Origin of the sequence: Pseudomonas sp. SWRI179, assembly GCF_014268705.1 — a bacterium.
GTDB lineage: Bacteria > Pseudomonadota > Gammaproteobacteria > Pseudomonadales > Pseudomonadaceae > Aquipseudomonas > Aquipseudomonas zanjanensis.
This window is the reverse complement of the sequence record NZ_JABWRA010000015.1, coordinates 57,672-113,725: the sequence shown is the minus strand read 5'-3', so window position 1 is coordinate 113,725 and position 56,054 is coordinate 57,672. Positions and strand designations below refer to the sequence as shown.

General features: G+C 58.3%; 54 protein-coding genes, 1 tRNA gene, 1 other RNA gene and 2 pseudogenes (1 of these 58 only partly in view). 33 read left to right on the top strand and 25 right to left on the bottom strand.

The window, feature by feature from the left end:
• The 3 genes from HU767_RS11205 to HU767_RS11195 all read right to left on the bottom strand — a co-directional run.
• On the bottom strand, window positions 1–572 hold the 5' portion of the coding sequence (locus HU767_RS11205; protein WP_225917699.1) for a hypothetical protein. 61 nt of this gene lie to the left of the window's left edge; 572 of the gene's 633 nt are visible here — the first part of the coding sequence; the start codon lies at window positions 570–572; the stop codon falls past the left edge of the window.
• A 231-nt stretch (window positions 573–803) separates the two neighbouring features.
• Window positions 804–1,076 (bottom strand): hypothetical protein, encoded by a 273-nt coding sequence (locus HU767_RS11200; RefSeq protein WP_186705955.1) that lies wholly within the window; start codon window positions 1,074–1,076, stop codon window positions 804–806.
• A 406-nt stretch (window positions 1,077–1,482) separates the two neighbouring features.
• The gene (locus HU767_RS11195; protein ID WP_186705956.1) at window positions 1,483–2,229 is read right to left on the bottom strand and encodes an NAD(P)-binding domain-containing protein; all 747 of its coding nucleotides are present in this window, start codon (window positions 2,227–2,229) and stop codon (window positions 1,483–1,485) included.
• A 102-nt stretch (window positions 2,230–2,331) separates the two neighbouring features.
• Here HU767_RS11195 and HU767_RS11190 point away from each other — a divergent pair, with 102 nt between their 5' ends.
• Window positions 2,332–2,685 (top strand): helix-turn-helix domain-containing protein, encoded by a 354-nt coding sequence (locus tag HU767_RS11190; protein WP_202894655.1) that lies wholly within the window; start codon window positions 2,332–2,334, stop codon window positions 2,683–2,685.
• Window positions 2,686–2,855: 170 nt separating this feature from the next.
• On the opposite strand, the gene HU767_RS11185 is transcribed toward HU767_RS11190, so the two are convergent.
• Together HU767_RS11185 and HU767_RS11180 are read right to left on the bottom strand one after the other, a co-directional pair.
• Entirely contained in the window at window positions 2,856–3,161 is a 306-nt protein-coding gene (locus tag HU767_RS11185; RefSeq protein ID WP_030139745.1) for a HigA family addiction module antitoxin, read from the bottom strand.
• Window positions 3,162–3,283: 122 nt separating this feature from the next.
• Window positions 3,284–4,162 carry a LysR family transcriptional regulator gene (locus HU767_RS11180; protein ID WP_186729541.1) on the bottom strand — a complete coding sequence of 293 codons (879 nt, stop codon included), beginning with the start codon at window positions 4,160–4,162 and terminating at the stop codon, window positions 3,284–3,286.
• Window positions 4,163–4,261: 99 nt separating this feature from the next.
• On the opposite strand from HU767_RS11180, the gene HU767_RS11175 reads away from it, so the two are divergent.
• Both HU767_RS11175 and dctA read left to right on the top strand, forming a co-directional pair.
• A complete protein-coding gene (locus HU767_RS11175) occupies window positions 4,262–5,431 on the top strand; it encodes a mandelate racemase/muconate lactonizing enzyme family protein (protein ID WP_186729540.1) in 1,170 nt (389 codons plus the stop codon).
• Between the two features lie 101 nt (window positions 5,432–5,532).
• The gene (gene dctA, locus HU767_RS11170) at window positions 5,533–6,840 is read left to right on the top strand and encodes a C4-dicarboxylate transporter DctA (RefSeq protein ID WP_186729539.1); all 1,308 of its coding nucleotides are present in this window, start codon (window positions 5,533–5,535) and stop codon (window positions 6,838–6,840) included.
• A gap of 319 nt (window positions 6,841–7,159) precedes the next feature.
• Here the strand turns inward: dctA and HU767_RS11165 are convergent, their stop codons facing one another.
• A complete protein-coding gene (locus HU767_RS11165) occupies window positions 7,160–8,188 on the bottom strand; it encodes a GlxA family transcriptional regulator (protein ID WP_346343463.1) in 1,029 nt (342 codons plus the stop codon).
• 158 nt (window positions 8,189–8,346) lie between these two features.
• On the opposite strand from HU767_RS11165, the gene HU767_RS11160 reads away from it, so the two are divergent.
• From HU767_RS11160 to HU767_RS11135, 7 genes are all read left to right on the top strand, one after another.
• Window positions 8,347–9,216, top strand: a complete 870-nt coding sequence (locus HU767_RS11160; RefSeq protein ID WP_186705962.1) for an ABC transporter substrate-binding protein — start codon at window positions 8,347–8,349, stop codon at window positions 9,214–9,216.
• Between the two features lie 79 nt (window positions 9,217–9,295).
• On the top strand, window positions 9,296–10,084 hold the full coding sequence (locus HU767_RS11155; RefSeq protein ID WP_238349454.1) for an amino acid ABC transporter ATP-binding protein: 789 nt from the start codon (window positions 9,296–9,298) through the stop codon (window positions 10,082–10,084).
• Window positions 10,084–10,740: an amino acid ABC transporter permease gene (locus HU767_RS11150; protein WP_186729537.1), complete on the top strand. Its 657-nt coding sequence runs from the start codon at window positions 10,084–10,086 to the stop codon at window positions 10,738–10,740. The genes HU767_RS11155 and HU767_RS11150 overlap by 1 nt, the downstream gene beginning before the upstream one ends.
• Entirely contained in the window at window positions 10,737–11,420 is a 684-nt protein-coding gene (locus HU767_RS11145) for an amino acid ABC transporter permease (protein ID WP_186729536.1), read from the top strand. The genes HU767_RS11150 and HU767_RS11145 overlap by 4 nt, the downstream gene beginning before the upstream one ends.
• 4 nt (window positions 11,421–11,424) lie before the next feature.
• The gene (locus HU767_RS11140) at window positions 11,425–12,852 is read left to right on the top strand and encodes an amidase (protein WP_186729535.1); all 1,428 of its coding nucleotides are present in this window, start codon (window positions 11,425–11,427) and stop codon (window positions 12,850–12,852) included.
• A complete protein-coding gene (locus tag HU767_RS29180; protein ID WP_346343462.1) occupies window positions 12,852–12,977 on the top strand; it encodes an NAD(P)-binding protein in 126 nt (41 codons plus the stop codon). The genes HU767_RS11140 and HU767_RS29180 overlap by 1 nt, the downstream gene beginning before the upstream one ends.
• A 26-nt stretch (window positions 12,978–13,003) precedes the next feature.
• A complete protein-coding gene (locus tag HU767_RS11135) occupies window positions 13,004–13,372 on the top strand; it encodes a RidA family protein (protein ID WP_186729534.1) in 369 nt (122 codons plus the stop codon).
• Window positions 13,373–13,814: 442 nt separating this feature from the next.
• Here HU767_RS11135 and HU767_RS11130 read toward each other — a convergent pair whose 3' ends face one another.
• The 3 genes from HU767_RS11130 to HU767_RS11120 all read right to left on the bottom strand — a co-directional run bounded on the left by HU767_RS11130 (window position 13,815) and on the right by HU767_RS11120 (window position 16,618).
• The gene (locus tag HU767_RS11130) at window positions 13,815–14,669 is read right to left on the bottom strand and encodes a hypothetical protein (RefSeq protein WP_186729533.1); all 855 of its coding nucleotides are present in this window, start codon (window positions 14,667–14,669) and stop codon (window positions 13,815–13,817) included.
• Window positions 14,629–15,753 (bottom strand): site-specific integrase, encoded by a 1,125-nt coding sequence (locus HU767_RS11125; protein ID WP_189674314.1) that lies wholly within the window; start codon window positions 15,751–15,753, stop codon window positions 14,629–14,631. Before HU767_RS11125 ends, HU767_RS11130 begins: the two co-directional genes overlap by 41 nt.
• Window positions 15,754–16,252: 499 nt before the next feature.
• Window positions 16,253–16,618 (bottom strand): hypothetical protein, encoded by a 366-nt coding sequence (locus HU767_RS11120; RefSeq protein WP_186729531.1) that lies wholly within the window; start codon window positions 16,616–16,618, stop codon window positions 16,253–16,255.
• A gap of 141 nt (window positions 16,619–16,759) precedes the next feature.
• On the opposite strand from HU767_RS11120, the gene HU767_RS11115 reads away from it, so the two are divergent.
• Both HU767_RS11115 and HU767_RS11110 read left to right on the top strand, forming a co-directional pair.
• Window positions 16,760–17,596 (top strand): hypothetical protein, encoded by an 837-nt coding sequence (locus HU767_RS11115; RefSeq protein WP_122569118.1) that lies wholly within the window; start codon window positions 16,760–16,762, stop codon window positions 17,594–17,596.
• 167 nt (window positions 17,597–17,763) lie between these two features.
• Complete coding sequence (locus HU767_RS11110; RefSeq protein WP_186729530.1) at window positions 17,764–18,399, top strand: recombinase family protein; 636 nt, start codon at window positions 17,764–17,766, stop codon at window positions 18,397–18,399.
• Between the two features lie 222 nt (window positions 18,400–18,621).
• Here the strand turns inward: HU767_RS11110 and HU767_RS11105 are convergent, their stop codons facing one another.
• The gene (locus HU767_RS11105; RefSeq protein WP_122569120.1) at window positions 18,622–19,644 is read right to left on the bottom strand and encodes a hypothetical protein; all 1,023 of its coding nucleotides are present in this window, start codon (window positions 19,642–19,644) and stop codon (window positions 18,622–18,624) included.
• Window positions 19,645–19,879: 235 nt separating this feature from the next.
• Here HU767_RS11105 and HU767_RS28795 point away from each other — a divergent pair.
• A pseudogene (locus tag HU767_RS28795) lies at window positions 19,880–20,029 on the top strand (serine recombinase); the annotation flags it as partial.
• Window positions 20,030–20,086: 57 nt separating this feature from the next.
• On the opposite strand, the gene HU767_RS11100 reads toward HU767_RS28795, so the two are convergent.
• The 11 genes and pseudogenes from HU767_RS11100 to HU767_RS11050 all read right to left on the bottom strand — a co-directional run bounded on the left by HU767_RS11100 (window position 20,087) and on the right by HU767_RS11050 (window position 31,740).
• Entirely contained in the window at window positions 20,087–20,491 is a 405-nt protein-coding gene (locus HU767_RS11100; protein WP_163006894.1) for a hypothetical protein, read from the bottom strand.
• Between the two features lie 845 nt (window positions 20,492–21,336).
• Window positions 21,337–21,597: pseudogene (locus HU767_RS11095) on the bottom strand (transposase); the annotation flags it as partial.
• Window positions 21,555–22,292 (bottom strand): hypothetical protein, encoded by a 738-nt coding sequence (locus HU767_RS11090; protein WP_186729529.1) that lies wholly within the window; start codon window positions 22,290–22,292, stop codon window positions 21,555–21,557. The gene HU767_RS11090 and the pseudogene HU767_RS11095, both read right to left, overlap by 43 nt.
• A gap of 129 nt (window positions 22,293–22,421) precedes the next feature.
• Entirely contained in the window at window positions 22,422–23,117 is a 696-nt protein-coding gene (locus HU767_RS11085; RefSeq protein ID WP_122569123.1) for a hypothetical protein, read from the bottom strand.
• A gap of 90 nt (window positions 23,118–23,207) precedes the next feature.
• Window positions 23,208–23,604: a transfer-messenger RNA gene (gene ssrA / locus HU767_RS11080) on the bottom strand.
• A 96-nt stretch (window positions 23,605–23,700) separates the two neighbouring features.
• Complete coding sequence (locus HU767_RS11075; RefSeq protein ID WP_039592339.1) at window positions 23,701–23,988, bottom strand: hypothetical protein; 288 nt, start codon at window positions 23,986–23,988, stop codon at window positions 23,701–23,703.
• A 96-nt stretch (window positions 23,989–24,084) separates the two neighbouring features.
• Complete coding sequence (locus HU767_RS11070) at window positions 24,085–26,952, bottom strand: FAD-binding and (Fe-S)-binding domain-containing protein (RefSeq protein ID WP_186729528.1); 2,868 nt, start codon at window positions 26,950–26,952, stop codon at window positions 24,085–24,087.
• Window positions 26,949–27,620 carry a lactate utilization protein C gene (locus HU767_RS11065; RefSeq protein WP_186705971.1) on the bottom strand — a complete coding sequence of 224 codons (672 nt, stop codon included), beginning with the start codon at window positions 27,618–27,620 and terminating at the stop codon, window positions 26,949–26,951. The genes HU767_RS11070 and HU767_RS11065 overlap by 4 nt, the downstream gene beginning before the upstream one ends.
• The gene (locus HU767_RS11060) at window positions 27,617–29,074 is read right to left on the bottom strand and encodes a LutB/LldF family L-lactate oxidation iron-sulfur protein (protein ID WP_186705972.1); all 1,458 of its coding nucleotides are present in this window, start codon (window positions 29,072–29,074) and stop codon (window positions 27,617–27,619) included. The genes HU767_RS11065 and HU767_RS11060 overlap by 4 nt, the downstream gene beginning before the upstream one ends.
• A complete protein-coding gene (locus HU767_RS11055; RefSeq protein WP_186705973.1) occupies window positions 29,071–29,895 on the bottom strand; it encodes a (Fe-S)-binding protein in 825 nt (274 codons plus the stop codon). Before HU767_RS11055 ends, HU767_RS11060 begins: the two co-directional genes overlap by 4 nt.
• A gap of 150 nt (window positions 29,896–30,045) precedes the next feature.
• On the bottom strand, window positions 30,046–31,740 hold the full coding sequence (locus tag HU767_RS11050) for a lactate permease LctP family transporter (RefSeq protein ID WP_186729527.1): 1,695 nt from the start codon (window positions 31,738–31,740) through the stop codon (window positions 30,046–30,048).
• A 262-nt stretch (window positions 31,741–32,002) separates the two neighbouring features.
• On the opposite strand from HU767_RS11050, the gene HU767_RS11045 reads away from it, so the two are divergent.
• Window positions 32,003–32,770, top strand: coding sequence for an FCD domain-containing protein (locus HU767_RS11045; RefSeq protein WP_186705975.1), 768 nt, complete (start codon window positions 32,003–32,005; stop codon window positions 32,768–32,770).
• A 198-nt stretch (window positions 32,771–32,968) separates the two neighbouring features.
• On the opposite strand, the gene smpB is transcribed toward HU767_RS11045, so the two are convergent.
• Window positions 32,969–33,451 (bottom strand): SsrA-binding protein SmpB, encoded by a 483-nt coding sequence (gene smpB / locus HU767_RS11040; RefSeq protein ID WP_042730880.1) that lies wholly within the window; start codon window positions 33,449–33,451, stop codon window positions 32,969–32,971.
• Window positions 33,452–33,569: 118 nt separating this feature from the next.
• Here smpB and HU767_RS11035 point away from each other — a divergent pair, with 118 nt between their 5' ends.
• The 3 genes from HU767_RS11035 to HU767_RS11025 are packed head-to-tail and all read left to right on the top strand — an operon-like array spanning window position 33,570 to window position 35,723.
• The gene (locus HU767_RS11035; RefSeq protein WP_186705976.1) at window positions 33,570–34,973 is read left to right on the top strand and encodes a sodium-dependent transporter; all 1,404 of its coding nucleotides are present in this window, start codon (window positions 33,570–33,572) and stop codon (window positions 34,971–34,973) included.
• Window positions 34,974–34,980: 7 nt separating this feature from the next.
• Window positions 34,981–35,424 carry a type II toxin-antitoxin system RatA family toxin gene (locus HU767_RS11030; protein WP_186705977.1) on the top strand — a complete coding sequence of 148 codons (444 nt, stop codon included), beginning with the start codon at window positions 34,981–34,983 and terminating at the stop codon, window positions 35,422–35,424.
• Entirely contained in the window at window positions 35,421–35,723 is a 303-nt protein-coding gene (locus HU767_RS11025) for an RnfH family protein (protein ID WP_186729526.1), read from the top strand. Before HU767_RS11030 ends, HU767_RS11025 begins: the two co-directional genes overlap by 4 nt.
• Window positions 35,724–35,783: 60 nt before the next feature.
• Here the strand turns inward: HU767_RS11025 and HU767_RS11020 are convergent, their stop codons facing one another.
• On the bottom strand, window positions 35,784–36,311 hold the full coding sequence (locus HU767_RS11020) for an outer membrane protein assembly factor BamE (RefSeq protein ID WP_186729525.1): 528 nt from the start codon (window positions 36,309–36,311) through the stop codon (window positions 35,784–35,786).
• Window positions 36,312–36,408: 97 nt separating this feature from the next.
• On the opposite strand from HU767_RS11020, the gene fur reads away from it, so the two are divergent.
• Complete coding sequence (gene fur, locus HU767_RS11015) at window positions 36,409–36,813, top strand: ferric iron uptake transcriptional regulator (protein WP_003197684.1); 405 nt, start codon at window positions 36,409–36,411, stop codon at window positions 36,811–36,813.
• 75 nt (window positions 36,814–36,888) lie between these two features.
• Here fur and recN read toward each other — a convergent pair whose 3' ends face one another.
• Window positions 36,889–38,562 (bottom strand): DNA repair protein RecN, encoded by a 1,674-nt coding sequence (gene recN, locus HU767_RS11010; RefSeq protein ID WP_186705979.1) that lies wholly within the window; start codon window positions 38,560–38,562, stop codon window positions 36,889–36,891.
• Between the two features lie 243 nt (window positions 38,563–38,805).
• Between recN and grpE the strand changes: the two genes are divergently transcribed.
• The 8 genes from grpE to HU767_RS10970 all read left to right on the top strand — a co-directional run bounded on the left by grpE (window position 38,806) and on the right by HU767_RS10970 (window position 49,283).
• Window positions 38,806–39,372, top strand: a complete 567-nt coding sequence (grpE, locus tag HU767_RS11005) for a nucleotide exchange factor GrpE (protein ID WP_186705980.1) — start codon at window positions 38,806–38,808, stop codon at window positions 39,370–39,372.
• A gap of 101 nt (window positions 39,373–39,473) precedes the next feature.
• Window positions 39,474–41,390 (top strand): molecular chaperone DnaK, encoded by a 1,917-nt coding sequence (gene dnaK, locus HU767_RS11000; RefSeq protein WP_014336568.1) that lies wholly within the window; start codon window positions 39,474–39,476, stop codon window positions 41,388–41,390.
• Window positions 41,391–41,711: 321 nt separating this feature from the next.
• Window positions 41,712–42,836: a molecular chaperone DnaJ gene (dnaJ, locus tag HU767_RS10995; protein ID WP_039592325.1), complete on the top strand. Its 1,125-nt coding sequence runs from the start codon at window positions 41,712–41,714 to the stop codon at window positions 42,834–42,836.
• Window positions 42,837–42,845: 9 nt separating this feature from the next.
• Complete coding sequence (gene dapB / locus HU767_RS10990) at window positions 42,846–43,652, top strand: 4-hydroxy-tetrahydrodipicolinate reductase (protein ID WP_186729524.1); 807 nt, start codon at window positions 42,846–42,848, stop codon at window positions 43,650–43,652.
• 255 nt (window positions 43,653–43,907) lie between these two features.
• Window positions 43,908–45,044, top strand: coding sequence for a glutamine-hydrolyzing carbamoyl-phosphate synthase small subunit (carA, locus tag HU767_RS10985; protein ID WP_053118343.1), 1,137 nt, complete (start codon window positions 43,908–43,910; stop codon window positions 45,042–45,044).
• A gap of 105 nt (window positions 45,045–45,149) precedes the next feature.
• Window positions 45,150–48,371, top strand: a complete 3,222-nt coding sequence (gene carB, locus HU767_RS10980) for a carbamoyl-phosphate synthase large subunit (protein ID WP_186705982.1) — start codon at window positions 45,150–45,152, stop codon at window positions 48,369–48,371.
• Between the two features lie 2 nt (window positions 48,372–48,373).
• On the top strand, window positions 48,374–48,850 hold the full coding sequence (gene greA / locus HU767_RS10975) for a transcription elongation factor GreA (RefSeq protein WP_030139783.1): 477 nt from the start codon (window positions 48,374–48,376) through the stop codon (window positions 48,848–48,850).
• A 28-nt stretch (window positions 48,851–48,878) separates the two neighbouring features.
• Entirely contained in the window at window positions 48,879–49,283 is a 405-nt protein-coding gene (locus tag HU767_RS10970; protein WP_186729544.1) for an MFS transporter, read from the top strand.
• Window positions 49,284–49,293: 10 nt separating this feature from the next.
• Here the strand turns inward: HU767_RS10970 and HU767_RS10965 are convergent, their stop codons facing one another.
• Window positions 49,294–49,602: a YhbY family RNA-binding protein gene (locus tag HU767_RS10965; protein ID WP_003177852.1), complete on the bottom strand. Its 309-nt coding sequence runs from the start codon at window positions 49,600–49,602 to the stop codon at window positions 49,294–49,296.
• Between the two features lie 105 nt (window positions 49,603–49,707).
• Between HU767_RS10965 and rlmE the strand changes: the two genes are divergently transcribed.
• The 7 genes from rlmE (at window position 49,708) to HU767_RS10930 (ending at window position 55,985) form a co-directional block, all read left to right on the top strand.
• A complete protein-coding gene (gene rlmE / locus HU767_RS10960; RefSeq protein ID WP_003177853.1) occupies window positions 49,708–50,340 on the top strand; it encodes a 23S rRNA (uridine(2552)-2'-O)-methyltransferase RlmE in 633 nt (210 codons plus the stop codon).
• Between the two features lie 200 nt (window positions 50,341–50,540).
• Window positions 50,541–52,454, top strand: a complete 1,914-nt coding sequence (ftsH, locus tag HU767_RS10955; RefSeq protein ID WP_053118351.1) for an ATP-dependent zinc metalloprotease FtsH — start codon at window positions 50,541–50,543, stop codon at window positions 52,452–52,454.
• An 8-nt stretch (window positions 52,455–52,462) separates the two neighbouring features.
• Window positions 52,463–53,314, top strand: coding sequence for a dihydropteroate synthase (gene folP, locus HU767_RS10950; RefSeq protein ID WP_186705983.1), 852 nt, complete (start codon window positions 52,463–52,465; stop codon window positions 53,312–53,314).
• Between the two features lie 16 nt (window positions 53,315–53,330).
• Window positions 53,331–54,668, top strand: coding sequence for a phosphoglucosamine mutase (gene glmM, locus HU767_RS10945; RefSeq protein WP_186705984.1), 1,338 nt, complete (start codon window positions 53,331–53,333; stop codon window positions 54,666–54,668).
• A gap of 66 nt (window positions 54,669–54,734) precedes the next feature.
• A complete protein-coding gene (gene tpiA, locus HU767_RS10940; RefSeq protein ID WP_186729523.1) occupies window positions 54,735–55,490 on the top strand; it encodes a triose-phosphate isomerase in 756 nt (251 codons plus the stop codon).
• A 4-nt stretch (window positions 55,491–55,494) separates the two neighbouring features.
• A complete protein-coding gene (gene secG / locus HU767_RS10935; protein WP_025211789.1) occupies window positions 55,495–55,878 on the top strand; it encodes a preprotein translocase subunit SecG in 384 nt (127 codons plus the stop codon).
• A 21-nt stretch (window positions 55,879–55,899) separates the two neighbouring features.
• A tRNA-Leu gene (locus HU767_RS10930) sits at window positions 55,900–55,985 on the top strand.
• Window positions 55,986–56,054 lie beyond the last annotated feature (69 nt).

Genomic DNA, 56,054 nt, shown 5'->3' with positions numbered 1-56,054 from the left:
AGCACCCCTTCGTGCAGGCGACGGAGTTTTTCGACGATCAGTGCTTGCACTTCCGGCTGTTCTCTTTCTGAAACATATCCCGCTACCGAGCGTTGAATACAGAACAACGGGTCAAGCTCTGGGTGAGTGACGATTTCCCGAATGGTCTTCTTGATGAGGTCTCGCCATGCCAGGCGTAAAGGGTCCGGTTCCGCAAGGTCTTGCTTGATTGCCAGATATTCCAGTGTTGAGCGTTCGTAGGCCCAGATATACAGGTCGCGAAGCAGCTCTACCCGGGTCATTTCGTACACACCCAATGTGGCTCGGCTGTAGGCCTGCTCCGGTACATCCAGAAAGGTCAGCGGGCAAAGATTGGCACGGAACAAGGGGAGATTCGCTGCCAGTCGGGAGGTGCGTTTATTGATGTCGGTAAAAGGCTGAAAATAGGGCAGGGTGTGGGTCTCAGCCGGGTGTCCTATTGCGAAATAACGCCGTGCCCTGCCTTCTCCCTGTGCAGTGATTTGGCTGCTTTCGGCCAGGTTTGCAAGGATGCGCTGCGCCGTTCGCCGGGAAATTTCAGGGTGCCAGGCCAAGAGCTCTGAGAGGCTCGCCCACTCCTGGATGCCAGGATACTGTTATATGTCGGTGGTCGAAGGCATGAGTGTTTTGGCGCTGTTTGAGAAGATTTTGGCGCGATTGTGGCGCGATTGTGGCGCGATTGTGGCGCAGTTCTTGACGAACTGCGCCACAGCTCATCGGAGTAGATAGATGTAGTCGCTCCCGACGGTGGGGGCTACGTTATGGCCATAGGCGCCCGTCATCACTTACTCCGCCGCCTGCGCCCGCAATCGTATGCCAATCACATCCATCACATCACACCCGTCGCGCAACGCGATCGTTAGCATTTTGCAAAAATCGGAAAGCACCAGCGTGTCGGAACTGATCTCCGAACGGAACGCGATGTTTTCCAGCAGTTGGGTCACGGTGCGGATGCGGTAGTCAGCGGTTTCGAAGAGGACATCAAGCGGGGCTTCGGTGTCGATCAGCAGGGTAGCGGGGGTGCAGTCGATGCCGGTGATGGGCATGTATCGATTCATTGGTAGGACCTCATTCAGTTGAAAGGAGCTACCTCGTTGTCGGGTCGCCAAACCCGAGTCGCCATTGAGGCGACAAGGAACTATAGGCCGTCCCGCTCAAGCGTCACAAGACACCGCGTTCCGAGCTTGATGTAGGAGCTTTGGCCTTTTAGCGACTGCATTTCCCTACATTTGGTTTGCAGATATCAACGAGTTTGAGCCAGCCGTCCATTCGACGCATCGTCACGGCTAGAGAGAGAACTGTGGCGAGGGAGCTTGCTCCCGCTCGGTTGCACAGCGACCGCAAAATCTTGGAGCCGCTTCGCCCGAAGCGTCGGACCGGCCCAGCGGGAGCAAGCTCCCTCGCCACGGTTTGTGTGTTTGCCCGCGTGTCCATTTAACTGACAGGCATTAGCCCGGGACTGCGTCAATCCAGTGCGTTGAAGGAGCGGTTCATGGCGACAATGTCGGCATGGCCAGGGTTGGGCCCGAGCCGCTCAAAGTGTTTAGGAAACTCCTCTCGCTTCGCAGCGGCTTGCCCTTTGGACGCGGCCAATAGTGCGTCGCGCAGAGTCTCGGCGTCGTAGTCACAGCAATAGCCTGGCGTACAAGGTTGTTGTCTCCAGGACTCTTCCAGGGAACCTCCGTCGACCGGATCAAAGCCCGCTTGGTTGACCAGGGACATCACCGTTTCCTTAGCCTTGGGATCGTCGCCGGCCACTGCTGCGGCCAAGCGACCTGGAGTGCCTTGGGCACTGCCCAACTCCGCCAAGGTATAGGCCAGAATATTGTTGAAGGCCTTGATGACAGGTCGCCCAATCTGCTTAGAAACCCAAACGCTTTCCGTCATCCCTTGATCAATTTCAGGAATGTTAGGGTCACGTAGGCCAGGGTAGTAGTTACTCGTGTCCACCACCGGGACGCTGTCGGGTACTGCGGCAAACAGATCAGCAGGCAGTGCGCTCAACGCCGGTAGCGGTATGGATAGCACGATCACATCCGCGCCATCGACTGCGCCGCGAATGTCCACCGGTTTGGCTCCAATCTCTTCGGCGAATGCGCGAACGCCGTTGATGCCTCGAGAGTTCGCAACACGTATGTCGTGACCGGCTGCCTTGAATTTGCGAGCGAGGGTGCCTCCGATGTTACCGGTTCCGATGATGCCGATTTTCATGGCTAAGCCTCCTGAGTCATTTGTCTTGCACCGATTCTAGGAGGCTGGTGTGATAATGGTAAGTACCTACCAAAAGGTGTGTAACTCACCATCGAGGAAGAAATGGAACGGGAATGGGATTGCGGCGATCCGCAAAATCGTCGGAAATGGGCCGAGGCAACAACCGAAACGCTTCGCGTACTGGAAGGGAAGTGGAAGATCATTATCTTGTGCCAGCTTTTCGCGGCGAAGGGCGCGCTGCGTTTCTCGGACCTGGAGAAGTTGATTGAAGGGATTAACCAGAAGATGCTGATCCAACAGCTAAAACAGTTGGAAAAGGACGGCATTGTGCAGCGGACCGTGTACCCACAAGTGCCACCTAAAGTGGAGTACAAGCTCACGCCCATGGGGCATGCACTCGGGCCGTCGATCCAGGCGTTGATCGAATGGGCAGAGATGAGGCGTGATCACACCTGACATGGCTGTCGAGGCGCAATGGCCCGACGCTTGCGAAGCAACTTCAGCAATCATGCGTTGCCGGCGCCTGCTGAGCCGTCTGTTTATGTTTCGTCGCATTAGGGGAGAGCCAATTCTCCAAGCACAAAAAAGGCACTTGCGATAATCACTAAATGCCTTTTTTGTAAATGCTATGCGCAGTGAGGAATCCTCTCTACTTCTTTATAAATTTGCTCCCCTTTTGCAATCTCGGCTGTACGTAAATCATACGCAGTCTGCAAATTCAGCCAAAACTGCGCCGACGTGTCCAATGCAGCTGCCAGGCGCAAAGCCACATCCGCACTGACGCTACGGCGCATCAATACGATGTCATTTACGGTGGGGGCAGACACGTGCAAAGCCCTTGCAAGCGCAGCAGCCGTCAGGCCAAGCGGTTCCAGGTACTCTTCCTTGAGAATTTCTCCAGGGTGTACGGGCCTCATGCCATTCTTAAACATGACTCACCTCAGTGATAAATCTACGATTTCTACGTTTTCGGGGCCGTTGGCGCCCCAGACAAGGCGCGATCACACCTGACATGGCTGTCGAGGCGCAATGGCCCGACGCCTGCGAAGCAACTTCAGCAATCCTTTAACTTCGCCCAAAACTCCTCCGCCGATTGGCTAATGGCACCCGTTGGGCGAGTGAGATGAATGTCCAACGGGATATCCCAGCTTTCATCGAGCGCCCGCACAAGACGTCCGTCGGCGACTTCCTGCTCGGTCAGGCTTCTTGGCAGCCAGGCCACCCCTTTGTTTTCCAGCGCCATGGACATGAGCACCGCTGCGAGGTGGCTGCTGAACAGCGGCTTGAGGTGCAGGAACTCTTCCTTGCCCTGAAGTCGATGAGCGACGATGCGTCCCAGACCGGACTCCTGGGTGTACGCCAAGTAGGGCAGCGATGCGGGCGCATTGCCAAAGTTCGCAGAAGCGCTCGCCAGCGGAACGAGCACATCCTCGCCCACTTTTTTGCCGATGAACTGATCAGGGGCCAACAGCGGTGGAACATCGGGATGACGATGGCAAAGCAGGAACTGCACGTGGCCTTGAATCAGCATTTGCTCACAGGCCGCCATGCTATCGGAATGCAATCGTACCGCCTCGATGGGGGCGCCGTTTTCCGTGCTCCGCAGCCATCTTGGGAAAAACGTGAACGACAGCGAATGGGTGGCCGCGAATTGCAGCGTCTTGATCGCCATGCCCGCCACTTCCTGGGCTTCGCTGCGCATTCGGTACAAGCGCCTGGCCGTCTCTTGGGCGCTTGGCAAAATCTGCTTCCCCGCCTCGGTCAGCGTGGCGCCTTGTGGCGTGCGAACGAACAGTTCGACACCCATCCAATTTTCCAATGCGCGGACTCTGCGACTGAAGGCCGGTTGGGTCACGTGGCGTGCTTCAGCGGCACGTACAAAGCTGCCGTACTCAGCCAACGCTGAAAAATCTTCTAGCCAAACGAGTTCCAAGGGCAATGCCTCCTGTGCATGGGGCGCGGCATTATTAGCATTGGGCGGGTGTCATCGCAAAGCATAACGTGGGGTCACCTACAACAAGAGGACCCCGTCATGCGTATCGTCGACATCCGTGAAAAAACCGTTTCCATTGCCTCGCCCATTGCCAACGCCTACATCGATTTTTCCAAAATGACCTGCTCGGTCGTCGCTGTCGTCACGGATGTGATTCGCGAGGGTAAACCGGTCATCGGCTACGGTTTCAACTCCAACGGTCGTTATGGTCAAGGCGCTTTGATGCGTGACCGCTTCCTGGCGCGCATCACCGAAGCCGACCCTGAGTCGCTGATCGATAAAGAGCACAATAACCTCGATCCGTTCGCCATCTGGAAAACCCTGATGACCAACGAAAAACCCGGTGGCCATGGTGAACGTTCGGTGGCCGTGGGCACCATCGACATGGCTGTCTGGGACGCCGTCGCCAAGATCGAAGGCAAGCCGTTGTATCGCCTGTTGGCTGACCGTTACCGCAGCGGCGTGGCTGACGACAAGGTCTGGGTCTACGCCGCTGGTGGTTATTACTACCCAGGCAAGGACGACGCCAAGCTTCAGGACGAAATGCGCAGCTATCTGGATCGCGGCTACGACGTGGTCAAGATGAAGATCGGCGCGGCGCCTCTGGCTGAGGATATTCGTCGCATCGAATCGGTACTCAAGGTGGTCGGTGACGGGCGTCGCCTGGCAGTGGATGCCAACGGTCGCTTTGACCAAGACACGGCCATTGCTTATGCAGAGGCTTTGAAACCCTACAATCTGTTCTGGTACGAAGAAGCCGGAGATCCTCTCGACTACGCCTTGCAGGCTGAGTTGGCCAAGCACTACGACCTGCCGATGGCTACCGGCGAAAACCTGTTTTCCCATCAAGACGCCCGCAACCTGCTGCGCCATGGCGGCATGCGTTCCGATCGTGACTACGTCCAGTTCGACTGCGCGCTGTCCTACGGTCTGGTCGAGTACATGCGCACGCTGGAAGTGATGGAAGACATGGGCTGGTCTTCGCGTCGTGTCGTTCCCCACGGGGGCCATCAGATGTCCCTGAATATCGCCGCGGGCCTGCACCTGGGTGGTAACGAATCCTACCCGGATGTGTTCCAGCCGTTTGGCGGTTTTGCTGACGGGATTCGCGTCGAAAACAGCTATGTGGCGCTGCCGGATATTCCAGGCGTCGGCTTCGAAGCCAAGTCCGCCTTGTACGCCGTCATGCGCGAACTGGGCGAGGGCTGATAGCCCGAACGGCGGCCTCTTCGCCTGAGGCCGCCGTTATCAGGCGTCACCCACTGACGCCACGCCACACGCCCATCACAACAATAAAATGAGGTGCTCCCGTGGAAATCTCCAAGTCCCGCTGGTATAGCCAGCTGTATGTGCAGGTGCTGATCGGCATCGTGGTCGGCGCCGCAATTGGTCACTTCGAACCGCAGTTCGGCGCCAAGCTTCAACCCTTTGCCGATGGTTTTATCCGACTGATCAAAATGCTGTTGGCCCCGATTATTTTTGGCACCGTGGTGGTCGGTATTGCCAAGATGGGCAACATCAAAGAGGTTGGAAGAATTGGCGTAAAATCGCTGATCTATTTCGAGATTCTTTCAACCATCGCGCTGGTTATCGGCCTCGTCGTGGTCAACATCGCCAAGCCCGGCGTGGGGATGAACATCCATGTCGAGACACTCGATGGCAGTGCTATCGCCAAGTACAGCCAGGCCGCTTCTGCCCAGGGCGGCACCATTGATTTCTTCATGAACATCATCCCGCCAACCTTTGTCGGTGCGTTCTCCAACGGCGTCATGCTGCAAGTCATTCTGCTTTCTGTCTTGATGGGGGTGGCGCTGGTTCAAATGGGTGAGACCAGCAAACCGCTGATCAATACCATCGATCTGTTTCTGCAAGGGCTGTTCAAGATTGTGGCCATGGTCATGCGGCTGGCTCCGATTGGCGCTGGCGCGGGCATGGCGTTCACGATCGGCAAGTATGGCATCGGTACGCTACTGTCCCTCGGCCAACTGCTGGTAGCGCTCTACGTCACCACCCTGGTGTTCATTGTGGTTGTGCTGGGCACCGTTGCTCGATGGTCGGGCATGCCCTTGTTGCAATTTCTCCGTTACTTCAAGGACGAAATTCTGATTACCCTCGGGACTTGCTCGACCGAGGCTGTGCTGCCGCGGATGATGGTCAAGCTGGAAAAACTGGGCTGCAAGAAGTCGGTGGTGGGGATGGTGCTGCCGACGGGCTACACCTTCAATGCCGATGGCACCTGTATCTATCTGACCATGGCCGCGATCTTCATCGCCCAGGCCACCAACACACCGCTGACGTTTATGGATCAGATGATTCTGTTGGGCGTCTTCCTGCTGACTTCGAAAGGTTCGGCGGGTGTCGCGGGGGCCGGGTTCGTCACCCTTGCGGCGACGCTGACCACCATCCACTCCATTCCGCTGGTCGGCCTGGTCCTGCTCCTGGGTATTGACCGTTTCCTGAACGAAGCGCGGGCGGTGACCAACCTGATCGGCAATGGCATCGGCACCCTCGCCATTGCCAAGTGGGACAATTCTTTCGATGTGGATGCTTGTGAGCGGGAAATCGCGGCCATGAAAAATGAAAAGGCGGCGCGTAGGGCGTTGGCCGCGCAGAAATAATCAGCATCGCTTGCCTGGGGCATGCTGAAGCTTTGATTGCCTGGATTTCAGGCACAAAAAAGACATCCTTGGACTAATGCCAGTCAGTTAAGCGAAATAAAGCCGGGCAGTAACCCCGTGGCGAGGGAGCTTGCTCCCGCTGGGCTGCGTAGCGGCCCCAAAACAGGGCCGCTTCGCGACCCAGCGGGAGCAAGCTCCCTCGCCACGGGTTGTGTTCGCCCGTGGTATTCCACTTAACTGACTGGCATTACTTAAGTCTGAAATCCGGTAACTGTCCGATCGAGCCTGAGCTCTATGGATGACGTTGTTAGTTGCCGCGTCATTTCCCATCTTGCTGCATCAGGGCCTTGCGTAACTTCCCGGGTGACATGCCAAACATGCTCTGAAAGTGCCGAATAAAATGTGGCGCATCGGCGAAGCCACATTCAAAGGCAATCTCGCTAATCTGGCGGTCGGAACTCACCAGCAACCATCTGCCGAACCTGAGTCGGACCTGTCGGTAGAACTGGGCCGGGCTGTTGTTGGTTTCAGCGACAAACAGGCGTTCCAATTGCCGTTTACTGGTGCCGACCAGATGCGCAATGGCCTCGATATCCAGGGGTTGGGCCATGTGTTTCTCCATCAACATCACGGCTTCGTGCAGCCGGCGATTGGATGAACTGGCGTACCCGAGGGCCTTGCGTCGGTCGACGAAACTGCTGGACGTGTTCTTTGCCACCGTCATCTGATGCACAACCTTGCCCGCACGATCCGGTCCGCAGTGCAGGCCAATCAGGTGAAGCGCCAGTTCGATGACTGACACACCGCCCGCGCAGGTGATCCGGTCCCGGTCGATCAGAAAATCTCTGTTGATGACAAAACGCAACGAGGGAAACAGTCGCTTCCAGTCGTCGCCATGATAGGCGTGGACACACGCCGTTCGCCCCTCCATCAGGCCATGTCGCGCGAGCACGAAACTGCCGGTGCACAGGCCGATCAACGGCACCTGTGCCGCCGCGGCCTGGTGGAGGAACGCGGGATAGGTTTTCGGCACTGCCTCGATGGAGTCGAGCAAACCACCAATCACCACGATGTAGTCGAAACGCTTCGGATCAGCGAGTTCACTGTCGATCGGTACGTCCAGTCCGCTACTGGAAATGACTCTTTGCCCGGGGGTGCCCAGTACTTTCCATTGGCAGCGTATGGGGCGGCTTTGATCTCCTGTATCGGCGGCATGCCGCAACGCATCGGTCAGCCCTGACAGTGACAGCAAAGGGAAGCGTGGCCACAACATGATGCCAATAGACAGCTCGGCAGTGCCGCGGCGCATGGGTGGATGACGCGCCTGTCCATGATCGAGCTCGTCCACGAGGCTTTCCTGGGGTGCCACGGGCTCTGTGCCGCCAGAATGTCGCAAATGTTCAATCATTCGTGCAAAGCGTCCAACCAGTTATACCGCCGGGCCCACTACGATGGACCGATGCGAAACGTTCTGCTGCCACAATAAAAACTATCGAGGAGCATCCGATGAAGACGTCCAAAGTCCAGCGTTTTTCCGCTATCTGTGCCGGTTTTCTGGTGTCCGTGCTGGCCACGGCACCGGTGTTCGCATTGGAGACAGTAGAGCCGGGAAGCCTGACCATCGCCTTCAGTGGTGATATGCCAGGAACAGGGTATCAAGATAGTCGGATGGTCGGCTATGACGGTGAAATCCTTCAACAAATATCCGAAAAGCTGGGCCTTAAGGTCAAACCGGCATTAATGGAATGGTCGGGGACGATCGCCTCGGTGCAGTCCAAGCGAGTGGACGTCATGGCAGGCACCATGGGCTGGACCGAACAGCGCTCGAAAATCATGACCTTGAGCGATCCTATCCACTATTTCAAGAACGGTATCACCCAGACAGACAAGACCAACTGGAACAGCCTCAAGGATTTGCAAGGCAAGAAAGTCGGCACCATCACCGGTTTTTCGTTCATCCCCGAGATGCGCAAGATCGATGGCCTGCAGGTCGCCCTGTACGACACGTCTGATGCGGCCGTTCGCGATCTGCTCGCCGGACGGATCGATGCGGTGATTGGCGATCCACCGGTCATGCAATACGCCATTTCTCGCAATGAGCAATGGCACCTGCGTTTCAACGCCTTTGTCGACAACGATCCGAATTTCCCATTGCTGACTGGCTTGGGCCAGGTGGTGTTCGGCTTCAACAAGGCCAGTCCGGAACTGGTGACGGCGGTCAACGCGCAGATTCAGACGCTCTGGAAAAACTGTGAGATGCGCAAGGTCGGCGCTCGCTACGGCCTGACCCAGGATGTCTGGTTCATGCCCGAAGGCAAGGACCTGCGCCTGGGCGTCGATCGCCCAGCGGACTGGACGCTACCTGGCTGCAAATAAGTGTGTGCGGCGATGGGGCGGATTCATGCCGATGCGCCGGACTCATCGCCATGCCTATAACAAAAAGAGGTTAGCCAAGATGTCGAGCCCGTCTGACACCGCGTTGCTGCGCGTGCACGAATTACACAAGAACTATGGCGATCTGGAAGTGCTCAAGGGCATCAGCCTGGAGTTGAAGCCCGGTGAGACCCTGTCATTGATTGGCCCAAGCGGTTCTGGAAAGTCCACTTGCTTGCGTTGCATCAATTACCTGGAAAAACCCACCAGCGGCGAGATCTGGCTGGGGGATGAGCTGATCGGGCAGGTCAAGGACGGTAAGCGTTTACGCCTGATGAGTGATCGGGAGATGGCGCCGCAGCGCCGCGAGATCGCCATGGTGTTCCAGTTGTTCTATCTCTGGCCGCACTTGAACGTGCGCGATAACGTCGCGCTCGGTCCTATCAAGGCCCAAGGCATGCCGCGCAAGCAGGCGTACGAATTGGCCGACGCGATGTTGGAAAAAGTCCATCTGCGGCACAAGGCCGAGTCTTATCCCGAGCAGTTGTCGGGTGGTCAGCAACAGCGGGTCGCCATCGCCCGGGCTTTGGCCCAGCAACCGAAAGTGATTCTGTTCGACGAACCGACCTCGGCGTTGGATCCCGAGTTGGTCGGCGAAGTGTTGGCCGTGATTCGCGAGCTGGCGGAAGAGGGCCGCAGCATGATCATGGTCACCCACGAAGTGAGGTTTGCTCGCGATGTGGCGGATCGGGTGATCTTCATGGACGGCGGGCGCATTGTCGAACAGGGGCCGTCGGCGCAAGTCATCGACAACCCTCGTCACGAACGCACCCGCAGTTTTCTGGGGCGCATGGCTGTGGAGAGCGCCTGATGGTGAATCTGCAAGCTTTCCTCGGACTGTTGCCCTTGCTGTTGAAAGGCGCAATGAACGCGTTGCAAATCGCCCTCTGCACCTTGGTGCTGGCCAGTGCGGGCGGTTTGATACTGGCGGTTTTACTGACGTTCAGCCGATCGCGACTGGTACACGGCGCCATCGCCTGTTTTATCGAATGGATGCGCAACGTGCCTGCGCTGGCGCACTTGTTCCTGATCTACTTCGGGCTGTCCTATCTGGGAATCAACTTGCCCGCGTGGTTGGCGGCCATCGTCGGTTTGAGCCTGGTAGGCAGCGCAGTGCTGGCCGATACTTTCCGAGCCGGCTTGCAATCGCTGCACGTCGGCCAGAATGAAGCCGGACAGGCTGTCGGCTTGCACCGTCTGCAAATTTTGCGCTACATCCTCTTGCCCCAGGCCCTGCGCGTTGCGTTGCCGGCTTACGCCAACTATGTCACGCAACTGATCAAGGACACGTCCATCGCCTCGGCCATTGCCGTGCCGGAAATCATGTTCCTTGCCCGTAATCTTGTGACCTCCACGTTCCAGACCTCGCTGATTTATCTGGCGGTGATGTGCATCTATGCGGCGATGATCCTGCCAATTGGCGTGGGCTTCATCCGACTTGAACGTCATCTGAGGGCGGCGCGATGATCAGTTTTTTCCAACAATACCCGGAATACTGGAGCGATTGGTTCGGGCGCCTGTTACTCGGCGCGCGAGTCAGCGCCGAGCTGTCCCTGACAGGCTTCGCCCTGGCGGCGGTGTTGGGCGCGTTACTGGCCTGGGCGATGAAGAGCCCCAGCGTATTGCTCAAGCGTTTGGCGGTGTTCTTCATCCAGGGGATGCGTGCGGTGCCGCTCCTGGCGTTGCTGCTGGCGCTGTACTTCACCTTGCCCAGCCTCGGGCTGACGCTGTCTGGTTACTGGGCCGGCGCCATCGGTTTGGGCTTGCAGGGCTCGGCCTACGTCGCGGAAATCCTGCGCGGTGGACTCGACTCCTTGCATCGCGGCCAACGTGAGTCGGCCATCGCTACCGGCCTGACGCCGTTGCAAGCCTTCACCTCGGTGATCTTTCCGCAAGCCATTCGCGGCATGTTGCCGCCGTTGCTCAATGCCTACGTGTCGATTCTGAAGGACAGCTCCCTGTGCGCCCTGATCGCCACCGATGAGTTGATGCTGGCGGCCCGGGCCATCGCGTCCGAATCCTTTTTGCCGATGCATATTTTCCTGCTGGTGGGGTTGTTCTATTTCGTCATTGCTTTCCCTCTTTCTCTGTTATCGCGAGTGCTGGAAGTACGATTTTCTCGCGGACGCAAAACCATTCGAGGCTGAACACATGAACATCAAGGATCGAACCGCTTCCCACAGCATCGGCCAGTTGCGGCAAGCGCTGGCCTCCGGAGCGCTCACAAGCGAGTCCCTGGTTGGCGCGCAACTGGAGCGGATCGAGCGTTTCAACGGTCAACTCAATGCTTATGTCGAGGCGTATCCCCAACGCGCGCTCGGTGCCGCCATCGCAGCCGATCGGCAACGGGCTGCCGGTGTCAACTTGGGGCCATTGCATGGCATTCCGGTTGCGATCAAGGATCTGTTCGAAATCGACGGCAAGGCCATCACCGGTGGTTCGCTGGCACAGCAGCCGCGTATCTCGCGGCTCACCGCCACGGCAGTCCAGCGACTGGAGCGCGCCGGGGCGATCATCATGGGCAAGACCCACACCGTAGAGTTTGCTTTCGGGGGGTGGGGCACCAATGCCGTGATGGGCACGCCGTGGAATCCATGGGACTGCGACGTGCATCGTGCTCCAGGCGGGTCCAGCAGTGGCTCCGCGGTGGCCGTGGCCGGCGGATTGGCAAGCGCGGCATTGGGCACCGATACCGGCGGCTCGGTGCGGATTCCGGCGGGTATGTGTGGTCTGGTGGGGTTGAAAACCACGCGTGGGTTGGTGAGCCGTCACGGGTTGATTGAATTGTGTCCATCGCTGGATTCGGTGGGACCGATTACGCACACCGTCGAAGACGCCGCGTGGATGCTTGACGCGCTGCTGGGGCCGGACCCGCTGGATTCGGTCTCGGCCAAGTCGCCAGTCTTCAGTGCCGCGGCAGGCTTGAATCTTCCGGTGGCCGGTCTGCGCATCTGGGTGCTGCCACAGGCCGAACGCGTACACATCGCGCCTGGCGTATTGGCAGCCTATGACCAGGGGCTTGAGCAATTGGTCGCACTGGGCATGCATTTGGTCGAACAGCCGCTACCGACTTCGCTGGAGCAGTGCATGCGCGTTGCCGGTGGCCTCATGAGTGCCGAAGGCTACGCCAGCCTTGGTAGCCTGTTCGAACGCGATGATCTGCGCTTCGATCCTCATGTGCAGCGTCGGGTGCTGAGCGGACGCGCCATCGACGCGGCGGCTTATATCGATTTGCACAACCAGCGACGCGTTGCCCGCCAAGCCATGGACGAAGCCATGTCCAATGTCGATGCCTGTGCGTTTCCGACCAACGCCATTGGCAGCGTACCGCTGAGTCAGGTCGATGAATACGGCACGCCGCTGGCCTTGCTCGGCCGTTTCGCCAACCTGCTCAATCTCTGTTCAGTGGCGCTGCCGGTGGGCTTCGACGAGCAACGTATGCCGGTCTCGATGCAGATCGTCGGGCGTGCTTTCGCCGAACCCTTGGTCCTGCGGATCGCCCATGCCTACCAGCAAATCAGTGATTGGCACCAGCGGCGGCCTGTGGGTTGGGACCTGTCGGACAGGGTGGTGGCGTGATGGAAATCTGTGTCGTCGGAGCTGATATCGTTGGCTTGAGCAGTGCCTGGTTTCTACACAAGGCCGGTCGTAACGTCACCGTTGCAAGCGCTGGCCGATCCCGCTCTGCTAGCGCAGCGCCTTAACTTTCTCAATTCACGGAGTAAACCCGATGGCAACGATTCAACGTTTTCAGAGCAACGCGCGGATGTCCGGTGTGGTCAGTCACGGCGATCTGCTTTACCTCTCCGGCCAGGTGCCCACGGATCTACACGTTGGCATCGAAGAGCAGACGCGGCAGGTGCTGGCCAAGATCGAAGCCTTGTTGTCGCTGGCGGGCAGCGACAAGGGCCAGCTTTTGAGCGCACAGATCTGGCTCAAGGACATTAATCGTGATTTCGCGCCGATGAATGCGGTGTGGGACGCCTGGCTGCCAGCGGATAGCGCTCCGGCACGGGCCACTGTTCAGGCGCGCCTGGCGCGGCCTGAGGTGCTGGTGGAGATTATGGTTATAGCGGTGAAACCTGCTTTTGGTGTTTGAGAAGGTTGGGGCGTCGCTTTTTTGGGTTGCGGTGGGGTGCGTAAGATGTGCTGGTCTCCTGACTCGAAGCTGAAGGCCGTCACCATCGCTAAGGACGTAATCCTTGTCTTTTGCCTTGACTGCCTTGAGCTGGCGGTCGGAAAGGCGAAGGGCTGGAGCAGGCATGAGAGCTTCCTCTGACACCGTTTTGGTATTCCAAAAAATAGCACCGTATGGCTTGGAATACCATTTGGAATACCATTTGGAATACCCAAACGGCTGGAACTCAAAATTCTTCTACAGAAGCCAATGGCGATGAAACCCTTGGTTTCACTGAATTCCAGGCACAAAAAAAGACGTCCGTGGACGTCTTTTTTGTCGAGTTGGTGGAGCCGGGGGGATTTGAACCTGCGTCTGATCCAGGAAGCATGTTGTCTCTAGGCCAGAGGCTGGCATAAAGCTGTCATTCTGAAACTTTGTCGAACTTGATCTTCTTTCCAGATCCGCGTTGCTCGTAGATTTCCGCTTTTTCCCAGATGAGCCGCAGAATGGCGTTTCCACCCACACTGGCATCCTTGAGTTCGTTCAGGCACGAAAATTCCCTTGCATCTCCAGAGCCGAGTTTATATGTGATTCTGGAAGGCATTCCTCCACCCATCCTGTAAAAAAGGTAGCCATCCCCGTCGAACTCAAAATCCCCGTGACTTAGGGGGTCTATTCCCGTTCCACGTAGCTTGATTGAGTAACGATCTAGCTTTTCTACTAATCGCCTATATCTCTTGTATCTTGCATTGTCTGCCAATCGTTGCCGACGCTCATTGAACTTACTTATATAGTCTTCATCCGAAGCGACAGATATCGGGTATCTAGCATCGAACTCTACGGCGTTTTTTAATGTTTCGAGATCATTTTTATCCTGCTGAGTAAGGGGGTAGCTAATGAAATTAGCGATCTCGCAGTAGTTATGCTTGAATCTGTGTTTTGATAAATAGATGAACAGGTCTTCTGGGCCGCCCGTCAATGCGGATGCCAGCCCTGCTTTCAGGTACATCTCGACAGCGTAACCGATCAGCAAGGTAGATGACTTAACAAGAGATCGATCCATATTCATTAAGTCTATGTTTTTGGATACAAACCCTACAGTCCCAAAGTTATCCTCTCGTAACCTTCGAACCAGTTTTCTCCTGCTGATTAACCACTGCAACCTGAGAAGCTTGGAAGATAGTAAAAGCGCATGGCCCTCAGACTTCCAATCACTGGCGCTGAACTCTCCTACGCTAGCTCTCGATAACTTTCCTTGTGTCTGCATGCTGTTCATTCACGCTCCATAGTTTGGCTGCCTTGCTTCCCGCCGCCTCATCCGCTGACGGCATCCACCTACCGTATACCCTAGCGATAGACGTCCAGTCACTATGCCCCATCTGTTGGGCAACCCACATCGGATGCTCGCCAGCGGACAGCGTCATCGAGGCATATGTGTGACGGGTCTGGTAAGGGCGCCGGTACCGCACGCCGGCTTTCTTCACCGCGTGCGCCCACATGGTTTTGCGAATCGGTTGATCGCCAGTCCAGCGGAGCAGGGTGCGCGGGTTCTGGAACACTTCGTTACCGGCCAGGAAGGTGTGAGCCTTCTGCGCTACCAGGGCTTCCATTGCTGGCGCCAACAGCTTGATGCGGCGCTTGCCCGACATGGTCTTGGTCACCTCGGCTTCGCCGGCCGCTGCCTGGGTCATAGCCTGAGAGACGTAGACCTCACCCTTCAGCCAGTCGATAGCGCCCCAGTCGAGCGCGACCATTTCGCTGGTACGCATCCCTGTCCAGAACGCGAACTGCACTAGGTTCCTGGCCTGGCCATCGAGCGCGGCCAGGATCGCCCGCTGTTCCTCTGGCGTGAACGGGTCAACGTCATCCTCTTTCACCTGATCCTTTCGCGAGAAGGTCCAGCCGGCCATCGGGTTGGTTTCTATCAGCTCTTCCTCGTCGACTGCATCGTTCAAGGCTGAGCGCAGGCAGCTCTGGATGTTGCTCAGCGTCTTGTTGGAAATCTCCAGGGTGTTGAGCCAGTCGCGCACGGTCTTGCGTTTCAGGTCGACCAGCAGGGTAGGGCCGAGGGCCGGCACCAGGCGCTGCTCAATGATTTTCCGGTACCCGTCGAAGGTGCTGCTCGATACGTGCTGCTTCTTGTTTGCCAGCCACTTGGTCAGGTAGCCGGCGACCGTTTCCCGCCTGGCTTCGGGCGCGAACTTCGCGGCCCTGGGCGAGCCGGGGAAGGTGACGACGTAGTCGAACGTGCCATTGGCGATCGTGTGCTCGACCGCTGCCTTGTGCTGCTCGGCACGTTTCAGATTAGTGGCGGTGGGCTTGAGCGCGATACGCTCACGGCACCGAACGCCGCGATACATGAACGTGATTTCGATACTCGACTCGGAGACTGCCCGAACTCCCCGCCCATCTCTACCCACGACTCATATCCCTCCACATCAATTAATACTCGGCCATCTGGCGCCTTGATCCATATATCGCCGAGCCGCCAAATTCCGTCGCGAAGCTTCGAGCGGATAGCGTCTTCGGAGTAACCAGACTCGCTGGCAAATTTCCTCACGGTTACGTAGCGCATGCGTCGGTATTCCTGGCTATTCAGGGGTAACGATTGCGCATAGGCCGCGTATCGATTGGGCGTAGATGGCTTGCTCATGCGAGCAGCGTCTAACAGTTCTGTTGGTCATATCCGACTTCCTTTAACTACTCGGATACAGCCTACGGACGGTTTCCTGGCGTGGGTTTCGCTTTCACGCAACAAAAGCGACGGAAATTAGATCTCTGAGAAATTCCCTACCAGGGTATGGGCAAGCCACACGACGTAGTCAGGCTGCTGGTTGCTCTGAAAGACCAAAGCCGCCATCAGGTCTGATGCAGTTTTTTCTGCTCGAAAGCGATACGGTTCATTACGCAGATTGGGATTGCGAACCCTTGAATATTTGTTTTGAAGGTTTCGCAACCGTCTTCGACGATTCCACAGGGCACACCCCGGCGGAAACGCATTCCCCTGCCGATGTAGTTGCGCAGGATGATTTTCCAGGACTCGTCGTCGTAGTAGAAACCTGTGATCTCAGCCCAGTTGGCCTTGACTCCGCTTCCAATGACTCCTTCAGGTGTCAGGCAGAAAATTTCTACCTGGTTTTCCTGGGTGACTGGTACGGCGTAAATCCGGCCATTCGGTGCTACTGGTGGGAAAGTTCGCCCGTTCCCAAGGTCACGAAATTCCATGGTGGTGCTCCGTGTGCATGACGTTGCATGACACGCTATGCCAGGTCTTGGAAATCCCAAGCCGGCCCTGTCGCAGGTGTATGCCGTTGGGTTTTCTACAAGCCGCCGTAAGCTGTGTTGATCACAACAGGGAGTAGCGCCATGGGTAGTAGATCAACAGTGATTCGAGTCAGCTTGCTGGCTGCGGCAGTAGCTTTTCTGGTTGGGTGTTCTTCCACTCAATCGCCGAAGACTGTTCAGCTTCCTGAGCCAAAGGATGTCCCGAAGGAAAAATGGTCGGATGCGATGCACGTTCTGACTGCCATGGGGATTTCCGGGCAGCGTGACGTTCCAATCGAGATGGTAGGGGGAGTTGATAGAGTGAGCCCCACCAACAGCTCAGTGGCAGGGCTAGGGGACGCTGGATTAAGTGCAATTGGATATGTGTCACCACCTTCAGGCATGAGCGGTGGCGCAGCCGCAGGTGTTGGCTTGGGTTTGATGCTACTGGGTGGATCAAGTGATCCGGTTCGGGCAACTCAGGTTGTTGCCTGGGTGCCTTCCGATCAGGCCGGCTCACCACAGGAGGCATCGGATTTGGTCCTGCAGAAAGTGGAGGAGGCCCGCAGAAAGAGTTTTTCAGGTGGTTTGTCAAAGCTGGGTATGCAGACCGGCCGATATCCTGATGATCATTCGCGCTCGTACGCAACGCCAGCAGATATCTTTGTGGAACGTCCTATCCCATTCGCAGATACACCCGCTGCGTCACCAAGCTTCTTGGCGTCGCCTCGCAGCTACGGGCCGATATTTATCCGGCACAACCAGTTCACGCTTGATGCCTACAAGAACGACATGACGACCTCGGAAGCCATGCTGCAGGCATCGAAGTACCTACCCGAATGGATCTACATCTACCATCCTGGTCAGCGACTTAGGAAGGATTCGATCCCGGCGGCCATCTTCAACCAAGGCCGGGCACTCTACTTCGTAGGGAAATAATTCTGCTGGTCTTTTCGTCGCAGGCTTTCGCAAGTCTGCGACGATTTTTTTGGGTATGCCTATCTAGATACGGGCTTATTTTGTCTTTTTCAGACTTTTCGCTTTATAAGTAACACCCAAAATGCAACAGTTCTAGTAGAACGCCCTAACTGATACGGGCACCCGTCATGTTCATCCGCGCATACCTCCGAGCATCCACCGAAGAGCAAGACGCCGGCCGCGCCCGCGCCTCGCTTGAGCAGTTCGCCAGCGACCATAACAAGGTCATCGCCAGCGTGTACCTGGAGAACGTCAGCGGCGCCACCGCCGACCGGCCGGAGTTGCTGCGCCTGCTGAAAGATGCGCGCAAGGGTGACGTGCTGCTGGTGGAATCCATAGACCGCCTCTCCCGCCTCCCGGTAGAAGACTGGCAAAAGCTCAAGGCTGCGATCGATTCCAAGGGCTTGCGCATCGTCGCGCTAGACCTGCCGACCAGTCACCAGGGAATGCAGGACACAAAAGGCGACGAGTTAACCGGCCGGATGCTGGGGGCGATTAACTCAATGCTGGTAGAGATGATGGCAGCTATTGCACGCAAGGATTACGAGCAACGGCGCGAGCGCCAGGCCCAGGGCATCGAGAAGGCAAAGGCCGCCGGCAAGTATCAGGGCCGGCCAGTCGATGCAGACCTGCATAAGCGCGTTACCGAGCTGCTCGGCGCCGGACTAGGTATTAGGGCAACCGCTCGTCACGCTGATTGCTCGACAACTACAGTGCTAAGAATTCGCGACATACACGCATCAGAAAATAAAAAGACCAGCTAATGCTGGCCTTTTTTGTAGCTGAAATACTGTTAAGCGACCTCAATCATCCCGTTTCGAAACGTAGTCGAACACCCTTTCACCGAGGTGCTGGGTTGCACAGGGGGGCGGGAATCCTGCAGCGAAGGAATTGCGCCACTGCGATCAGAGCAAGCAAAAGAACCGGCAAAGCTGCCTCGTTCTTCCTGCGTTTTTGAACCAATCTGACCAGACGAATCGCGATTGCTATAAATCATGAGAATAACCCGTGTGGTTATGTACCAATTTTGGCTCATTGAGCATGACGAATTTCTCGCCCCTCTTGAGCACCCCGATGTGAGTCCTTCCACCTACGGTCGCTACACCACTTGCGAAGCGTTGCATTCCTGACTGCAAATTAACCAAAAGCTCCGCTAAATCGACGGCATACTGTGCAGGCAAATTTCCAAAGTCAATACGAGCAACACTGTCCCACCATGGTAGCTCAACAGGAGAACCTGGAGTGGAAAACGTGAATCCGTCAGGTATTTCGCCACCTGCAGCTCTCAATTGATCAGTAAAAGCTTGGACAATCGCCGGCGCCTGGCTGGCCATTAATTGACCAACGGTCACATTAATTTGATCTGCAAGCCTGCCATCAACCCCAACGAGTAGCCGTTCAACGAAATCCGACTGCCCAGCAAAACAGGTTCCCGAACGACTTCGCCAAGCGAACTGCTCTTCAACCGTCAAAGCGCTGACCGATAGCTTGAATACCTTACTGCTAGCATCATCCGTGCCGTAACCGCCCACGATGAACTGGAGGTCTGGAAAATAAGGTCTTAGCTCTTCCGGGGCGGTCGCATATTCGACCTCAGCCTCCCACTCCTGGCGAACGTGCGCCAAAAATGCCTCAACGACGGCCTGAACAGTACGAAAGGTAGCCCCCTCTCCTGCGTTTCTCTTTTTGAAGCGGTTGGCCACTCCCGCAATCGTAACCCCGCAAAGGGTGGCCATCCCAGAAGTGACTGCAGCTACGGTAGTGTCCTCGTCTTCATAAAGGCAGAACATCTTCTGTGCGCCACCGAATACATTGGTTACGTAAGGTCTCAACTCCGCTGCCGAAACCACTTTATGGCCTGTCGCATCAATCAATTCGTTGCCATCAGCATCTCGGGCAAAACCGCCCCCGTTCCGGAAAGGCAAAATTGCTTGCTCTACCTGGCTTGAAAGGCTGTCACACCCCAGGACGATTGCATCATAAGTGGCGATTGCGATGTTAATAGTCAACCTGGGCACCCCCCTATAAGCACGAGATTGGTCTACACACTGCGAGTGTAGGCAATGTTCAGCTGAAGAAAGGGACGGAATATGAGGATGGAGAGAGATTCGGAGGCGAGAGGCTTGGGTTCCTGCACCCACCGTGCACTCATGGATGCATTCGGAGGAATCAGAAAAACGCTACGAGGCAGGGAATGTATGGTGTCAGAGCCGGTTCGAACGGCCAACCTTCCCCTTGGGAGGGGCAAAATTTTCCGGTGTTTACAAAGGTCCGCCTGAAAAGGGGCTGCATCAGCGCGTTGGTGAGCTGCTTGGCGCTGGGCAGGGCATTCGGGCAACCGCTCGCCATACAGGGTTCAGTACCACCACAGCGCTTAAATCCGCGATGAAATGATCAAGTAGCGACGCAGTTTTGCGCACTGTCGAGCAGCAGCGACATCCTTTACGAATTCTACCCAGGCTGTATTCGTCGCCTGGGTAGCATTCCGGTCGCCTGGAATGCGCTGGCTCGTCTAACGGCCCAGGTGCCGTAGCAATGCCCTGATAATTCTGGCGCGCAGGAGAAGCTTGCGACTGACACCGCAAGCGTCATACCGCCCGCCAGTTCGCCGAAACGGGCGAACGCAACGATGTTCACCAAGGCGAGAACCATGATGCCGTAGAACTCGGCATTGGCCTTGCCGGCAGCCAGAGCCTGATGTTCGGTGAGCATCCACTTCTGCGACAGGCAGAAGGGGCATACGGACGACTCCGGGTCACCGCCGCCCACGGGTATTCCATTGATGTAGAACGGCGCGCTGGTGACCACCTTCGGAACCATCATCTTCTTGCAGCACGGGCACTTAACTTTGCTCATGACGTGAACCTGCTGGACTTGGCACATGCCTGAACGTTACCCGAGCACTGGCGAATCCCAAGCCACCACCATGCGCATCTGCCGATGTGCTGCAAAATCAGTCGGTGTGATGCTTCTTGTCGAGATGATCTGCGACCTTGTAGCCAATCACCGCAGCCACCCCCAGCGTGCCGACCACGCCGATGACCGCATAAACCAGTAGCTCAATCGAGTCCATGTCTTGCTCCTTCTGGGCTGAAAATTTGCACTGGCTTCAGCTTCTCACCCGTTGTGCCAATCCCAAGGATTTCATCCTCCTCAAATCCCTTTCCGCCGGTACCTGGCTGATTGAATTCGAGGGTAACCGGCGCGCCGCTCATATCCGCTTCGCGACACATGTTTCAAAAAAGCATGCTCACACTACCTCTATTGCTTATGGGAGTCTGACGGTTCACCTCACATAGAGAGAATCTGCCGATTTTTGGCCGAAGCGGTGTCGTGAAAAGGTGTTGCCGCTGTAGCCCGCATGGTTACTGGGTTTCAGGTTTTTTAGGGTGTCTTGTACAGGTTAAGGGGTGTCGTAAAGGGGTGTTGTCGTCCAGGTAAGGGGTGCCGTGAAGAGGTGTTGCTGGTGCAACCCGCATGGTTGCTGGGGTGCGGGTTTTTCAGGGCGTCTTGTGCAGGTTAAGGCGTGTTGTAAAGGGGTGTTATCGTCAAGGTAAGGGGGTGTCGTGAGGAAGTGTCGTCGCTACAGTCCCGGGACTAAGGGGCTTTCACAGTTACAATGTATCGTATGACAGCGGCGGAGGGAGTGTCAGATTTTTTGTGTGCGGCCGGTGACGGCCTGCCGTTAGGCAGACCTTCATTTACCACGTCGGCCTGATGAACCGGTCCCCGTACAGGATCGCGAATTGATTCATGGCGCTTTTCCAGTCATGGGCTGCACTGCCCCAGTTTGCGGTGATGTTGCGCAAGCCCAGCCAGATTAATTTGGTGGCAGCGTCATCAGTTGGGAAGTGGCCTCTTGTCTTGATGATCTTTCGTAACTGAGCGTTGATGCTCTCGATCGCGTTGGTCGTATAGATCACTTTCCGAATGGCAGGCGGGAAGACAAAAAACGGGATAACAGTGGCGATTCAGTCTCACTAGCCTTTTCTTCTTGTGTCTTTTTATGTTCTAGCTTGCGCTTTTCCTCATTGATGCGCTCTTCTTTAATCATTTCTATCATTTTGATATGAAACTCCTGGCTTGTTTTCCCGCAGTAATCCTGAAGAAAATCGTAGTCGTCACTGTAAGCTTCAAGATCTTTCCCAGCTATGATTTTTCCTGGTATTTCAAGCCCTGGCGCAACTGCTAATGGTTCTATTTCCATGGCTGTAGGTGAGTCATGAGGTTCTGATATGGTGATTTTTATTTCGGCCATGGGGACTTTTTTTGAATCACGAAGGTAACTTAGTATGAATTTCCTAGAATGTCCCAGGCTTGCATAACCTTGTAACCCAGGGGCGTCACTGTCGAGGTAGAAGTACCAAGAAATAGGGTTGTATTTGCAAATTCCTTCTGAAAACATTTCGCCATGTACAGATCCCGAACCTTCGGCTGACTCTATGTTTACGACGAAGCGAGGCTGGCCAGCTGGGGTTTCTGGGTAGTCTCCAGTGATTATGGTGTACTCTGTTGTCGTTGAGAACTTTCCTGACCAGAGTCCGTGCTTGTAGAAGTACTTCTCACGGAAGTCTGGGAAGTCAATGGCTAATCCTATGAATAAGCCAACTACGCCTAGTGCCGCTATTAAGGTGCTAATTTTTTTTAGAAACATCATCTTCTTGCCTGCTCGTATGCAAGTCAGTCTGAGTTTAATGGTAAGGACGAAAAACGTAGCATCCTTGATCGTATAACCCTGGGTTTCTTAACATCGGTCGTTGAGTACAGGGCATCAATAGCTGTGTCGCTAGATTTCCATTGTCGCCCAATAATTGATAGTTTTCTGATCAATTTTGGTTAGGAGACGCTGGTAGATCTGAGTCCTAATACCCACCTTTTCGCCCATCGTCCGGGCGTTCTGGGCATATTGCTGCAAGGCAATTTTCATGAATCCGTTGGACATTTTGGATTTCAAGTGCAGCAAGGTTCTTTGATCGGCGAAGACTTCAGCACCTACTAGATCCATCGTTCGTGTAGAGGTGTTGAAATTTTTCTGCTTGTTGAAATCAAGGGCATGCATCAACTCGTGATGTAGCGAGTTGTACCGCCAGAGCCAAACGAGATCCTCACGGGTACCCTCAGGCATGCAGCTCTCGTTAATGAAGACCGCGCTACGACCACTGCCGCCCCGTAAAAAATTGATAGTTACGCCTCCGGCGTCACTGGTTCTGTAGGTAGCCAAGTCAGCCGCTTGATCGTTGAAATAGAGCTTTTCGTCGTACTCAACTCCGCACAGTCGTAGAAGGTCAGTTTCCTCTTTCATCTGCTCGCGTGGTACCAGATATACATCCTTCGTCAGGCCAGCGAAACGCGCCCTGAGCTCGTTGAAGGCGCTCTCGAAAACTTCAACACCCATCATCGCTTCGATATCCCTGCGCCTATCCGCAATCGTAGATGAGCGCCCAGCCAGGAGATGAACAGGGCGCGCTATAAAAGCTGTCATTAAGCTGACATTCCGGAGCCAAAACAGCCCATTCAGGCACAAAAAAGGCACTTGCTTTATCTGCTAAGTGCCTGATTTGTTTAACTTGTTTGGTGGAGCCGGGGGGATTTGAACCCCCGTCCGCCAGTACTCCGCTGTCGGTACTACATGCGTAGCCGTGTCTATTAAGTTAACCCTCAGCGACCCGACGGGCAGGGTGCTTTGGGCGAGTTGTGTAAGTTTTAGCCGATTCGTCCACAACGTACTGCACGGCGATTCCGTTCTATATGACAATCACTTTGGGTTTACGGACATCCCCTCGTGATTGCTGGACCCGAAGGTACCAGAAGCTCAGGATCTAAGGCTGCTTACGCAGCGATAGCGAATTCCTGGCCGTAGTTTTCGTCATTGGCAACTATAGAAGTTGCAACAGTGGATTTACGAGTTCTGTTACCAACTCGGCATGCACCTAGAGTTTCGCAACCGGCGTCGAATCCTAAACGGCCCCGAACCTGTCGCTCCGTGAGTCTGTTGGAGCGGCAGGCATGTGCAGTGTACGCCAATCCATGTCCGAGGCCAACCCGAAGGTTGGCCTGCGGTGATTCTACTGGTCGCCTTTGGCGTTGTTCTGCAGCTTCTGGATGGCCTGATTGGTCAACGAGATGCAATTTTCGGTGCCTTCTTTGGTGCCTTTGGCGTGCTCAGCCTTGGCTTGTCCGACGGTGGCGTCGATGTCGGTCTTTAGACCTTCGCTCATCTGCTCGGTGCTGACTTTGGCGTCGCTGATCTTTTGCAGGTTGATTTTGCAAAGGTCATCCTGGCTTCCTGCAAACACCGGAGAGGCCAACATCGCAGCGGAAATGAACAAGCCAGCAAGTGCGGTGCGCTTCATGTGTATCTCCTTGAACGTAGGGTCTCGGTGCCGCTGGACAGTCGCGGCCGGGCCGAGTCAGTAGGTGGCCCAGCGGAGCCGGGCCTATTCAAGTGACTACAGCGAAGCGCAGGAATTCGATTTTTCTTCGAGCCCTATCGCAAGGCCTTCACCGTTGGCGGGCTTGGGGCGGGTGACACGGTCAACCAGATAGACCAAGCCGTGGTAGTCGATTTCCCCATGATGCGTCAGACCAATCTCGCACGTGCGGCTGGTGGAAATGCCCTCGGTGCAATATTGAACCGCGTCCTTGAGGCTTCGCAGCGAGTGGGCGTTGAGTTCGGGGGTGGTAAAGCCCTTGTCGCCGGCAAAACCACAGCAATGGATACCTTCCGGAATCACCACTTGTTTGCTGCACTGGCGCGCCAGATCGATCAGCGCCTGGCTTTCGCCAAGGTGCTGGGTACTGCACGTGATGTGCACCGCAATGGGCGCCTCCTGGGGGATGAAATCGAGACGGTCCATCAAGTGAGTACGGATGAAACGCACCGGGTCATACAGGTCCAGGCGCACGTCACCCAAGTCCTGGACCAGCCGTAGCGTGCAAGGGCTGGTGTCACAGTAGATCGGATCGAGCCCGCCACGACTGGCGTGCAGCAAGGCGCCGATCAGTTCTTGGCGCTTGTGTTCGGCCTGCTCGGTGTAGCCTTTGGACGCAAAGGGTTGGCCGCAGCAGAGACTGTCTACATTGTCGGGAAAGACTACCTGATAACCGGCCTTTTCCAGTAGGCCGCGAGTCTTGTCGTACAGCGACATTTGCTCGTTGTCTCCCGCCGCCGGGCCCATGACGCGCGATACGCACGCCGCCAGGTACACCACCCTCGGACGTTCGTCCGAGACGGCGGGGCTGAAACGAATGGCCTTTTCCGGCTGGGGCATGGCGTGGGTCCACTGTGGCACCTGGCCCTTGGACAGGCGTGTCAACGAGGCCGACAGTTTCGCCAGGCGGGGCGCGCCCAACAGCATGCGTGCGCCGTTGGCCACGTGCAGGGCGAAGCGTGCGCCTTGCAGTGTGGTGGCGAAATTTCCTTCAATCCAGTTGGCAGTTTTCGTCTGCGTCGCGTCGCGGCTGCGCAGCTTTTTCACCAGCTCGCCGGTATTGATACCTACCGGACAACGTTGTGCACACAGGCCCGTGGCGGCGCAGGTGTCGATGCCCTGGTATTGGTAGGCACGTTCCAGTTCGGTGGTGTCGGTGCCGGCGCGTTTCTTCGCTTGGATATCACGCCAGATCACGATGCGCTGGCGCGGGCTCAAGGTCAGGTCCTTGGAGGGACAGACCGGTTCGCAAAAACCGCACTCGATGCACTTGTCGACGATTTCATCGGCGGCCGGCAGTGGTTTGAGGTGCTTGAGATGGATTTGCGGATCTTCGCTGAGCACCACGTCCGGGTTGAGAATGCCGTTGGGGTCGAGCAGGCGTTTGAGCTGCCACATCAATTGGTAGGCATCGCTGCCCCATTCCAGCTCGACGAACGGCGCCATGTTGCGCCCGGTGCCGTGTTCGGCTTTGAGCGAGCCGCCGAATTCCACCGCCACCAACTGCGCCACGTCATCCATGAACGCCTGGTAGCGTGCGACTTCTTCGGCGCTGTTGAAGCCTTGGGTGAAGACGAAGTGCAGATTGCCTTCCAGCGCGTGTCCGAAAAGGATCGCTTCGTCGTAGTGATGTTTGTCGAACAGTTCGATCAGACGGTTGACGCCGATGGCCAGTTGTTCCACTGGAAAGGTCACGTCTTCGATGATGACCGTGGTCCCGGTTTTGCGGACCGCGCCCACGGCGGGGAAGGTGTCTTTGCGGATCGCCCAGAGCCGAGCGTTTTCCCGTGGGTCTTCGGTAAAGTCGACCTGTTTTTCCACAGGGAAACCGGCCAGGGAGGCCATGATCCGGGCCAGTTGTTCTTGTAGTAATGACGAAGAAGCCGCGCGGGATTCGATCAACAAGGCGCAGGCATTGATCGACAGATGCTGTACGAAATCCGGCATGCCCGGTTTGTCCTGCACCGAGCGCAGGCTGCGGCGGTCCAGCAGTTCGACGGCCGATACCGGCTGGCTTTTCAGTACGGTGACGGCGTTGCAACAGGTTTCCACATCCGGGAATACGATCAGGGCCGAAGCCTTGTTCGGATGGTCGACGACGGTGTTGTAGGTCACCGCACTGATGAAACCAAGCGTGCCTTCGGAGCCCACCAGCAGGTGGCTCAAGATATCCACAGGCTCGTCGAAATCCACCAGGGCATTGAGTGACAGGCCGGTGGTATTTTTCAGACGGTATTTATGCCGGATTCGCGCTGCCAGCTCGGTATTGGCGCGGGTCTCGCGGCCAAGGGTGGCCAGGCGCTCCAACAGTGCGCCATGGCTGGTACGAAAAGCCGCCACGCTGCTGTCGTCTTCGGTGTCGAGGCGCGTGCCATCGGCCAGGACCAAGCGGATGCCGGCGAGGGTGTGATAGGTGTTCTGCGCCGTGCCGCAGCACATGCCGCTGGCGTTGTTGGCGACGATGCCGCCGATTTTGCAGGCGTTGATCGACGCCGGATCCGGGCCGATCTTGCGCCCGAACGGCGCCAGCCAGGCGTTGGCCTGGGCGCCGATCACGCCGGGCTGCAAACGGATCTGCGTCCCTTGTTCGCGAATCTCGCGCCCGTTCCAGTTATCCCCCAGCACAATCAGTACCGAGTCGCTGATGGCTTGGCCGGACAGGCTGGTGCCGGCGGCGCGGAACGTGACCGGGACTTGGTCCCGTTGGGCCAGTTTCAGCAGGGCAATCACTTCATCTTCGGATTCGACGCGTACCACCAGTTTCGGAATCAGCCGATAGAAACTGGCGTCGGTGCCGAAGGCCAAGGTCGACAGCGGGTCGTCGAAACGTCGCTGCTGCGGGATCAGTTGTTCAACGTCGTGTAGGAAAGGGGCTGGAAGGGTCATTGGTCCTCCAGAATCAAAACCACCAGATCCTTCGGACCATGGGCGCCGTAGGCCAGGACTTGTTCGATGTCGGCGGTTTTCGACGGGCCCGATACCAGCAGGGCGTTGGTGGGCATGCCTTGGGCCCATTCGAATTCCTGTTGCACTTCATAGAAGTTGTCGCGGATCTCGCTGGCCTTGAGCAGGGCGAAATGCACCGGTGGCACCAGGCTCATCAGTCGCGGCTCTTCCCGCGTCGGCCAGAGAATCAGACTGCCGGTGGCGGCAATGGCGCCGAGGGTCCCTGTGAGGCTGGCCGGTGTGTCGTTGAACAGTTCGGCTTTCCATTCCTCTACCGGCCTGTCGTAGGCCTTGAGGGTGGGCAGGTCCGGATTGTTCGCCCAGAACTGTGTGATTTTTTTCCCGTGCATGGTCGTCGGCGCGATGAGCAGGCTCGGCAACTGACGGTCGCGCAGCAGTTGCGCGAGCAGGGCCGGCCAGCCTTCTTCGGAGGTCAGGTGGATTTCGGTGTGCACCGCCTCCATCAGCTTGCGCAATTGCGCGATACGTTCCTCGGGCGCATAGCGATAGGTTTGCGTCACCAGCTCGACATCGAAGTTGTCGGCAACCGGCGTGGTGCCCGTCAGGCTTTTACGCAGCTTGGCGAGGATATTTTCCTTGGCGCTCATCGGCGGTCTCCCTGCTGGTTCAGGTGTTCACGGGCCAGGTCATGCAATGAGCGGGCGGCGGGTTTGGGGGCGCTGTGGTTCTGGGTCCACGGGCCAACGTTTCGAGGCGTCAGGGCGCGCAGGCGCGTGGCGAGGAAGCCGAACAGCCGGTACAGCCGCGGCGAGCTGTTGAGCCAGGCCCAGGCATTCCAGATGAACCGTTCCTTGGGCGAGTATTTGCTGCCCTGGCCGCGCATCACTTGGTTAGGGCTGTCCGGCGCCTTGACGTTTTCTTCCCGCAGCCGCCGCAGCAAGGCCGGGATCGGAATTTTCACCGGACACACTTCACCGCAGGCACCGCACAGCGAGGAGGCGCTCGGGTGGTCGGGCACCTTGGCCAGGCCGACCATGTGCGGCGTGATGATTTTTCCGATAGGCCCCGGGTAAACTTCACCGTAGGCATGGCCGCCGATTCGGGTGTACACCGGGCAATGATTCATACAAGCGCCGCAGCGAATGCAGTTCAGGGTCTGGCGCAATTCACTGTCGGCAAATGCCTGGCTGCGACCGTTGTCCAGCAGGACCAGATGGACTTCCTGGGGGCCGTCCAGTTCTTCGGCCTTACGTGGCCCGGAGATCATGTTGACGTAGGTCGTGATGGGCTGGCCGAGGGCTGAGCGGGTCAGCAGCGAGAGCAGCGGCACGACATCACGCAGGTTCTCGACAACCTTTTCGATGCCGGTCACGGCAATGTGCACCGGTGGCACGGTGGTGGACATCCGCCCGTTGCCTTCGTTTTCCACCAGCAGCAGCGTGCCGGTTTCGGCGACGGCGAAGTTGACGCCGGAGACGCCGACGTCGGCCTCGAAGAACTTCTGCCGCAGGACCCTGCGGCCGATCTGAATGAGTTGGTCAACGTCCTTGGTGTACTCCACGCCGAGTTTGTCGTGGAACAAGGACGCGACCTGACCGGCATTCTTGTGGATCGCCGGCATAATGATGTGTGAAGGCTTCTCGTGGTCGAGTTGGACGATGTATTCCCCCATGTCGGATTCGAGACATTCAATGTCCCGAGCCTCGAGGAAATGGTTCATCTCCATCTCTTCGCTGACCATCGATTTGCCCTTGATCACTTGCCGCGCCTCGTGAGCGCGGATGATCGAAAGGACGATGCCGTTGGCTTCGTCCACCGTTTCCGCCCAGTGCACGTTCACACCGTTGCGGGTCAGGTTGCTTTCAAGTTGCTCGAGCAGGTCGGGCAGCTTGGATAACGCACGGGCGCGGACGGCATTGCCCAGCACTCGCAGGTGTTCTCTTTCGTGGGCATCGCTGAAGGACGTTGCCCGCTTGGTCATCAGTGAATCCATCGCACTGCGAAAGTTGTTTCGCAGTTGCGTGTCGTCCAGGGCCTTATGGGCTCGGGCACGAAAATCTTCCTGCACCTCAACGGTCGGAATCAGCGTCGGCGTGCTCATGCGACACCTCCGATGCGCTGGCGGAGGAAACTCGCCAGGTGCTGGCCGCGTAACGCCTCCTGCTGCTTTTCCAGCGCACCGTTGATGTTCATCAAACAGCCGCAGTCAGCGCTGACGACCTGGTGCGCGCCGGATTCCTTCAGCGCTCGGGTCTTGTCGGCCACCATCGCACCGGAAATATCCGGCATGCGAACGCTAAAGGTCCCACCAAAGCCGCAGCATTCGCTTTCGTGGCTGTGTTCGACTCGCTCCACATTGCGCAGCTGCGCCAACAACGCGCGGCCGTGCAGGTGGGTATTCATTTCACGCCGTGCCGAGCAGGACGTATGCAGCGCGACCTTCACCGGCTCGCCGTTGTCGTTCAGCTGCACCTTGCAAACAAACAGCAGGAACTCGGCCAGTTCATAGGTCCGGGCCGCCAAGGCCTGGACCTGCTTGAGCGTTTGCGGCTCGTCCTTGAACAGGTCGGCATAATGCTCGCGCAACATGCCGGCACAGGAGCCCGAGGGCACCACCACCGGATAGTCTTCGGCAAACAAGGCCAGTTGCGCCCGGGCCACGGTCCGCGCCTGCTCGGTATAGCCCGAGGTGTAGGCCGGTTGGCCGCAGCAACTTTGCCCCTGCGGGTAGTCCACCCGGATCCCTTCGCGCTCCAGCAGGTGAATCGCATCCATTCCGGCTTCGGGATAGAACAGGTCCACCACGCATGTGCCGAACAGATAGACCCGGCGCGGTTTCTCGCTGGGGTACTGCCGAGGCTCGGGCAAGGGCGGGGCGACACGGGTCGCGTTCGGTACGGCGTTGTAGAAAAGCTCGCTCATCAGGCGTGTCTCCGGGTGGTCCCGGTTATCCGTCCGCTGAGGCTGCTGAATATAGCCAGGAAATCTTTCAGCAGCCTTGCAGACCCGGTTGTGAATAGCAGACGCCGAATCACGGTTCGGCGTCGGTTTTTCCAGTATTGCGTGTAGGACTTAATGAACCAGCATGCCGGTAAACCAGTAGGCCTGGGCCAACGTGATCAAGCCGACAATCGTTGCAAAGAATAGGCTGTGTTTGAGGGTGAAACGGAACAGATCCGATTCCTTGCCCACCAGCCCGGTCGCGGCGCAGGCCACCGCGATCGATTGTGGCGAAATCATCTTGCCGGTCACGCCGCCGCTGGTGTTGGCCGCGACGAGCAAGGTGTCGCTGACGCCGATCTGGTGCGCGGTGGTGGCTTGCAGCGAGCTGAACAGCGCGTTGGAGGAGGTATCGGAGCCGGTCAGGAACACGCCCAGCCAACCCAGGAACGGCGAGAAGAACGGGAACGCCGCGCCCGTGCCTGCCAGCACCAGGGCCATGGTCGACGACATGCCCGAATAGTTGGTGACGAAGGCGAACGCCAGCACCATGCCGATGGACAGGATCGGCCAGCGCAGCTCGAAAAGCGTCTCTTTAAAAGTGGTAAGACCAGTTTTGAGGTTGATCTTCAGTACCAGCATCGAGATCAGTGCGGAGAAGAAAATCGCCGTGCCGGTGGCAGAAATCGGATCCAGCTTGAACACGGCCGGGATGGCGGTGGGGTTGATCACGATGGGCGCGACCTTGATCACCATCTGGTCCAGGTGCGGAATGGCGAAGTTGAACACCCAACCGTACATCGAGCCGCCCGCGGCGAACATGGCCTTGAACGGTTTGAGGGTCCAGATCGTTACCAACACGGTCAGGATCAGGAACGGCGACCACGCCTTGATGATTTCCCCAAGGCTGTAAGGCGAAGCCACGGTGCTGCGCGGTTGGCCGAAACCGCCGGCGTTGGCGGTGACCGTTGCGCTGGAGGTGGTGCCGGCAATCTGGGCGCCGGCGGTGCGCTTGGGCTGCCAGATTTTCAGGAACAGCGTCAGGGAAATCAGGCTGGCCAGGGCGGAGGTGATGTCTGGCAGCTCCGGGCCGATGAAGTTGGACGTGAAGTATTGGGTGATGGCAAAGCTCAAGCCGGCTACCAGCGCTGCTGGCCAGGTTTCCCGCACGCCGCGCAGGCCGTCCATCATGAACACCAGCCAGAACGGCACGAACAACGACAGCAAGGGCAATTGGCGACCGGTCATGGCGCCGATCTTGAACGCGTCGATCCCGGTGACCTGGCCGGCCACGATGATCGGAATGCCCAGCGCGCCGAACGCCACGGGGGCGGTGTTGGCGATCAGGCACAGGCCCGCGGCGTACAGGGGGTTGAAGCCCAGGCCGACCAGCAGGGCGGCAGTGATCGCCACCGGTGCGCCGAAGCCCGCGGCACCTTCCAGGAATGCGCCGAAGCAGAAACCGATCAACAGCACTTGCAGGCGTTGGTCATCGGTAATCGACAGCACCGAGCTGCGAATCACTTCGAACTGGCCGCTCTTGACGGTCAGTTTGTACAGAAACACCGCGGCGACGATGATCCAGGCAATGGGCCACAGGCCATAGGCAAAGCCATAGCCGGCGGCGGCGAAGGCCATGTCTGCGGGCATGTTGAACGCAAAGATCGCCACCGCAATCGCCAGGGCCAAGGTGATGCTGCCGGCCACATGCCCCTTGAGGCGAAACACCGCCAGGGCCAGGAAGAAAAATACGATGGGAATAACGGCCGCGAGTGCGGACAAGCCGAGGCTGCCGAGCGGGCTGTAGAGCTGTTGCCAGGTTTGCATGATGGGTGGGCCCCTAATTGTTGTTGGTCAGGCACTGATCAGCGATTTGGATAATTGGTATTACCAATTTACAAGCGCTGTCGGCTAGGGTAAAAGCCTTGGTTGTCGTGTGTCAATTTGCCGCCCTGAAACTTTCGTCGAATAAGCGGTGCAGAAGGCATCTGATCCGTTCGAACAAACGGCTTTTGGTGGGTGTGAGCACGGCCCGGATGGGCCAGAATAGAGAGCCCGGCGAGCCGTCGGGATCGTGGAGAATTGAGTTATGGGGTTTGATCAGATTCGTCAGCGCCGTTTGTCTGACGATATTGTCGAGCGGCTTGAAGGCATGATCCTTGAGGGCACGCTGAAGTCGGGTGAGCGGCTGCCCGCCGAGCGGACCCTGGCCGAGCAGTTCGGTGTGTCACGCCCCTCGTTGCGTGAAGCGATCCAGAAGCTGACGGCCAAAGGTTTGTTGATCAGTCGCCAGGGCGGCGGCAACTATGTGGTGGAGTCGCTGGGCTCGACGTTCAGTGATCCGCTGCTGCAACTGTTGGAAAGCAACCCCGAAGCACAGCGCGATTTGCTGGAGTTCCGTCACACGCTGGAGGCTTCCTGCGCTTATTACGCGGCACTGCGGGCCACGGAGGTGGATCGCGAGCGGCTGACGGCGGCGTTCGACGAACTGCAGGATTGTTACTCGCGCCACGACGAGGTCAGTCGGGCGGAGGAGGGCGCGGCGGATGCCCGATTCCATCTGGCGATCGCCGAGGCCAGTCATAATGCGGTACTGCTGCACACCATTCGTGGCTTGTTCGACCTGCTCAAGCGCAACGTCGTCACCAATATCGGCGGCATGTACAAGCAGCGCAGCGAGACCCGCGACATGCTGATCAGCCAGCATCGGGAGTTGTACCAGGCCATTATGGATGGGCATGCCGAACAGGCGCGGGAAGTTTCCAGCCGACATATCTTGTATGTGCAGGAAGTCTTGGAAGAGGTGCGTCAGGAAGTACAGCGCGTGGCGCGGGCGGAGCGGCGTAAAGGGATGTAATCGCGCCGGTGGCCCCCTGTGGGAGCGAGCCTGCTCGCGAAAGCGGTCTGTCTGACACATCACTGTCGCATGTGCCACCGTCATCGCGAGCAAGCTCGGCTCCCACAGTGGATCTTCAGTGAACACAGGATCTGTGTATTGCCGGGATCTGGTGTGGGAGCGGGCTTGCTCGCGAAAGCGGTCTCAAGGACGAAAGAATCAGTCTTCCTTGCCCTTGTTGCGCACCGCGCGCTGCAGCTCGCGGCCGGCATCGCGTTCGCGCTCGGTATCGCGCTTGTCGTACTCCTTCTTGCCCTTGCCCAAGGCAATTTCGCACTTGATCAAGTGCTTGCTCCAGTACAACGACGTGCAGACGCAGGTGTAGCCCTTCTGCTGCACGGAGGCGAAGAGCTTTTCCAGCTCGCGCTTGTTGAGCAGCAGCTTGCGCGAACGCACGGGATCGGCGATGACATGGGTGCTGGCGGTGGTCAGCGGCGTGATATGACTGCCCAGCAGCCATGCTTCGCCGTCCTTGAGCAAGACATAACTGTCGACCAGTTGCGCCTTGCCGGCACGCAAGCTCTTTACTTCCCAGCCGGCCAGGACCATGCCAGCCTCGAAACGTTGTTCGATGAAGTAATCGTGTCGCGCCTTTTTGTTTTGCGCGATGGTCCCTGTGGGGTGTTTCTTCTGTTTAGCCATAGGGGCGGCATTATAGGCAGTTGCGTGCGTGTCGGCTACGGTGAAGCTGCGTGCTTGAGCACGTTGAGTGAATCCCGGACAATGCGGCCTCTTTTTTGAACGCTTGGGCGTGATCACGATGTCGACAGACAAGGTTTCTGTCCACGGCAGTTGGGCTAGCCGCTGGGTCTTCATATTCGCGGCGACCGGTTCCGCCGTGGGGCTGGGTAGTATCTGGAAGTTTCCATACATGGTCGGCGTCTACGGTGGCGGTGCCTTCGTATTGATGTTCCTGGCCTGCATCGCCCTGATCGGCGCGCCGGTCATGCTGGCGGAGACACTGATCGGCCGTCGCGCCCGGCAAAGCCCGGCCAACGCGCTGAAGGTGTTGGCCGTGGAGGCAGGACACTCGCCGAAGTGGTCCTGGGGTGCGTTCGCCGGGATGATCACGGCACTGTTGATCTTGTCCTTCTACAGCGTGGTCGGTGGCTGGTCGCTGGACTACATCATCGACATGGGGCGAGGCGATTTCCAGGGGGCGACGCCTGATCAGGTCGGCGCTTACTTCGGCAATGTGATCGCCGACCCTTGGAGACTCACGCTTTGGCACACGCTTTTCATGGTGCTTTCCGCCGTGGTGATAGCCCGGGGCGTGGTGGCAGGGCTTGAGCGCAGCCTGCGGATCATGATGCCCTTGCTTTTCGTGATGATCCTGGTCCTGCTGGGCTACAGCATGACGACCGGACACTTCATGGAAGGCGTGCATTTCATGTTCGACTTCAAGCCGGAAAAAGTCATGGATGGCCTGCTACCGGCCATGGGGCACGCGTTCTTTTCCCTCAGTGTCGGGGTCGGTTCGATCATGATCTACGGCGCCTACATGCCGAAAAATGCGTCGCTGACCAGGACTGTTGTCGGTGTTGCGCTGCTGGATACCTTCGTGTCGCTGCTGGCGGGCGTGGCATTGTTTCCGATTGTGTTTGCCGCCGGCCTGAACCCCAGCGAAGGGCCGGGGCTGATGTTCGTCAGCCTGCCATTTGCTTTCGGTAGCATGGCGTTCGGCCAAGTCATGGGCGTGGTGTTTTTTGTCCTGGTGGCGATTGCCGCCTGGAGTTCGGCCATCTCTCTGCTTGAACCCATGGTGGCCTATCTGGTCGAGCGCACCCGCTTGAGTCGCGCCTGGGTCACGTTCTGGCTGGCTTTCACTTGCTGGTTCGTGGGCTTGGGCACGGTGTTTTCCTTCAATATATGGAAGCAGGCGAAGTTTTTCGTGAACGAAGACGGGCTGTTCCATCTCTACCAGTGGGGAGCAACCGGAGGGCTGGATTTCTTTGGCGTGATTGATTTCTTCACATCTCGGATCATGCTTCCACTGGGAGGTCTGTGTTTCGTGGTGTTTGCAGGGTGGATCATGGGGCGTGAAGCCGTGCGTGATGAGTTGTCGCTGCGCAGTCCTGTATTGTTCGCCTTGAGCCTGTTCTTGATGCGCTATGTGGCGCCCATTGGCATTCTCGTAGTGTTTGCCGCCCAGCTGTGGAAGTGACGCTTACATGACGACACATATTCAACGCTCGGCCTTGCTGCCCTACCCGGCGCAGGCGCTTTACGACTTGGTCAATGATGTGGCGAGTTATCCGGAATTCCTGCCTTGGTGCTCGTCAGCCGAGGTGCTCGAGAGCTCCGAAACCCATATGCGCGCCAGCCTCAACGTCGCCAAGGGCGGCCTGAGCCAGCATTTTGTTACTCGAAATACCTTGGTGCCTGGCCAGTCCATCGAAATGAACCTTGAAGAAGGGCCATTCAACCAGCTCCATGGTGTATGGGTGTTCAAGCCGCTTGGCGAGAAAGCCTGCAAGATCAGCCTGGACCTTTCATTTGACTACGCCGGTCCGTTGGTGCGAGCGACATTGGGACCGCTGTTCAACCAGGCCGCCAATACCCTGGTCGATGCGTTCTGTCAGCGCGCCAAGCAGAACGCAGAGCTCAAGCGTTGATCGAGATAGAAGTGGTGTACGCCTCGGCGGATCGCCAGGTCTTGCGCACCTGCAGGGTGCAGGAAGGCACCAGTGTTCGCGCAGCGCTGGTGGCGTCGGGGATTGCCGACGTATTCCCGGAGCTGGACCTGGCAACTTGCCCGGTGGGGATTTTTGGCAAGGTGGTTGCCGATCCGGATAGCCAAGTGGTGCAAGCGGCCGATCGATTGGAAATTTATCGACCTTTATTGGCTGATCCGAAGGAAATTCGCCGCCTGCGCGCGGCCAAGGCTGCCCAGGCGCGACAATCGGAGCAATAACCTGGCCGGAATCGCAGGCAAGAAAAAACCCGGCATGCCGGGTTTTTTTCTTGTCGCGATTTATTGCGGCGACGTATCCAGAGGCTCCGGAGTCGGGACCGGTACGGTCTCGACGTTGTCCACGTCCTTCTGGATCTGGTCCAGCAACGAACCTGGCTTGACCGGTTTTTCCGGTTTCGGCTGTTCGGTATTCTGGGCCGGGTCGGTCACGGTGGTGCCGCTGTCCTTGCCCATGATGGCCTCGTCGCGGCTCACACCAGGCATGAAATCGCCCGACAGGCTGACAAGTTGGTCGTCAGGGCTGAAGATGACGCTGATGCGTTCCTGCTGGCGCTCACCGCCGCCTGGCTGCAAGCTGTACAGATAATCCCAGCGATCGGCATGGAACGTGTCGGTCAGCAGAGGGTTACCCATGATAAACCGTACTTGCCGGCGGGTCATTCCCGGGCGTAACTGGTCTATCATGTCCTGCGTGACGACATTGCCCTGCTGGATGTCGATTTTGTAAACCCCGGGGAATGAACAACCGGCGAGTGCGAGCAGTCCCACAAAGGTGAAACTGGTTAGCAAGAGCTTGGTGTTTTGCATCGGTGGGCGACTTCCACTATCTTGGCTGGGACAACGTAAACGCCGATCATACCCGCATTAAGAGAAGCTGCGAAGCAGCATCGCGAGAAAGCTGACCATGGTTGAAAATAGCGAACTACGCAAAGCCGGCCTCAAAGTGACCCTGCCACGGGTCAAGATTCTACAAATGCTCGATTCCGCCGAGCAACGCCACATGAGCGCCGAGGATGTCTACAAGGCGCTGATGGAGGCTGGTGAGGACGTCGGTCTGGCCACGGTTTACCGTGTCCTGACCCAGTTCGAGGCAGCTGGCCTTGTGGTGCGACACAACTTCGACGGAGGCCATGCGGTCTTCGAACTGGACGACGGCAAGCATCACGACCATATGGTCAACGTCGAGACCAGTGAAGTCATCGAATTCTTCGACGAAGAAATCGAGCGGCTGCAGAAAGCAATCGTCGACAAGTATGGCTTCGAGATGGTTGATCACAATCTTGTGCTGTACGTACGCAAGAAAAAGTAAGCATGTCGCGCGGACTTAAGGTTCGCGAAACGAACGAAGGCGACCCCAGGGTCGCCTTCGTGCTTTCTGCCGTTCTCAGTTTTTCGCGGTAACGACCATTTTTTTCGCGTGGGCCAGGGATTCCTTGGTGAGGTCGATCCCGCCCAGCATTCGTGCCACTTCTTCTACACGCTCGTTTTTGTTGAGCTTCGACACGGCGGTGCGAGTCGCGTCCTCGCCACGCACCTTGTGTACAAATAAATGCTGGTGCCCTTGGGCGGCGACCTGGGGCAGGTGAGTGACGGTCAACACCTGGCCACGCTCGCCCAGTCGGCGGAGCAATTGGCCGACAATTTCCGCTGTCGGGCCACCGATGCCCACGTCCACTTCGTCGAACACTAGTGTCGGTACGCGGGAGGTCTGCGCGGTGATGACCTGGATGGCCAGGCTGATTCGTGACAATTCACCGCCGGAGGCGACTTTGGCCAGGCCCTTGAGTGGTTGCCCGGGGTTGGCGCTGACCAGCAATTCCACCTGTTCCAGCCCATTGGGTTGGAGTTCGTCGCCGGCGTTGGGGCGCAATTCGATGGTGAAGCGTCCACCGGGCATGCCCAGGCGTTGGATTTCCTGCTCTACGGCACTGGCCAGCCCTGTCGCGGCTTGGCGTCGCAGCTCGCTGAGCTCTTTGGCCTTTTCCTGATAATGACGGGCATAAGAAGCCAATTCGTCCCCGAGGCGCTCGATGGACTCGTCGTTGGCGTTCAGGGTCTCGAGTTCTTCCAGCAACCGCTGTTGGAGTTCGGCAACCTCGGTCGGCTGGATGCGGTGTTTGCGCGCCAGTGTATAGATAGTGTCCAGGCGCTCTTCCAGGTATTGCAGGCGTGCCGGGTCGGCGTCGAAATGATCGAGGAAGCGATTCAGTTCCCCAACGGCTTCCTCGACCTGGATCTGCGCGCTCGTCAGCAGGTTGGTCGCTTCGCTCAGGGCGCCCACCGAATTGTTCACGCTGGACAACCGGTTCAGGCTCCCTGTCAGCGCATTGAGCACGTTGCCCGAATCGCTCTCGCTGCATTGCTCGACCACCTGGCGGCAGATGCCCAGCAGGGTTTCGGCGTTGGTCAGGTTCTTGTGTTCCTGCTCCAGTTCTTCCAGTTCATTTTCACCCAGGGCCAGGTTCTCCAGTTCTTCGAGCTGGTAGCTCAATAGCTGGTGACGGGCGCGCTGTTCGTCGCCGGAATTGGAGAGGCGATCCAGTTCCTGCCGGGTCTGGCGCCAACGCTGGGCGGCCAGTTGGACTTGCCGGGCCAGGTCGGTAGCGCCGGCGTATTCATCCAGCAGGCGACGATGGGTGTCGGTCTTGAGCAGGGATTGATGTTCGTGCTGACTGTGGATGTCGATCAGCAACTCGCCGAGGGCCTTGAGGTCGCCCAGCGGGCAGGGCGTGCCGTTGATGTAGCCTCGGGAGCGGCCTTCGGCGGTGATGACCCGGCGCAGGATGCACAGGCCATCGGTGTCCAGGTCGCGTTCGGCCAGCCAGGCGCTGGCCTCGGGGATATCGACCAGGTCGAAGGTCGCCAGGATGTCGGCCTTGTCCGCTCCGGGGCGCACCACGCCACTGTCGGCGCGGTCGCCCAGGGTCAGGCCCAGGGCGTCGAGCATGATCGATTTGCCCGCGCCGGTTTCACCGGTGATCACGCTCATGCCTCGATCGAGTTCGAGGTCGAGGTGTTCGACAATGGCGTAGTTGTGTACGGACAGGTGCACCAGCATAAGGCCGCTCCCAGGCTTTAGGTCTGGTTATTTATACAGTGTTTTGTTTCGGCCTGACAATGCCCGCGCTTAGCTCGATTTGCTTGGGAAAATGATTTTCTTAGCGCGGCACGGAATGATTATGCGGCTGCTTTTTGTAAGGTTAATTCGTCAGATGACCCTTGAAGCTGGAAAACCCGGCCCCATATACCGGGGCAGAAGCGCGAGTCGAGCTCGCGGACGAAGTTGAAAGGAGAAATCTCTATGGCTGACGAACAGACGCAGGACACGCAAAATCTAGACGCCAATCAGGCTTCCCAGGATTCCGGTGAAGACCTGTCGGCACGTGTACAAGTGCTCGAGGAGCAACTGGCCGGTGCGCAGGACCAGGCGTTGCGTGTAGCCGCCGACCTGCAGAATGTCCGCCGTCGCGCCGAGCAAGATGTAGAAAAGGCCCATAAATTCGCCCTGGAGCGTTTCGCCGGCGACCTGCTGCCGATCATCGACAGCCTGGAGCGCGGCCTGGAGCTGTCCAATCCGGATGACGAAAACATCCGTCCGATGCGCGAAGGCATCGAGCTGACCCTGAAAATGTTCCAGGACACCCTCAAGCGCTATCAGCTCGAAGCCCTGGATCCCCATGGCGAGCCCTTCAACGCCGAGCATCACCAGGCCATGGCGATGCAGGAAAGTGCTGACGTCGAGCCAAACAGCGTCCTGAAGGTTTTCCAGAAAGGCTACCTGCTCAACGGCCGCCTGCTGCGTCCGGCCATGGTCGTGGTCAGCAAGGCGCCGGCACCGGTTTCGCCTTCTATTGATGAGCAGGCTTGAAATCGGGCGCAGCGGCCCCATCTATAAGTCAAGCGTTTAAGTGCTACCGCAGTTAGCCACCACTGCTGCGGCAACAAAATCCAAGTTCCGGGAGAGTTAACATGGGCAAGATTATCGGCATCGACCTGGGGACCACCAACTCGTGCGTCTCCGTGCTGGAAAACGGCAAGGCCAAAGTTATTGAAAACGCTGAAGGCGCGCGCACCACGCCGTCGATCATTGCGTACGCCAATGATGGCGAGATTCTGGTTGGCCAGTCGGCCAAGCGTCAGGCAGTGACCAATCCGCATAACACCCTGTACGCGGTGAAGCGTCTGATCGGTCGCAAGTTCGACGAAGAAGTCGTTCAGAAAGACATCAAGATGGTGCCTTACAAAATCGCCAAGGCTGACAATGGCGACGCCTGGGTTGAAGTGAACGGCCAGAAAATGGCGCCGCCACAGATCTCGGCCGAGATCCTCAAGAAAATGAAGAAAACCGCCGAAGACTACCTCGGCGAAGCGGTGACCGAGGCGGTCATCACGGTTCCTGCTTATTTCAACGACAGCCAGCGCCAGGCGACCAAAGACGCCGGTCGCATCGCGGGCCTGGACGTAAAACGTATCATCAACGAACCGACCGCGGCCGCTCTGGCCTACGGCATGGACAAGGCCAAGGGCGATCACACCGTGATCGTTTACGACCTGGGTGGCGGTACCTTCGACGTTTCCGTGATCGAAATCGCTGAAGTCGACGGCGAGCACCAGTTCGAAGTACTGGCAACCAACGGTGACACGTTCCTCGGTGGTGAGGACTTCGACATCCGCCTGATCGACTACCTCGTCGACGAGTTCAAGAAAGAAAGCGGCATGAACCTCAAGGGTGACCCGCTGGCGATGCAGCGCCTGAAAGAAGCCGCTGAAAAAGCCAAGATCGAACTGTCCTCGAGCCAGTCGACCGACGTGAACCTGCCGTACATCACCGCAGACGCCACCGGTCCTAAGCACCTGAACGTAAAAATCTCCCGCGCCAAGCTCGAAGCGCTGGTGGAAGACTTGGTTCAGCGCACCATCGAACCTTGCCGCATTGCCATGAAAGACGCCGGTATCGACGTTGGCTCGATCAACGACGTGATCCTGGTGGGCGGCCAGACCCGTATGCCGCTGGTCCAGAAGCTGGTGACCGACTTCTTCGGCAAAGAAGCCCGTAAGGACGTGAACCCGGACGAAGCCGTTGCCATGGGTGCTGCCATCCAGGGCGCCGTTCTGGCCGGTGACGTGAAGGACGTTCTGCTGCTCGACGTCAGCCCGCTGACCCTGGGTATCGAAACCATGGGTGGCGTGATGACCGCGCTGATCGAGAAAAACACCACGATTCCTACCAAGAAATCCCAAGTGTTCTCGACGGCCGACGACAACCAGGGCGCCGTGACCATCCACGTGCTGCAAGGTGAGCGCAAGCAAGCTGCCCAGAACAAGTCCCTGGGCAAGTTCGACCTGGCCGAGATCCCGCCAGCACCACGTGGCGTGCCGCAAATCGAAGTGACCTTCGACATCGACGCCAACGGCATCCTGCACGTTGGTGCGAAAGACAAGGCCACCGGCAAGACCCAGTCGATCGTGATCAAGGCCAACTCCGGCCTGTCCGAGGAAGAAATTCAGCAGATGGTTCGCGACGCTGAAGTCAACGCCGAGGAAGACCGCAAGTTCGAAGAGCTGGCCAGCGCCCGTAACCAAGGCGATGCCCTGGTGCACTCGACCCGCAAGATGATCGCCGATGCTGGCGAGAAAGTGACCGCGGAAGAGAAAACCGCCATCGAAGCGGCCGTGGTTGCCCTGGAAGCCGCTGTGAAAGGCGACGACAAGGCGGCCATCGAGGCGAAGATCGAAGAGCTGTCGAAGGTCTCCGCACCTGTGGCTCAGAAGATGTACGCCGAGCAGGCCCAGCCTGCCGAAGGCGCGGCTGCGCAGGGCGAATCGGCCGAGAAAGCCGACGACGTCGTCGACGCCGAGTTCGAAGAAGTGAAAGACCACAAGTAATCGCTTGTTGGTCGGCCGGTTGACTGCGTTTGTGCGGTGGCTGGTAGGATGTCGCCGCGCGGGAGCTTGCTCCCGCGTTGGCGTGTCTGGAGGCAACGAATTTTTTACAGCATGCGACAAAGCTCGGGTGCTGACGGCGTGTTCGGGAATGCTCCTGCTTTCCGGCGATGGACGCCGCGTTTTGGCCGGGTACCTGGCTGAAAGTTTACAACCAGGATCGTTGAATTGACGTGAGTTGGGTCCGGGCCTGCATTGGGGCTCAACGAGTTTGGCAAGGTTCAGGAGAGGTTTGCCGGACGTCCTATAAGAGTGCAAAGACTAATGGCGAAGCGTGATTTTTACGAAGTATTGGGTGTTGAGCGGGGAGCCAGCGAGGCGGAGCTGAAGAAGGCTTATCGTCGCCTGGCGATGAAGCACCACCCGGACCGTAATCCCGGCGACAAAGCGTCGGAAGAGATGTTCAAGGAAGCCAACGAGGCTTACGAAGTCCTGTCCGATTCCAGTAAGCGCGCGGCCTACGACCAGTACGGGCATGCCGGTGTCGACCCGAGCATGGGTGGCGGCGGTGCCGGTTTCGGCGGCCAGAACTTCTCCGATATTTTCGGTGATGTGTTCAGCGATTTCTTCGGCGGCGGTCGCGGCGGTGCCCGTGGTGGCGCCCAGCGTGGCAGTGACCTGCGCTACACGCTGGAGCTGAATCTGGAAGAAGCGGTGCGCGGTACCACCGTCAATATCCGCGTGCCGACACTGGTCAACTGCAAGCCGTGTGATGGCTCGGGTGCCAAGAAGGGCTCCTCGCCCGTGACCTGCCCGACCTGCGGCGGCATTGGCCAGGTTCGCATGCAGCAGGGCTTCTTCTCGGTCCAGCAGACCTGCCCGCGTTGCCATGGCCAAGGCAAGATCATTTCCGATCCGTGCGACTCCTGCCATGGCGAAGGGCGTGTCGAAGAGTACAAGACGCTGTCGGTCAAGGTGCCGGCCGGTGTCGACACCGGTGATCGCATTCGCCTGTCCGGCGAAGGCGAGGCGGGTGCCCAGGGTGGCCCGACTGGCGACTTGTACGTGGTTATCAACGTCCGCGAACACGCGATTTTCCAGCGTGACGGCAAGCATTTGTTCTGCGAGGTGCCGATCAGCTTCGTCGATGCGGCCTTGGGTGGCGAGCTTGAAATCCCGACCCTCGACGGTCGCGTCAAGCTGAAAATTCCCGAGGGCACGCAGACCGGCAAGCAGTTCCGGATCCGTGGCAAAGGCGTCGCGCCAGTGCGTGGCGGTGGTGCAGGCGACCTGATGTGTCGCGTAGCGGTGGAAACGCCGGTCAACCTGGGGCGTCGTCAGCGTGAACTGTTGGAAGAGTTCCGCAACTCCCTGGCCGATGACAACAGCCACTCACCGAAAACCACCGGTTGGTTCGAAGGCGTGAAGCGCTTCTTCGGCGACCTGTAAGGAGTTCGCATGCGACGTATAGCTGTGATGGGCGCTGCGGGGCGCATGGGCAAGGCGCTGGTCGAGGCGGTGCAGCAGCGCTCGCCGCTCTCCGGCCTGACGGCGGCCATCGTTCGGCCCGACAGTACGCTGGTGGGCGCCGATGCTGGCGAGCTGGCCTCGTTGGGACGTATCGGCGTGCCGATGTCCGGCGGCCTGGAGAAGGTGCTCGACGAGTTCGACGTGCTCATCGACTTCACCCTGCCGGAGGTGATGCTGAAAAACCTGGCGATCTGCCGCAAGCATGGCAAGGCCATGGTGATCGGCACGACCGGGCTGGATGCGACGCAGAAGCAATTGTTGGTCGATGCCGGCAAGGACATCCCGATCGTCTTCGCGGCGAACTTCAGCGTGGGCGTGAACCTGTCGCTCAAACTGCTGGATCTGACGGCCCGGGTGTTGGGTGACGATGCCGATATCGAAATCATCGAGGCTCATCACCGGCACAAGATCGACGCGCCGTCGGGGACAGCCTTGCGCATGGGTGAAGTGATTGCCGATGCGCTGGGGCGTGATCTGCAGAAGGTCGCCGTGTATGGGCGTGAAGGGCACACCGGTGCCCGTGAGCGTGACACCATCGGTTTCGCCACGGTGCGTGGTGGCGATGTGGTGGGCGACCACACCGTGCTGTTCGCCACTGAAGGCGAGCGACTGGAGATCACCCACAAGGCGTCGAGCCGGATGACCTTCGCCAAGGGCGCGGTACGTGCCGCGCTGTGGCTGGATGGTCGCGAGCCTGGTTTGTACGACATGCAGGACGTTCTCGACCTGCGTTGATGCCATTAAGGGCGGGGTTCAGGTTATACTGAGCCCCGTTTTACACCGCTTCGCGACGACCTGTCGCATTCCCCTGCCTTTAAGGCTCATTAGCGGTGGACCAAAAAAGCCTTTTTCTGTAAGCTACAGCTTTAGTGTGTCCACTAAAAGCGCGCAGAATAATTCAGTGAACAAGCGGGGTGACGTGTCCATACGTCACTCCGCTTTTTTACAACCTGCGATCGCCCTTTCAGGCTTTATTTACGGGAGGTCTTCTTGACTAAGCCAGCCATACTCGCCCTTGCTGATGGCAGCATTTTTCGCGGCGAAGCCATTGGAGCCGACGGTCAGACCGTTGGTGAGGTGGTGTTTAACACCGCAATGACCGGCTATCAGGAAATTCTTACCGATCCTTCCTACGCCCAGCAAATCGTTACCCTGACTTACCCGCACATCGGCAACACCGGCACCACGCCGGAAGACGCCGAGTCCGATCGTGTCTGGTCCGCCGGCCTGGTCATCCGTGACTTGCCGCTGGTAGCGAGCAACTGGCGTAACACGATGTCCCTGTCCGACTACCTGAAAGCCAACAACGTCGTGGCGATCGCCGGTATCGACACCCGCCGCCTGACCCGCATCCTTCGGGAAAAAGGCGCGCAGAACGGCTGCATCATGGCCGGCGACAACATTTCCGAAGAAGCCGCCATCGCCGCTGCCCAGGGTTTCCCTGGCCTCAAGGGCATGGACCTGGCGAAAGTCGTCAGCACCCAGAAACAATACGAATGGCGCTCCACGGTCTGGGACCTGAAGACCGACAGTCACGCGACGATCGAGGCTTCCGAGCTGCCGTACCACGTGGTGGCGTACGACTACGGCGTCAAGCTGAATATCCTGCGCATGCTGGTCGAGCGTGGCTGCCGCGTCACCGTGGTACCGGCGCAAACCCCGGCCGCCGACGTCCTGGCCCTCAAGCCCGACGGCGTGTTCCTGTCCAACGGCCCGGGTGACCCGGAGCCTTGCGACTACGCGATCCAGGCGATCAAGGACGTGCTGGAAACCGAGATCCCGGTATTCGGTATCTGCCTCGGTCACCAGTTGCTGGCCCTCGCTTCGGGCGCCAAGACCCTGAAAATGGGCCACGGCCACCACGGTGCGAACCACCCGGTCCAGGACCTGGACACCGGCGTAGTGATGATTACCAGCCAGAACCACGGTTTTGCCGTGGATGAAGCGACCCTGCCGGCCAACGTTCGCGCGATTCACAAATCGCTGTTCGACGGCACGCTGCAAGGTATCGAGCGTACCGACAAGAGCGCGTTCAGCTTCCAGGGCCACCCTGAAGCGAGCCCGGGCCCGAACGATGTGGCGCCGCTGTTCGATCGCTTCATCAACGAGATGGCCAAGCGACGCTGACCGCGCGAAGCCCGAGGGCGGCCCCGAACGCGGTGGCCCCCTCGGGCGCTTCAAAGATTGTTCGACGGCCTAGCCGACTGACCTGCGGATTTGAGTGACAAACCCATGCCAAAACGTACAGACATAAAAAGCATCCTGATTCTCGGCGCTGGCCCGATCGTGATCGGCCAGGCTTGCGAATTCGACTACTCCGGCGCCCAGGCCTGTAAAGCCCTGCGCGAAGAGGGCTACCGCGTCATCCTGGTGAACTCCAACCCGGCCACCATCATGACCGACCCGGCCATGGCCGACGCCACCTACATCGAGCCGATCAAGTGGCAGACCGTCGCCAAGATCATCGAGAAGGAGCGCCCGGACGCGCTGCTGCCGACCATGGGCGGCCAGACCGCGCTGAACTGCGCACTGGACCTGGAGCGCGAAGGCGTCCTGGAAAAATTCGGTGTGGAAATGATCGGCGCCAATGCCGACACCATCGACAAGGCCGAAGACCGTTCGCGCTTCGACAAGGCGATGAAGTCCATCGGCCTGGACTGCCCACGCTCGGGCATCGCCCACAGCATGGAAGAGGCCAACGCCGTCCTGGAGCGCCTTGGCTTCCCGTGCATCATCCGTCCGTCCTTCACCATGGGCGGCACCGGTGGTGGCATCGCCTACAACCGTGAAGAATTCGAAGAAATCTGCGCCCGTGGTCTCGACTTGTCGCCGACCAAGGAACTGCTGATCGACGAGTCCCTGATCGGCTGGAAAGAATACGAAATGGAAGTTGTCCGCGACAAAAAGGACAACTGCATCATCGTCTGCTCCATCGAGAACTTCGACCCGATGGGCGTGCACACCGGTGACTCGATCACCGTTGCACCGGCCCAGACCCTGACCGACAAGGAATACCAGATCCTGCGTAACGCCTCCCTGGCGGTACTGCGTGAGATCGGCGTGGAAACCGGCGGCTCCAACGTCCAGTTCGGCATCTGCCCGAACACCGGGCGCATGGTGGTCATCGAGATGAACCCGCGGGTATCCCGTTCGTCGGCCCTGGCCTCCAAGGCCACCGGTTTCCCGATCGCCAAGGTCGCCGCCAAGCTGGCCGTGGGCTACACCCTGGACGAACTGTCGAACGACATCACCGGCGGCAAGACCCCGGCGTCCTTCGAACCGTCCATCGACTACGTTGTCACCAAGCTGCCACGCTTCGCCTTCGAGAAGTTCGCCAAGGCCGATGCCCGCCTGACCACCCAGATGAAGTCGGTCGGTGAAGTCATGGCCATCGGCCGGACCTTCCAGGAATCCCTGCAGAAAGCCCTTCGCGGCCTGGAAGTGGGTGTCTGTGGTCTCGATCCGAAGCTGGATCTGAACGACCCGGAAAGCATGAGCGTGCTCAAGCGCGAGCTGACCGTACCGGGTGCCGAGCGTATCTGGTACGTGGCCGATGCCTTCCGCGCCGGCATGACCGTCGAGCAGATCTTCGGCATGAACATGATCGACCCTTGGTTCCTGGTCCAGATCGAAGATCTGATCAAGGAAGAAGAGAAGGTCAAGACCCTGGGCATGTCCAGCATCAACCGCGACACGATGTTCCGCCTCAAGCGCAAAGGCTTCTCCGACATGCGCCTTGCCAAGCTGCTGGGTGTGACCGAGAAGAGCCTGCGTGCTCATCGGCACAAGCTGGAAGTGTTCCCGGTCTACAAGCGCGTCGACACCTGCGCGGCCGAGTTCGCCACCGACACCGCCTACCTGTACTCCACGTACGAAGAAGAGTGCGAAGCCGCGCCATCGACCCGGGACAAGATCATGATCCTGGGTGGCGGTCCTAACCGGATCGGCCAGGGCATCGAGTTCGACTACTGCTGCGTACACGCGGCACTGGCCCTGCGCGACGACGGTTACGAGACCATCATGGTCAACTGCAACCCGGAAACCGTGTCCACCGACTACGACACCTCCGATCGCCTGTACTTCGAGCCAGTGACCCTGGAAGACGTGCTGGAAATCGTCCGCGTCGAGAAGCCAAAAGGCGTGATCGTCCAGTACGGCGGCCAGACTCCTTTGAAACTGGCTCGCGCCCTTGAAGCCGCCGGCGTGCCGATCATCGGTACCAGCCCGGATGCCATCGACCGCGCCGAAGACCGTGAGCGCTTCCAGCAGATGGTCGAGCGCCTGAACCTGCGCCAGCCGCCAAACGCCACCGTGCGCAGCGAAGACGAAGCGATTCGTGCCGCCGCCAAGATCGGTTATCCGCTGGTGGTGCGTCCGTCCTATGTGCTGGGCGGTCGTGCGATGGAAATCGTCTACCAGGAAGACGAACTCAAGCGTTACCTGCGCGAAGCGGTCCAGGTGTCCAACGACAGCCCGGTGCTGTTGGACCACTTCCTCAACTGCGCCATCGAAATGGACGTGGATGCGGTCAGCGACGGCAAGGACGTGGTGATTGGCGCGATCATGCAGCACATCGAGCAGGCCGGTGTTCACTCCGGTGACTCCGCTTGCTCGCTGCCGCCGTACTCGCTGCCAGCGCACATCCAGGACGAGATGCGCGAGCAGGTCAAGAAAATGGCCCTGGAACTGGGCGTTATCGGCCTGATGAACGTGCAACTGGCCTTGCAAGGCGAAGATATCTACGTCATCGAAGTCAACCCACGCGCTTCCCGTACCGTGCCGTTCGTTTCCAAGTGCATCGGTGTTTCCCTGGCGATGATCGCGGCGCGCGTCATGGCTGGCAAAACCCTGAAAGAGCTGAACTTCACCAAGGAAATCATCCCGAACTTCTACAGTGTGAAAGAGGCGGTGTTCCCGTTCGCCAAGTTCCCTGGCGTGGACCCGATCCTCGGCCCAGAGATGAAGTCCACCGGTGAAGTGATGGGCGTGGGCGATACCTTCGGTGAAGCCTTCGCCAAGGCCCAGATGGGCGCCAGCGAAGTGTTGCCGACTGGCGGCACGGCGTTCATCAGTGTGCGTGATGACGACAAGCCACTGGTTGCAGGCGTAGCCCGTGATCTGATCAACTTGGGCTTCGAAGTGGTCGCCACTGCCGGTACTGCCAAGCTGATCGAAGCGGCGGGCCTGAAAGTGCGCCGCGTGAACAAGGTGACCGAGGGCCGTCCGCACGTGGTCGATATGATCAAGAATGACGAAGTCACGCTGATCATCAACACCACCGAAGGTCGTCAATCGATCGCCGATTCCTATTCCATTCGTCGCAATGCGCTGCAGCACAAGATCTACTGCACCACGACCATTGCTGCGGGCGAAGCGATCTGCGAAGCGCTCAAGTTCGGTCCCGAGAAGACCGTGCGTCGCTTGCAGGATCTACATGCAGGATTGAAGGCATGAGCATAACCAAGTACCCGATGACTGTTCAGGGCGCGAAGGCCCTGGAAGAAGAACACGCTTTCCTGACCAAGGTCGAGCGCCCGCGCTTGAGCCAGGCTATCGGTGAAGCGCGTGAGCTGGGCGACCTGAAGGAAAACGCCGAATACCACGCTGCCCGAGAGGAGCAGGGGATGGTCGAGGCGCGTGTCCGTGACATTGAAGGCCGCATGCAGAATGCGGTGATCATCGATGTCACGACGATTCCGCACACCGGCAAGGTCATTTTTGGCACCACGGTGGAGATCGCTAACGTCGAGACCGATGAAAGCGTGACCTACCAGATCGTTGGCGAGGACGAGGCAGACATCAAGCTCGGCAAGATTTCCGTCGGTTCACCCATTGCTCGCGCCTTGATTGCCAAGGAAGAGGGTGATGTGGTTGCGGTGAAGACGCCGGGTGGTGTCATCGAGTATGAGATTGTCGAAGTCCGTCACATCTGAACGAAGGCGCCCGCTGCGAGCCGGCGCCATGATCTGGCAGCTCACCCAGATGTTATGGGTGGGCGGCATCTGGTTGTTGCACATTGGTTTGCTGCCGGTGCTGGGTCGAGTCGGCCTGGCACCGCTGCTCATCGATGAAATCGCCGGCATGCTGACGGTGCTGCTGGTGGCGTTTTCCGCGGCGTGCGTGATGTTTCAGGCTTTGGTGCTGGTTCAGGCTGAAGGCCTTGCCAGTCTATGGCGCGACATTCGTGGGCAGTTGCTGCTCATGTCGATGTATGCGTGCGGGATGTTCTTTGCGGTGCATCTCGGCTGGCCGGATGCGAGCCAGTGGCAGGTATTCAGTTACCTGGTGCTGGGCTTTTCCGGTTTGGTGCTGGTGTTGCAGCCGGTTCCCGGGTGGAGCGGCAGGGTGTGCGAGGCACACCCTTGACCCTTTGACATCACTTGAAGCGGTGAACGTTCGACAGTTGCTTGTTGACGCTGAAGTTCTTGCGATAAATCAGCGCCATCTTGCCGATGACCTGCACCAGGTCTGCCTTGCCGGTCTTGCACAGTTCGGCAACGGCAGCCAGGCGGGCTTCGCGATCGAGGATGTTGAGCTTGATCTTGATCAGCTCGTGATCGCCCAAGGCGCGTTCCAGTTCGGCGAGTACACCTTCAGTCAAACCGTTGTCAGCCACAGTCAAAACCGGTTTCAGATGGTGGCCAATGGATTTGTATTGTTTCTTCTGCTCTTGAGTGAGCGGCATAATCTGACCCCTGCGTCTGATCTTGTAAAAAGCGGCGGCCAGTTTACCCGAGCAAGTCCGGGACCGCCCACTTAATCACGACCCGTTTTATTTTTGAGGTGGCCCGTGGCCCGTTCCAAGACAAGTCTTAAATGGCTGCAAGAGCATTTCAACGACCCATTCGTGAAAATGGCGCAAAAGGACGGGTATCGTTCCCGTGCCAGCTACAAGCTGCTGGAGATTCAGGAAAGAGACCGTTTGATCCGTCCAGGCATGAGCGTGATCGACTTGGGCGCCGCCCCGGGTGGCTGGTCCCAAGTGACCAGTCGTCTGATTGGTGGGCAAGGCACACTGATCGCTTCCGATATCCTGGAAATGGACAGCATCCCGGATGTGACCTTCATTCAGGGCGACTTTACCGAGGACGCCGTGCTGGCGCAGATCCTTGAAGCGGTTGGAAAAAACGAGGTGGACCTTGTGATTTCCGATATGGCCCCCAATATGAGTGGATTGGCATCTGTTGATATGCCGCGATCGATGTTCCTGTGCGAGTTGGCGCTGGATCTTGCGACTCGGGTGTTGAAGCCAGGTGGTGATTTTTTGATCAAGGTCTTCCAGGGTGAAGGCTTCGACGAATATCACAAGAGCGTGCGCAAGCAGTTCGAGAAGGTCACGACGCGCAAGCCGAAATCATCGCGTGATCGTTCCCGTGAGCAGTACCTGCTAGGCCGTGGTTTCCGTGGTCGCAGTGAGGAATAAGAGGTTTTTCGACCGGGGCGATAGGTTTTTCGTATTTCGTCCCGTGAGCATTAGCGAATAATGTGTAGAAAGTGTTTCACAAAGGGTTACAGACGGCGCCTGCCAGAGTCGTAGGTAATGTAGTAAGTTAGGCCGGTGAATATCATGCGAAGCGCGCGCCAGTAGCGGAGCTTGCTTCAGAGGGTAGTTAATTGAACGATATGGCAAAGAATCTGATCCTGTGGTTGATCATCGCCGCTGTCCTGGTGACCGTGATGAACAACTTCTCCAGTCCTAACGAGCCGCAGACCCTCAACTATTCCGACTTCATCCAGCAGGTCAAGGATGGCAAGGTCGAGCGTGTAGCCGTTGATGGCTATGTGATTACCGGCAAGCGCACCGATGGCGACAGCTTCAAGACCATTCGTCCGGCAATCCAGGACAATGGCTTGATCGGTGACCTGGTGGACAACCATGTCGTGGTCGAAGGCAAGCAGCCTGAGCAGCAAAGCATCTGGACCCAGCTCCTGGTCGCCAGCTTCCCGATCCTGGTGATCATCGCCGTGTTCATGTTCTTCATGCGCCAGATGCAGGGCGGCGGTGGAGGCAAGGGCGGGCCGATGAGCTTTGGCAAGAGCAAGGCCCGGCTGCTGTCCGAAGACCAGGTGAAAACCACCTTGGCCGACGTCGCAGGTTGCGACGAAGCCAAGGAAGAAGTCGGCGAGCTGGTTGAATTCCTGCGCGATCCGGGCAAGTTCCAGCGCCTGGGCGGTCGTATTCCTCGTGGCGTGCTGATGGTCGGCCCGCCCGGTACCGGTAAAACCTTGCTGGCCAAGGCGATTGCCGGTGAAGCCAAGGTGCCGTTCTTCACGATTTCCGGTTCCGACTTCGTCGAAATGTTCGTCGGCGTGGGCGCCAGTCGTGTCCGCGACATGTTCGAACAGGCCAAGAAGCACGCACCCTGCATTATCTTCATCGACGAAATCGACGCCGTCGGTCGCCATCGTGGCGCCGGCATGGGTGGCGGTCACGACGAGCGTGAACAGACCCTCAACCAGTTGCTGGTCGAGATGGACGGTTTTGAAATGAACGACGGCATCATTGTGATTGCCGCCACCAACCGTCCTGACGTACTTGACCCTGCGCTGCTGCGTCCAGGTCGTTTCGACCGTCAGGTCGTGGTGGGGCTGCCGGACATTCGTGGTCGCGAGCAGATCCTCAAGGTCCATATGCGCAAGGTGCCAATGGGTGACGACGTTGCTCCGGCCGTCATCGCGCGTGGTACGCCGGGCTTCTCCGGTGCTGACCTGGCGAACCTGGTCAACGAAGCGTCGCTCTTTGCTGCTCGCACTGGCAAGCGCGTCGTGGAAATGAAGGAGTTCGAGCTGGCCAAGGACAAGATCATGATGGGCGCGGAGCGCAAATCCATGGTCATGTCGGAGAAAGAAAAGCAGAACACCGCGTATCACGAGGCGGGCCACGCGATCGTCGGTCGTGTCGTGCCCGAGCATGATCCGGTCTACAAAGTCTCGATCATCCCGCGCGGTCGTGCCCTGGGCGTGACCATGTTCCTGCCGGAAGAGGATCGCTACAGCCTGTCCAAGCGCGCATTGATCAGCCAGATCTGTTCGTTATACGGCGGTCGTATCGCTGAAGAGATGACGCTGGGCTTCGACGGTGTGACCACGGGGGCGTCCAACGACATCATGCGCGCCAGCCAGATCGCCCGGAACATGGTCACCAAGTGGGGCCTGTCCGAGAAGTTGGGGCCGCTGATGTACGCCGAGGAAGAGGGCGAGGTGTTCCTCGGTCGTGGTGGCGGTGGCCAGCATGCAAGCTTCTCCGGCGAGACGGCCAAGCTTATCGACTCCGAAGTGCGCAGCATCATCGACCAGTGTTATGGCACTGCCCGGCAGATTCTCACGGACAACCGTGACAAGCTCGATGCCATGGCCGATGCCCTGATGAAGTATGAAACCATCGATGCCGAGCAGATCGACGACATCATGGCGGGGCGCGAGCCTCGTGAACCGCGTGACTGGTCGGGCGGCGGTACCGGTACTTCCGGCACGCCACCGGCGGTACAGGGTGAGCGTCCGGAAACACCGATTGGCGGCCCGGCCGCTGATGTCTAAGGCTTGAAATGACTTCTGTTCAGTCCTCGACCCGGTTGCCTTGCGGCAACCGGGTTCTTGATTTGGCCCATGCACATGTCATGGGCATTCTCAATGTCACCCCTGATTCCTTTTCCGATGGTGGTCGATTCAGCCAGCTCGATGCTGCACTGCGGCATGCCGAGGCCATGGTGGCCGCCGGCGCAACGCTGATCGATGTGGGGGGCGAATCGACTCGGCCGGGCGCGCGGGCGGTCTCGCCTACCGAGGAATTGGAGCGGGTGGCGCCGATTGTCGAGCGCATCCATCGCGAGCTCGATGTCATTATCTCGGTCGATACATCCACGCCTGCGGTCATGCGCGAAACTGCACGGCTGGGGGCGGGCCTGATCAATGATGTTCGATCCTTGCAGCGCGATGGTGCCCTGGATGCTGCGGCGGACACGGGGTTGCCGGTGTGCCTGATGCATATGCTCGGCGAACCGGGGACCATGCAGAACGACCCGCACTATGATGACGTCACCCGGGAAGTGGGTGAGTTCCTCGTGGCGCGTCTGGGTCAGTGTGCTGCCGTGGGCATCCCTGCCGAGCGGATCATTCTTGATCCCGGGTTCGGCTTTGCCAAGACACTGGCACACAACCTGAGCCTGTTTAAACATATGGAAGCCTTGCATGCCCTGGGGCGGCCCCTGTTGGTCGGGGTCTCGCGAAAGAGCATGATAGGCAATGCCTTGGGTCGCCCGGTGGGCGAGCGCCTGTATGGCGGTCTCGCCCTGGCGGCCTTGGCCCTTGGTAAAGGTGCACGCATATTGCGCGTGCACGATGTGGCCGAAACGATGGATGTCGTGCGGATGATCGCAGCTGTGGATTCAGCCGAATAAGAATGACGGAGCACTTATGAGCAAGAAATATTTTGGCACCGACGGTATTCGTGGTCGGGTCGGCGAATACCCCATTACCCCTGATTTCATGCTCAAGCTCGGCTGGGCGGCCGGCATGGCGTTCCGCAAGATGGGCGCCTGCAAGGTGTTGGTGGGCAAGGACACGCGAATTTCCGGGTACATGTTCGAATCGGCCCTCGAAGCCGGCCTGACATCGGCGGGCGCCGATGTGATGCTGCTCGGCCCGATGCCGACGCCAGCCATCGCCTACCTGACCCGTACGTTCCAAGGCCAGGCAGGCATCGTGATCAGTGCCTCGCACAACCCCCATGATGACAACGGCATCAAGTTCTTCTCCGGCCAGGGTACCAAGCTGCCGGATGATATTGAGCTGATGATCGAAGAGCTGCTGGACACCCCGATGACGGTGGTCGAGTCGAGCAAGATCGGCAAGGTGTCGCGGATCAACGATGCGTCGGGTCGCTACATCGAGTTCTGCAAAGGCAGTGTGCCGACCGGCACCAGTTTTTCTGGCCTGAAAATCGTCGTCGATTGCGCCCACGGGGCAACCTATAAGGTCGCGCCGAGCGTCTTTCGCGAACTGGGCGCCGAAGTGGTGGTGCTGTCCGCCCAGCCCAATGGCCTGAACATCAACCACAACTGTGGTTCCACCCATACCGAGGCGTTGCAGGCTGCGGTGCTGGCCGAGCAGGCTGATCTGGGCATCGCCTTCGATGGTGACGGTGATCGGGTCCTGATGGTTGATCACACCGGCACGGTTGTCGATGGTGACGAGCTGCTGTTCATCATTGCTCGCGACCTGCATGGGCGTGGCAAGCTGCAGGGCGGCGTGGTCGGCACGTTGATGAGTAACCTTGGGCTGGAACTGGCCCTGGCGGACTTGGATATCCCGTTCGTGCGGGCCAATGTGGGCGACCGCTACGTGATCTCGGAGTTGCTGGAGCGCAACTGGGTGATCGGGGGCGAGAACTCCGGCCACATCGTGTGCTTCGACCACACCACCACCGGTGATGCGATCATCGCGGCCTTGCAGGTGCTGATGGCACTCAAGGCGCGCAACGAGGGGCTCGCACAATCGCGCCAGGCGTTGCGCAAATGCCCGCAAGTGTTGATCAATGTACGTTTCGGTGGCGGTGTAAACCCTCTCGAGCATGCGAAGGTCAAGCAGGCCAGCGAGCGTGTAACGCAAGCGATGGCGGGGCGTGGACGCGTGTTGTTGCGCAAGTCCGGCACAGAGCCGTTGGTGCGTGTCATGGTCGAAGGCGAGGATGAAGCGCAAGTTCGCGGTTATGCCGAAGAGCTGGCAAAACTGGTTACTGAAGTTTCTGCCTGAATTCGGCTTGCCAGTCATGAATCCGTTGGGTAACATCTGCGCCCACTTTGACCGACGAGGTACAGCATGCGTCGCCCTATGGTAGCTGGTAACTGGAAGATGCACGGTACCCGCGCCAGCGTCGCTGAGCTGATCAATGGCCTTCGTCATCTGGCCTTGCCAAGCGGTGTTGATGTCGCGGTTTTCCCGCCTTGCTTGTATATCAATCAAGTGATTGATGGCTTGAAGGGCAAGTCGATTTCGGTCGGCGCGCAGAACTCTGCGATGGAAGCCATGCAAGGTGCGTTGACCGGTGAGGTTGCACCGAGTCAGTTGGTGGATGCAGGTTGTTCCCTGGTCCTGGTCGGGCACTCCGAGCGTCGCCAGATCATGGGCGAGCAGGACAAGACCTTGATCCGCAAATTTGCTGCGGCCCAGGCCTGTGGTCTGACTCCGGTGTTGTGCATAGGGGAAACCCGCGAGCAGCGTGAGGCCGGCAAGACCCTTGAGGTTGTCGAGCGTCAGCTGGGCAGCATCATCGAGGAGCTGGGTGTCGGTGCTTTTGCAAAGGCGATCATTGCTTACGAGCCAGTCTGGGCCATCGGCACTGGGCTGACTGCTTCGCCGCAACAGGCGCAGGATGTGCACGCAGCCATCCGCGCGCAGTTGGCGGCAGAGAATTCTGAAGTGGCACGAGGTGTGCGGCTTCTATACGGCGGCAGCGTGAAGGCGGCCAATGCGGTCGAACTGTTCGGCATGCCGGATATCGATGGGGGGCTCATTGGTGGAGCGTCCCTGAATGCAGATGAGTTCGGTGCGATCTGTCGCGCCGCGGGAAACTGAAAAAATGCTGGAAACAGTCGTAGTCGTTTTTCATCTGCTGGGTGCACTGGGCGTAGTTGCTCTCGTATTGCTGCAGCAGGGTAAAGGTGCGGATGCTGGTGCGTCTTTCGGTGCAGGTGCTTCAAATACTGTGTTCGGAAGCCAAGGTTCCTCTACCTTTCTCAGTAAGTTTACTGCTATACTTGCCGCCGGTTTCTTCATAACCAGCTTGGGGTTAGGTTACTTTGCTAAAGAGAAAGCTCACGAGCTGACTCAAGTAGGTCTGCCAAACCCAGCGGTATTGGAAGCGCCAAAGCAACAACCGGCTTCTGATGATGTCCCGGTGCTTCAAGAGCAAAAGTCGGCCAACCCGGCGACTGACGTGCCTCCAGCTCAAGAGCAGAAGTAAGAAGGTTTCAAACGCTGTATTGCCGAGGTGGTGGAATTGGTAGACACGCAACCTTGAGGTGGTTGTGCCCATAGGGTGTAGGGGTTCGAGTCCCCTTCTCGGTACCAATTATCAGGAGAGCCCGCGATTGCGGGCTTTCTTGTAGGTGGAAGGGTTACATTGACCCTGTAAGGGAT

Bases quoted from the DNA above. Each gene is read 5' to 3' on its own strand.
- HU767_RS11200 (WP_186705955.1), bottom strand. From the start codon at position 1,076: ATGAATCGATACATGCCCATCACCGGCATCGACTGCACCCCCGCTACC.
- HU767_RS11195 (WP_186705956.1), bottom strand. From the start codon at position 2,229: ATGAAAATCGGCATCATCGGAACCGGTAACATCGGAGGCACCCTCGCT.
- HU767_RS11190 (WP_202894655.1), top strand. From the start codon at position 2,332: ATGGAACGGGAATGGGATTGCGGCGATCCGCAAAATCGTCGGAAATGG.
- HU767_RS11185 (WP_030139745.1), bottom strand. From the start codon at position 3,161: ATGTTTAAGAATGGCATGAGGCCCGTACACCCTGGAGAAATTCTCAAG.
- HU767_RS11175 (WP_186729540.1), top strand. From the start codon at position 4,262: ATGCGTATCGTCGACATCCGTGAAAAAACCGTTTCCATTGCCTCGCCC.
- HU767_RS11160 (WP_186705962.1), top strand. From the start codon at position 8,347: ATGAAGACGTCCAAAGTCCAGCGTTTTTCCGCTATCTGTGCCGGTTTT.
- HU767_RS11155 (WP_238349454.1), top strand. From the start codon at position 9,296: ATGTCGAGCCCGTCTGACACCGCGTTGCTGCGCGTGCACGAATTACAC.
- HU767_RS11150 (WP_186729537.1), top strand. From the start codon at position 10,084: ATGGTGAATCTGCAAGCTTTCCTCGGACTGTTGCCCTTGCTGTTGAAA.
- HU767_RS11145 (WP_186729536.1), top strand. From the start codon at position 10,737: ATGATCAGTTTTTTCCAACAATACCCGGAATACTGGAGCGATTGGTTC.
- HU767_RS11140 (WP_186729535.1), top strand. From the start codon at position 11,425: ATGAACATCAAGGATCGAACCGCTTCCCACAGCATCGGCCAGTTGCGG.
- HU767_RS29180 (WP_346343462.1), top strand. From the start codon at position 12,852: ATGGAAATCTGTGTCGTCGGAGCTGATATCGTTGGCTTGAGCAGTGCC.
- HU767_RS11135 (WP_186729534.1), top strand. From the start codon at position 13,004: ATGGCAACGATTCAACGTTTTCAGAGCAACGCGCGGATGTCCGGTGTG.
- HU767_RS11130 (WP_186729533.1), bottom strand. From the start codon at position 14,669: ATGAACAGCATGCAGACACAAGGAAAGTTATCGAGAGCTAGCGTAGGA.
- HU767_RS11125 (WP_189674314.1), bottom strand. From the start codon at position 15,753: ATGTATCGCGGCGTTCGGTGCCGTGAGCGTATCGCGCTCAAGCCCACC.
- HU767_RS11120 (WP_186729531.1), bottom strand. From the start codon at position 16,618: ATGGAATTTCGTGACCTTGGGAACGGGCGAACTTTCCCACCAGTAGCA.
- HU767_RS11115 (WP_122569118.1), top strand. From the start codon at position 16,760: ATGGGTAGTAGATCAACAGTGATTCGAGTCAGCTTGCTGGCTGCGGCA.
- HU767_RS11110 (WP_186729530.1), top strand. From the start codon at position 17,764: ATGTTCATCCGCGCATACCTCCGAGCATCCACCGAAGAGCAAGACGCC.
- HU767_RS11100 (WP_163006894.1), bottom strand. From the start codon at position 20,491: ATGAGCAAAGTTAAGTGCCCGTGCTGCAAGAAGATGATGGTTCCGAAG.
- HU767_RS11090 (WP_186729529.1), bottom strand. From the start codon at position 22,292: ATGATGTTTCTAAAAAAAATTAGCACCTTAATAGCGGCACTAGGCGTA.
- HU767_RS11085 (WP_122569123.1), bottom strand. From the start codon at position 23,117: ATGACAGCTTTTATAGCGCGCCCTGTTCATCTCCTGGCTGGGCGCTCA.
- HU767_RS11075 (WP_039592339.1), bottom strand. From the start codon at position 23,988: ATGAAGCGCACCGCACTTGCTGGCTTGTTCATTTCCGCTGCGATGTTG.
- HU767_RS11070 (WP_186729528.1), bottom strand. From the start codon at position 26,952: ATGACCCTTCCAGCCCCTTTCCTACACGACGTTGAACAACTGATCCCG.
- HU767_RS11065 (WP_186705971.1), bottom strand. From the start codon at position 27,620: ATGAGCGCCAAGGAAAATATCCTCGCCAAGCTGCGTAAAAGCCTGACG.
- HU767_RS11060 (WP_186705972.1), bottom strand. From the start codon at position 29,074: ATGAGCACGCCGACGCTGATTCCGACCGTTGAGGTGCAGGAAGATTTT.
- HU767_RS11055 (WP_186705973.1), bottom strand. From the start codon at position 29,895: ATGAGCGAGCTTTTCTACAACGCCGTACCGAACGCGACCCGTGTCGCC.
- HU767_RS11050 (WP_186729527.1), bottom strand. From the start codon at position 31,740: ATGCAAACCTGGCAACAGCTCTACAGCCCGCTCGGCAGCCTCGGCTTG.
- HU767_RS11045 (WP_186705975.1), top strand. From the start codon at position 32,003: ATGGGGTTTGATCAGATTCGTCAGCGCCGTTTGTCTGACGATATTGTC.
- smpB (WP_042730880.1), bottom strand. From the start codon at position 33,451: ATGGCTAAACAGAAGAAACACCCCACAGGGACCATCGCGCAAAACAAA.
- HU767_RS11035 (WP_186705976.1), top strand. From the start codon at position 33,570: ATGTCGACAGACAAGGTTTCTGTCCACGGCAGTTGGGCTAGCCGCTGG.
- HU767_RS11030 (WP_186705977.1), top strand. From the start codon at position 34,981: ATGACGACACATATTCAACGCTCGGCCTTGCTGCCCTACCCGGCGCAG.
- HU767_RS11020 (WP_186729525.1), bottom strand. From the start codon at position 36,311: ATGCAAAACACCAAGCTCTTGCTAACCAGTTTCACCTTTGTGGGACTG.
- fur (WP_003197684.1), top strand. From the start codon at position 36,409: ATGGTTGAAAATAGCGAACTACGCAAAGCCGGCCTCAAAGTGACCCTG.
- recN (WP_186705979.1), bottom strand. From the start codon at position 38,562: ATGCTGGTGCACCTGTCCGTACACAACTACGCCATTGTCGAACACCTC.
- grpE (WP_186705980.1), top strand. From the start codon at position 38,806: ATGGCTGACGAACAGACGCAGGACACGCAAAATCTAGACGCCAATCAG.
- dnaK (WP_014336568.1), top strand. From the start codon at position 39,474: ATGGGCAAGATTATCGGCATCGACCTGGGGACCACCAACTCGTGCGTC.
- dnaJ (WP_039592325.1), top strand. From the start codon at position 41,712: ATGGCGAAGCGTGATTTTTACGAAGTATTGGGTGTTGAGCGGGGAGCC.
- dapB (WP_186729524.1), top strand. From the start codon at position 42,846: ATGCGACGTATAGCTGTGATGGGCGCTGCGGGGCGCATGGGCAAGGCG.
- carB (WP_186705982.1), top strand. From the start codon at position 45,150: ATGCCAAAACGTACAGACATAAAAAGCATCCTGATTCTCGGCGCTGGC.
- HU767_RS10970 (WP_186729544.1), top strand. From the start codon at position 48,879: ATGATCTGGCAGCTCACCCAGATGTTATGGGTGGGCGGCATCTGGTTG.
- HU767_RS10965 (WP_003177852.1), bottom strand. From the start codon at position 49,602: ATGCCGCTCACTCAAGAGCAGAAGAAACAATACAAATCCATTGGCCAC.
- ftsH (WP_053118351.1), top strand. From the start codon at position 50,541: ATGGCAAAGAATCTGATCCTGTGGTTGATCATCGCCGCTGTCCTGGTG.
- folP (WP_186705983.1), top strand. From the start codon at position 52,463: ATGACTTCTGTTCAGTCCTCGACCCGGTTGCCTTGCGGCAACCGGGTT.
- glmM (WP_186705984.1), top strand. From the start codon at position 53,331: ATGAGCAAGAAATATTTTGGCACCGACGGTATTCGTGGTCGGGTCGGC.
- tpiA (WP_186729523.1), top strand. From the start codon at position 54,735: ATGCGTCGCCCTATGGTAGCTGGTAACTGGAAGATGCACGGTACCCGC.
- secG (WP_025211789.1), top strand. From the start codon at position 55,495: ATGCTGGAAACAGTCGTAGTCGTTTTTCATCTGCTGGGTGCACTGGGC.